This is a genomic window from Qipengyuania profundimaris (assembly GCF_030717945.1).
GTDB lineage: Bacteria > Pseudomonadota > Alphaproteobacteria > Sphingomonadales > Sphingomonadaceae > Qipengyuania > Qipengyuania profundimaris.
In genome coordinates this window covers 2,528,236-2,583,630 of record NZ_JAVAIM010000001.1, presented here as the reverse complement: position 1 = coordinate 2,583,630, position 55,395 = coordinate 2,528,236, and the positions used below count along the sequence as shown (strand labels likewise).

Sequence of the window (55,395 nt, the reverse complement as noted above, 5' to 3'; positions counted from 1 at the left end):
GTGGTCAGGTAGAGTATACCAAGGCGCTTGAGAGAAGTATCCTGAAGGAACTCGGCAAATTGCCTCCGTACCTTCGGAAGAAGGAGGCCCCATATCGACGCAAGTCTTTGTGGGGGGCACAGGCCAGGGGGTAGCGACTGTTTAGCAAAAACACAGCACTCTGCTAAGTCGGCTTCAAGACGACGTATAGGGTGTGACGCCTGCCCGGTGCTCGAAGGTTAAGAGGAGGAGTGCAAGCTCCGAATTGAAGCCCGAGTAAACGGCGGCCGTAACTATAACGGTCCTAAGGTAGCGAAATTCCTTGTCGGGTAAGTTCCGACCTGCACGAATGGCGTAACGACTTCCCCACTGTCTCCAGGATATGCTCAGCGAAATTGAATTCTCCGTGAAGATGCGGAGTACCCGCGGTTAGACGGAAAGACCCCGTGCACCTTTACTGCAGCTTCAGAGTGGCATTAGGAAAGAGTTGTGTAGCATAGGTGGGAGGCTTTGAAGCGACGGCGCCAGCTGTCGTGGAGCCATAGGTGAAATACCACCCTGCTGTTTTCTGATGTCTAACCTCGCACCGTTATCCGGTGTAGGGACCCTCTGTGGCGGGTAGTTTGACTGGGGCGGTCGCCTCCTAAAGAGTAACGGAGGCGCGCGATGGTAGGCTCAGGACGGTTGGAAACCGTCTGCAAGAGTGCAATGGCATAAGCCTGCCTGACTGCGAGACTGACGAGTCGAGCAGAGACGAAAGTCGGTCATAGTGATCCGGTGGTCCCTCGTGGAAGGGCCATCGCTCAACGGATAAAAGGTACGCCGGGGATAACAGGCTGATGATTCCCAAGAGCTCATATCGACGGAATCGTTTGGCACCTCGATGTCGGCTCATCACATCCTGGGGCTGGAGCAGGTCCCAAGGGTTTGGCTGTTCGCCAATTAAAGTGGTACGTGAGCTGGGTTCAGAACGTCGCGAGACAGTTTGGTCCCTATCTGCCGTGGGCGTCGATTGTTGAAAGGAGTTGCCCCTAGTACGAGAGGACCGGGGTGAACGTACCTCTGGTGTACCTGTCATCCTGCCAAGGGTGCCGCAGGGTAGCTATGTACGGACGGGATAACCGCTGAAAGCATCTAAGCGGGAAGCCTCCCTTAAGATAAGCAATCTTCGAACCGTCGTAGACCACGACGTTGATAGGCCGGGTGTGGAAGCGCAGTAATGCGTGTAGCTAACCGGTCCTAATAGTTCTTTTCGCGCTTGTAGGATCCATACCATCAACGACAGCTCTGCTGTCTGCGATCGGAGGAAACTTCGAAGCCGGATAAGCCCAGAAAGCTCAACAGCATCGATTTAAACCCGCCCGCCTGCTTTATTGCTTGGTGGCTATAGCGTCTGTGACCCACCCGATCCCATCTCGAACTCGGCCGTGAAACCGGACAGCGCCGATGGTACTAGTGCTCAAGCACTGGAAGAGTAGGTCGTCGCCAGGCATTATAGCCGGCGGGCGCGGTATAAACCCATTCACGATTTCAAAAGCCGCTGCCGGTGCACACCGCGCGGCGGCTTTTTCGTCTCTGGACTCGGTCCACGAGATCACGGTGCCGCGGGGTGGAGCAGTCCGGTAGCTCGTCAGGCTCATAACCTGAAGGTCGTTGGTTCAAATCCAACCCCCGCAACCAGTATCACCCGATAGACCCCGCTAGCTCCTTCCGGAGCGGCGGGGTTTTGTCGTTTACAGAGGCACAAAGGCTTGGCGCGGAGCGCGAGGCGGGGCAGGGTGCGTGACGATGACAGGGCTCACTCATCTAGACGAAACTGGCAGGGCACGCATGGTCGATGTCTCTGCCAAGCCGACGACCCGGCGCGAGGCAAAGGCCAGCGCCGTGCTGACATGCCAGCGAGCAACCGTCGATGCGGTCGTTGCCGGCCGCACACCGAAGGGCGCGGTAATCTCGACTGCGGAACTCGCCGGCGTGATGGCGGCAAAGCGGACTGCCGATCTCATTCCGCTCTGCCATCCGCTTCCACTGGCAAAAGCCGAGGTCACGGTCCGGGCAGCCCCCGATCTGCCAGGCTTCCATATCGCCGCGAGTGTGGTCACTACCGGGCCGACCGGGGTCGAAATGGAAGCCCTTACCGCAGCGACGGTCGCGGGTCTGACGGTCTACGACATGCTCAAGGCGATCGACCGCGACATGGTGATGGGCGCGGTCCGGGTAGACAGCAAGGTGGGCGGCGCAAGCGGCGACTGGCAGCGAGAGGGAGAGTCTGGCGATGAGTGACGACGATCTCCCTGCCAAAGCGACAGCGGCGCACGCAGCACTAGAGCGCTACATCGATGCGTGGCGTGAACGGGTAGGAGCAGCGGTGCGCGAGGACGGCCGGGTGTCGCCTGCACTGCTGGAGGCAGAACAACGCCGGGCGCATGGTTACGCTTGGGCTGCGACCCTCGTCGCAGCGCTCGAGGCCGGCCTCGACTGGGCACGGCGCGCGCACGCTTGCGAGTGTTTCGGTGAGGTCGAAGAGTTGGTGCTGTCCATCGCGTTCGGAGAATATTGCGGCCAGCTCGTCGGCGGCCTTCCGATGAGCCAGACCGAAATCGTCAGGCCGGAGGACTTCGGTGCTGGGGACGCGGCAGCCAAGCTACGCGACGATCCCCATGTCGCGTGGTTCTTGCGCGAAGGGAATACCGCAGCAAAGCGCGCCCGGCTTGCTGCGCTTGCAGCGGACGGCTCGCGACCCGACGAAGGGCTGGGTGATGAGACGCTCGACCTGATCCGTACCCAGTTCCGCACATTCACTGCCGCCAAAATTACGCCGAACGCTCAAAGCTGGCATAGTGCGGACGAACTTATCCCATTGAAGACTGTCGAGCAGATGGCCGAACTCGGCGTGTTCGCGATCTGCATCGACGAGGAGTACGGTGGTCTCGGCCTCGGAAAACTTGCGATGTCGGTCGTGTCGGAGGAGCTTTCGCGCGGGTGGATTTGTGCCGGCTCGCTCGGCACGCGCTCGGAAATCGCGGGGGAACTGATTGGGAAGAACGGGACGGCAGAACAGAAGGCGCGCTGGCTGCCGGGCATCGCCGACGGTTCGCTCCTGCCGACCGCGGTGTTCACCGAACCCGATACCGGCTCCGACCTCGCGTCGGTCCGCACGCGGGCAAAACGGATCGAGGATGGCAGCTGGGAAGTACACGGCGCGAAGACGTGGATTACTCACGCCGCGCGTGCCGACATCATGACAATGATGGTCCGCACCGATCCCGAGGAGCCCGGCTATGGCGGGCTGTCGATGCTGATCGCCGAGAAAACGCGCGGCGCAGAGGGCCTCGACTTTCCTGACCACGGACTCTCCGGCGAGGAGATCGAGGTTCTCGGCTATCGCGGGATGAAGGAATACACACTCGGCTTCGATGGCTTTCGCGTGCGCGCCGATGGCCTGCTCGGCGGCAAGGAGGGCGAGGGCTTCAAGCAGCTCATGCGGACTTTCGAAGGGGCTCGCATCCAGACGGCCGCGCGGGCCATCGGGGTTGCATGGAATGCGTTCGACCTCGGCTTGCAATATGCGCTCGACCGCAAGCAATTCGGCAAGCCGCTGATCGAGTTTCCGCGCGTGTCGGACAAGCTCGCGCTGATGCTCGCCGAAATCGTGGTTGCGCGCGAGCTCACTTATTCCGCCGCGCGTCACAAGGACAAGGGCGAGCGCTGCGATATCGAGGCCGGCATGGCGAAACTTCTGGCCGCCCGCGTCGCTTGGAGTGCTGCCGATAATGCGGTGCAGATCCACGGTGGCAATGGCTACGCGCTCGAATACCCGATCAGCCGGGTGCTATGCGATGCGCGCATTCTCAACATTTTCGAAGGCGCTGCAGAAATTCAGGCGCAGGTGATTGCGCGGGGCTTGCTCCAGGAGCAGCGCGACTAGCAGTCGCCCGCAGTCGCATAGGCGCGGCAGAAAACTTCGACCGCGCCCTCGATCCGCTCGCGATTGCGCTTTTCGTCGATGGGCTGGCCGAAGCGCCGGTCAAGGTCGCCCATGCCCTTGCACATCGCGGCGAACTGTTCGGCAGCTAGCTCCGGATCGTCGACCCGCAACTCGCCCGCTTCGTTGAGCGCGGAGATCAGCGCGCTGAAAGCCTTCTTCATCCGATGCGGCCCGGCAGCGAGGAAGGCTTTGCCGATTTCCGGCTCATGCTCCGTCTCGGCGGCAATACGTCGTTCGAACTGCACCATCTCGTCGCGCGAGAGGAAGGCGACCATTGCCTCGCCGATGGCAAGCAGGCGTTCGCGCAAGGTGCCGCGCGGCATTTCTCCGATCGAAAAATGGCCGCGCATCATTTCGCACTGCGTTTCGACCGAGGCGACGAACAGCCCGCGCTTGTCCCCGAAGTGGTTGTAGACCGTCACTTTAGACACGCCCGCATCGGCGGCAACCTGCTCGATCGAGGCGGCGGCGAATCCGCGATCGAAGAAGGCGCGCGTCGCCGCGACGATAATCGCCTCGCGCTTCGCGGCATCGACGGGCCGCCCCCCTCTCTTGTTAACGTCGCTTGACAAAGTGAACGGTCCCGTTCAGTTGAACGCCTGCGTTCAGTAATGGACGAGTCGCAAAGGGAAGGCAAGCAAACGCATGATCTGGATCGCGATCCGCATGCTGACCGGGGACGCCCAGAAGTTCTACGGGCTCGTTTTCGGTATCGCCTTCTCGACGTTGCTCATCACGCAGCAGCTGACCATTTTCGTCAACCTGATCGAGCGCGGGGCGAGCGGCACATACAATGTTTCGAGCGCCGACGTCTGGGTCATGGACCCGGTCAGCCGCACTACCGACGTCAATTTTCCCATGCCGTCGACTGCGCTGGACAAGGTGCGCGGCGTGACCGGCGTCGAATGGGCGGTGCCGCATCTTCGCGCCGGGGCCAGCGTCCGCACGAGCGAGGGCGATCTCGAAGGCGTGTCGGTGATCGGCGTGGATGATGCGACTCTGATCGGCCTGCCCAAGCGGATGGCGCAGGGCAGCATCGACGTGCTCTCGCAACCGGACAGCGTGATCATCGACGATGTCGGCGTAACGCGGATGTTCGAGGACGGCCGCTCTCCCATCGGCGAGCGGCTGGAGCTCAACGACCAGCGCGCGGTGATCCGCGGCGTGGCCGATGCCATCCCCAGCTTTACCAGCCAGGTCACGCTCTACACCAAATACAGCCAGGCGCTGCGTTATGTCCCAGGCACGCGCAATCGCCTGTCCTTCGTGTTGGTCGGGGCGGAGCACGGCGTCTCGCCCGAGGAGCTAACCCGGCGTATCGAGGAACAGACCGGCCTGCGCGCCCGAACCCGCGAGGAGTTTGCGCAGGACGGCGTCGATTTCATCATCCAGAACACCGGGATTCCGCTCAACTTCGGGATTACGGTGCTGCTCGGCTTCATAGTCGGCGTAGCGATCGTCGGGCTAACGTTCAGTCTCTTCATCCGCGACAATATCAAGCAGTTCGGTGCGCTTAAGGCGATCGGCGTGACCAATGGGAAGATCCGCAAGATGGTTGCGGCGCAAGCGGGTCTCGTAGGGCTGATCGGTTACGGGCTGGGCGTGCTCGGCACGGTGTTCTTCATCTGGGGCTTCTCTGGCAACCCGACTTTCAAGGGTTTCTACATCCCCTGGCAGATCCCGCTCATTAGCATGGCGGCGGTATTCGTCATCCTCGCGCTGACCGGCTGGCTGGCGCTGCGCAATGTGCTCAAGACTGAGCCGGCGTCGGTGTTCCGCTGATGGCCGAGATCGATACTCAGACTACCACCACGGCGCAGGCAGCGATCTGCTCGCGCGGAGTGACGCGCGACTTCAAGGCGGGCCAGCAGACCATCACGGTGCTGCACGGCATCGATGTCGATATCCGCGCCGGCGAGCTCACCTATGTGGTCGGCGAGAGCGGCTCGGGTAAAACGACGCTGATCTCGATCATGTGCGGCATCCTGTGGCCGACCGAGGGCGAGGTGAAGGTATTCGGCACCGACATCTATGATCTCTCCGATACCGAGCTCGTCGAATTCCGCCTCAACAATATCGGCTTCATTTTCCAGCAGTACAATCTGATCCCGTCGATCGATGCGGCCAACAACGCCGCCGTTCCATTGATCGCGCAGGGGATGGATCGTCTCGAGGCGCGCGAGAAGGCCGTCGCCATGCTGGAAAAGCTGAATATCGGCGATCAGGCGGACAAGCTGCCGAGCCAGCTATCAGGCGGTCAGCAGCAACGCGTCGCCATTGCCCGCGCCCTCGTTCACGAACCCCGCCTGGTGGTCTGCGATGAACCGACTGCCGCGCTCGATGCCGCCTCCGGGCGGAAGGTCATGGATCTGCTGCGCGAAGTCGCGGTCGCGGAGGATCGCGCCTGCATCATCGTGACTCACGACAACCGCGTTTTCGACCTCGCCGACCGCATCCTCGTGCTCGAGGACGGCCGCATTACGCATGACGGCAGCGAGATGCCGGAAGGACACTGACATGGCATTCGACTTCAGGAACATGAGCTTCTCGCGCCAGATACTACCGGTGATCGCCATCATCGGGCTGGTGGCGGCCGTGATCTTCATCTTCTTCGGCCTGCCCGACCGCGAACTGACCGAGCCCGACCGCGAACCGCCGCGCGCACCCGATGCCATGGCGGAATCCTCGCGAGTGGCAGGGGCGGGCATCGTCGAGCCGTCCAGCGAACTGGTGCAGATCGGGTCGGCACTTTCGGGACTGGTGACCGGGCTCTTCGTCCAGCCCGGCGATCGTGTCACGGAAGGACAAGTGCTCTTCACTGTCGATGACCGTGCAGCCCGTGCATCCTTGCAGGAAGCACGAGCGGCGATTGCCGAAGCGCAAGCCTCCATTGCCGAGGCGAACACGGCACGCGCGACGGCGAGCCGCCAACTGGCGCTCTATCGCAATATCGACGATCCGGCCGCCGTCAGCCGCGCGGAAGTCATCCGGGCCGAGGGCGAGGCGGCATCGGCGAACGAACGCCTGCGGCTGGCTCGCGCCCGGCTGGAGGCCGCGCAGGCCCGCGCAAACTCGGCGCAGACCGAAATCGGTCGCCTGACCGTCCGCGCACCGATCGCCGGCGAGATCCTCGCAGTGAACATTCGCAAGGGCGAATATGTATCCACGATGGGCGGCGGGAACGCGCAGCCCTTTATCGAAATGGGCCAGACGCAGCCCCTCTATGTCCGCATCGATATCGACGAAGAGCAGGCGGCACGCGTCGCAATGGGCGCGGACGCAATCGTCAGCCCGCGCGGTGCGGCCGAGCGCCGGGTGAAGGCCAGCTTCGTTCGTGCCGAGCCGTTGGTCGTTCCCAAGCGTTCGCTCACCAATTCGGCACAGGAACGCGTCGATGTGCGCGTCCTGCAGGTGCTTTACGAACTGCCGGAGAGTAATGGCCTCTTCCGCGTCGGCCAGCAGGTCGACGCCTATATTCCGGCAGGCTCCGGCGCGCAGGGTGACGCGGAATGATCCGTCATTCGCTCTTGTGTGTGGCGAGCGCCTTGGCGCTGGCAGGCTGCGTGGCGGGACCGCCGCCCGAAGTCGCGACGCCCGCTCCGGCCTTGCCCGAGGCCTACTTCTATGCGCCGAACGCGACGACAGAGGTGACGCTTTCGGCACTACTCCCGGTCGAAGACCCGGCATTCGACACGCTCGCCGCGCAGGCGCTCGCCGGCTCGCCCACACTGGGCGAGGCTGCTGCGCGTATCGAGCAGGCACGTGCGGGCGCCGACCGCGCCGTGGCCGAGCGACTACCGTCCATCGGCGCAAATGCTTCGGTCACCGGGCAGCGCACCAATCCCTCGCAATTCGGATCCGACCTCCCGCCCGGCATCGCCTTCGATACCGAACGGGTGTCCTATGCCGCCAATTTGACCGCCCGCTGGGACCCCGACATCTTCGACCGTTTGCGGGCACAGGAGCGCGCGGCGCTGGCGCGTGTGGATGCCGCCACCGCATCGGCGCGCGGCGTGCGCAATGCGTTGCTGGCAGAGATCGCGGCGAGCGTGATCGACTGGCGCACCCTGTCGGGTCGCGAGGAGGCGATCCGCTCCGACCTTGCCGCCGCCGAGGATCTGGCGCGGCTGGCAGCCGTGCGCGAACGGGCGGGCATCGCACCGGGCTTCGACCGCGTGCGGGCGGAAAGCGCGGCGAGCGCTTCGCGCAGCCGCCTAGCCGCGCTGGCAGGGGAGCGCAGTCGCCTGGTCGGAAGGCTGGTCACGCTGACGGCGCAGAGCGCGCAGCTGGTCCGCGCCGCGCTTGTACAGGCGGCACCGCCCCCTCGAATCGACGCGGTCCCGGCAAGTCTCCCGTCGAGCTTACTGATCAATCGGCCTGATGTCCTCGCAGCGGCCTCGACCCTGGCGGCAGAGGATGCGGAGCTTGCCGCGACCGCGCGGCGGCGTTTTCCGACGTTCGACCTGTCCGCCGTCATCGGCCTGCTAACCTTCAATCTCGCCGATCTGTTCGACGAGGAATCGCTGGTCGGTTCGCTGGCGGGCTCCGTGGCGGGGCCGCTGCTCGACTTCGGCAGGATCGAGGCGGAGATCGACGGTGCAGCGGCCGAAAAGCAGGCGGCGTTCCAGGCCTATCGCGGCGCGGTTTATACGGCTCTGGGCGATGCCGAGGCGGGCTATGGCGTTGCCTCGGGCGCGGCTGCCGAGGCGGAAGCAGCGGCGCGCGAAGCTGCCGAACTGGCGCGTGCTGCGCGCCTCGCGAACACACGCTACGAGGCTGGTCTGTCGGACTTTCTCATCGTGCTGGAGGCCCGCCGGGCCGCCGATGCGAGCGGCGAACGCGCTGCTGCCGCTGCGGGCCGGGTCCAGCGTGCGCGGGTGCTGTTATGGCAGGCACTCGGCGGCAGCGATTTGCCCTGAGCACAATTACTTTAGCTAGCAAAGCAAAAGGCCCGAGGCGTCACGCCCCGGGCCCTTCTTTCTGGTCTGGCTGGCGCGGCTCAGAACCGGGCGCGAATGCCGAGGCGATAGTTGCGCCCGATCGCATTGCCAATGAACGGGTTGAAGCTCAGCGGCAGCTGCGCCTCGGCCGGTTCGGCATCGGTGAAGTTTTCGATCGCGGCCTGAACTTGCAAGTCGGCCCCGGCCAGCTCCAGATCGTAGGTTAGTGCAAGGTCGTGCTGGGTATAGGACCCGCTTTCGACACCGAAGTTGGTCCCCTGACCGTCCGCCGTGGAGAAGCACGGATCGCGGAACGAACCGTCCGCATTCACGCAGCGGTCATCGGTCACACCGTCGATATGGACCAGCGAGTAACGAGCGTTGAACGGGCCGAACCGCAGGTTGGCGAACGCATTGGCGCGCCATTCCGGGACGGTGTTCGGATCGCGGAAGTAGTTACCGAGGCCGACTGCGTCATAGGCTTCCAGAACGACCACGTCCTGCACGACAAAATCATCGAACTTGTATTCGAGGTTGTATACCGCGTTCCCCCCGAAGGAGAGCGTCGCATTGTCGCTTACCGGTACGGAGACGTTCAGCGCGAAGTCGAGGCCCGACACCTTGACGTCAGGCCCATTCACGAAGTCGGTCCGAACGCGGCTGATGTCGAGGCCGGTGGTCGTCCCCTGGATACACTGATTGCCGGAGAAGGTGATCAGATTGACCAAAGGGCTCGAGCAGTCGACCGGCAGGGTGCCGGTGGTCTGGTTGTTGCCGACGAGGCTGGCGATCGCATTGCCCGGTGTGGTCGTGATCCGATCTTCCAGATCGATCGACCAGTAATCGACCGAGAAGGTCAGGTCCGCACCGCCCAGGGGGGCATCGAAGATCGCACCCACGTTCCAGGTGAAGGCGGTTTCCGGTTCGAGGTTGGTCGGATTACCGAAGATATCCTTCGACTTGTAGTTTCCGCCCGCCGCGGTGAAACCTTCTAGCGCAGTCACAAAATTCGGTGAGACGTTGGAAGCCAGCGGGCCGCGGAAGGTGGTGCCGACCGAACCGCGCAGGGTCAGCCAGTCGGTCGCCTCGAACCGAAGCGAACCCTTCGGGTTGATGGTCGAACCGATCGGATCACCGTAATCCTCGAAGCGAATGGCGGCGGCCAGCTCGATACGGTCGGTGATCGGCGCGTTCAGCTCGCCGAAAAATGCATAGACGCTCTGCGAAAGCCGGGCGGGCCGCGAACCGCCAAGGAAGATGAACGGACCGACGCCTTCCGTGCTGGTGCCGACGCAGCTCGTATCCCCCTCGATGAAACACGGATTGATGTCGACGTTGGATTCATCGTTGAGCGGGCGAGTGCTGTATTCATTGTCGCGCACCTGCGCGCCGACAGCAAAAGCCAGCGGGCCGCCACTGAATTCGATGCCCGTCTCACCCGATAGGACGAGGTCGAGCACGACCTGCTGCTCGTACTCGCGCGTGCCGTTGGGCACTTGCAACCATGCGACCAGCTCTTCGCTGTTTTCTGCACCGGGTACGTAAAACGGGTTGTCGATATTGTAAGTGCCATTGCCCGGTCCGGCGTTGACGAAGGGATTGAAATACTGGCAGCCGTTCGCGCCCGGCGTAGTGCCGGTGCAGTCCGGACCGCCGAAACCGTTGAGCGCGGCCTGCAGGCGCGAGCCGACAATGCCTGGGGCAAAGAAGGTGCGGCGCGATTCCCAATAGGTGCCATCCACTTCGAGACGCAGCGAGGGATTGATATCCCAGTCGAAGCCGCCGCTGATGCGCCAGGCGTCGTTAGAAGCGAAGCCGGTGCCGGCGCCGCGATCGGGGTCGCGCGGATTGCCGAGGAAGCCGAACGGACGATAGAGCACATTCGTTACCGCCACGAGTGGTAGCGCCGCGGAGCTCTGCGGCAGGCCGACCTGGTCGAGGAAGGCCGAAACGCCGGGGTTGTTAGGAGAGGTGGTGAAGGCGCTCACGAAGCCCGAACCGCGCGGGCCTTGTGTGGGCGGGAAGGCCGGCGAATAGTTCAGCGATTCCAAATCGCTGCGCGACCACATACCATCCACTTGGAACCGGATGTTATCGGCGAGATCGGCAGTGAACTGGCCGAAAACCTGGTAGCGATCCTCGTCTTCGGTAATATTGTCGAACGGGACGTATGTGAAATAGCAGCGGCCGATCGCAATTGTGCCGCCTAGTTCCTCACATCCGACATCCCGCGCGATGCGTGTGTCGAGCGCACCGGTCGTGGTGTCGAAATAGGTCGCGGCGAAGAGGCCGGGTGTTGCTAACGCCGAATAGGCCGACGGGTTGGTTTCATATCCGACATTCACGAAATCGCGTTCGAACGTCCCGAGCTCGGAGCGATGCTGCCAGCCCGCGCCGAACACGAGATTGGCATCGTCGCCAAGTTCCAGACCGACGAGGCCGCTGATGCTGTAATTGTCGTCCGATCCGTCGATGAAGTTGTAATCCGCCTGAACTTCCACGCCGGTAAAATTCGAACGGGTGATGAAGTTGGCCACGCCCGCAATCGCATCAGAACCGTAGGTTGCGGCCGCGCCGTCCTTCAGGATCTCGATACGTTCGAGCGCGAACAGCGGGATGAGCTGGGTATCGACAAAGCCCGAGCCCGGCGACTGGATCGTGCGCTTGCCATTGACGAGGACAAGCGTGCGCTGCGGGCCGAGCCCGCGAAGGTTGAGAGAACCGACGCCCTGGAACCCTTGCGCATCGGTTGAAAACTGGTTGGTATCGCCGAGCGAAGCACCGACCGAAGGCAGTTCCTTGATGAACTCAAGCGGGCTGTCGACGCCTTGCTCTGCCAGATCGTCGGCTGTGAATACATCGACCGGCAGTGCTGCGTCTTCAGGTGTGCCGCGGATGAAAGAGCCGGTGACGACGATCCGATCGTCATCCTCGTTGGCACCGGCGGTTTCGGGGGCCTGCTGTGCCATCGCGGGCGCTGCTGTCAGAGTGGAAATTGCAAGCGCACCGAAGGCGCACGTGTGGCGCAAACCAAGCTTCATAATCTCTCTCCCTCTCGGGTCGCGCGTTTCGCACGTACCCTCCACTCGAAAGTGAATTACGAATTCTTTCGGGAGTCAAGCTTTCGGCGTAATTTTCTTCCAGCTCAGTTTCAACTGGCATACCCATATTTCAAAGCAAGGCACTGGGTAGACCAGTCCTCAGTTTAGCCTGCGCTGGGCGTAGGGTAAAAGAAAAGGCCCGGCATCGCGTGATGCCGGGCCTTATAAGTTTCTCTTCTCGCCTTGTTTAGAAGCCGGCGCGAACCGTGATGCCATAAGTCCGCGGTTCGGCAAGGAAGGCCGAGTAGGTCTGCTGCGGAGCCACGAACGGCGTGTTGAACGCCACCTGCGTGTAGTCCACATCGAACAGATTGTTCGCCCAGACCTCTACACCCCAGGCCCGGTCCGGCCCGGTGATGCCGATCCGGCCGTTCACCAGCGTGTAGCTGTCCTGTTCCTTGCCGTAGAGCAGGTCCGAACCGGTGTTGTAGTCACCGGTCGTGCGCGCGTTGATGAAGAACAGGCCCGACAGGCCGGAATTGCCGATCGGCGGGGTCCAGCTGAGCGAGGCGGTCGCGGTCACTTCGGGTGCGTTCGACAGATTGTCACCCGGAAGCAGGCGCAGGGCCGGATCCAGCGGGGCGCCGTCGTCGGTACCCACGAGATTGTCCTCGTAGCTGGTATCCGAATAAGTGATGCCCATGGTCATGGTCAGGTCGCGGATCGGGCTGAGCGAGGTTTCGAATTCCACGCCCTGCGCAATCACGCCCGGTGCCACATTGTCCGTCGCACAGGCGCCGGTCGCGGCATCGCCGTCACGATCGCCGCCGCCAAGGTCGTTGTCGCAGCCATTGACGTTCTGGACCAGGAAGACCGACCCGTTGAACGTATTCAGCTGGAAGTTCGAGAATTCCTGACGGAACGCCGCCAGGCTGAAGCCCCACTTGCGCGCGGCATACTTCAGACCGATTTCGTAGGCGTCGACGGTTTCGGCATCGAACTGCAAGGCAGCCGGGTCGAGCGTATCGACGTTGAACGCCACCGGCACTGCGAGCGCCGAACGGTCGAGGTTGAAGCCACCGGCCTTGTAGCCCTTGGAGTAGGAGCCGTAGACCAGCAGGTCGTCGGTCGGTTTGTAGCTGAGGATGGCAGTACCGGTCAGCTCGTCCTCGTCGCGCGTATCGCTGAGCGTTACGCCGTCGAGTTCGCTGGTCGAGTTGCCCTGACAGCTGAGCGAGATCAGGCCACCAGCAAGACCCGCCAGCGGGGTCGCGAGAAGACCGCTCAGCAGCGCTCGGTTCTGCGGACAGATGACATTGTCATTGCTGAAGGCGGCGTCGAAATCCTTGGTTTCGTTCGTATACCGAAGGCCGAGGGTGAGATCGAGACGATCGGTGATGTGGAAGATGTTGTGCGTGAAGACAGCGAAGTTTTCGCTGGTCTGGTTGTACACATCGCCCGTGCTGCCGAGGTCGCGGACCTGTGCCAGATTGTTGATGCCGGCAAGGATGAGCGGCGTCGCAGGGCCGAAAGCCGGCGTGCCGGTCAGCGTACCGTCCAGCGCGGCGACATTGGCGCCGAGGCAATTGTCAGCGGCCGGGTTCACCAGCGCCGGATTGATGGCGATCGCGATGCGGCAATTGGCGAACGTGCCGTAGTCGTCGCCGAAGCGCAGGTTGTCACGCGTTTCGAGCTTTTCGTTGGCGTAATATGCGCCCACGAGCCAGTCGAGACGGTCGTTGAACACCGTGCCGTTGAGGCGCAGTTCCTGCGTGAAGGTCTTAAATTCACGCGCGCCGGCATTCGGTCCCGGTGCACGGTAGATCAGGTCGGCCTGGGTGTAGTCGGTGTCCGAGCCCTGGAAGTTGGAATATTCGCGATAGCCGGTGATCGAGGTCAGGGTGACGTTGCCGAACTCCCAGTTGAGTTCGCCGGAGATGCCCCAGTCCTCGGTCTCGCCTTCGTAGCTGCGACCGGGGGTGACATAGATGTCGCGGTCGAAGGTCGACTGCGTAAGGGCGCGCGGATCCTGGCCAAGGCCCAGCAGCACACCGATGATCGGGTTTGCCGGGCTGGTCAGCGCCGGGCCACCATTGGGTCGGGTGAACGGGCTGAGGTCGGGCGCGACGCGCGCGAGCGGAGCGAATTCCGGCTGCACGAAGGTGGCGGCGCAGCAGGCTTCGTCTTTCTTCGAATAGTCGCCGACGAGGCGGAAGGTCACGCCGTCGCGCGGCTCGAACAGCGCCTGCGCGCGGACGAGATAGCGGTCGCGGTCGTTGACGCGCACGTCGTTGACAACATCGTTGTAGAAACCGTCACGCTCGAAATAAACGCCATCGATACGGGCGGCAATCGTGTCGCTGAGCGGCGCATTGATGCCGGCCTCGACCTTGATCGCGTCGTAATTGCCGTAGGTGAAGGCGCCGTAGCCGGAGAAGGTGAACTCGGGCGGGGCGGTGTAGATGTTGATCAGGCCGGCCGAAGAGTTGCGGCCACCGAGAGTGCCCTGCGGGCCGCGCAGGATTTCCACACGGTCGAGCGGGCCGAGTTCGGAAAGGACGTTGCCCGAACGCGAGCGATAGACGCCGTCGACGAAGACAGCGACCGAGCTTTCGAGGCCGGGGTTGTCGCCGACGGTACCGATGCCGCGGATACGCGCCGAACCGTTCGCTTCGTTACCCGTCGAAGAAACCAGCAGCGAGGGGGCAACCTGGTTGAGGTCGCGAATGTCGGCCACGCCGGATCGCTCGAGCGTTTCGGCGGACACCGCGGAAACGGCGACCGGCACGTCGGACAGGACCTGCTGGCGGCCCTGCGCGGTCACGATGATGACATTGCCATCCTCGACATCCGCATTGTCGACCAGGTCGGCATCATCGGTGCTGGTGGTCGCAACGTCCTGAGCCAGCGCTGCTGCGGGCATGCAGGCGAGCGCTCCGGCAATCGCACCGAAAGCACAATGATGGCGTAAACCGAACTTCTTCATAGGTTTCCTCTCTCTTCATGGCGCATTCGGGGGCGCGCCGCTCTCTCGTGGGTGAAAAGCTTCCTTCGCCAGCGATGTCAACGAAAGTCGGACGAACGGCGTTATCCATCGACCGATTTACGTACCAGCGTTTCAAAAATGTCGCAGAGCTGGCTTGTGCCTAGTCGAATTTGCCGGAGCCGGCGGCGCGCTCGCGCAAATAGTTGCTGACCGGCAAGTCATGCTTTTCCAGCCCCTCGACGACCGTGTCGAGGCCGATGGTCTGAGCCCAGAACATCGGCCCGCCGGTGTAGAGGGGCCAGCCATACCCGTTGATCCAAACGACATCGATGTCGCTGGCGCGCTGGGCCATGCCCTCCTCCAGGATCTTCGCCCCTTCGTTGACCATGGGGTAGAGCAGGCGCTCGCGAATTTCGTCCTTCGAAATCTCGCGCTGTTCCTTGCCTTCCTTTGCCGCGAAGTCGGCGATGATCTGTTTCACTTCGTCGGAAGGGGTCCGCTGGCGTGCCTCGTCGTAATCGTAGAAACCCTTGCCTGCCTTCTGCCCGAAGCGGCCCACGGCACAGAGGGCCTCGCGCACGGTCGTGACCTTGCTCGGGTCGCGGTGCCAGCCGATGTCGATGCCGGCCAGATCGCCCATCTGGAACGGGCCCATCGGAAAGCCGAAATCCAGCAGGACCTCGTCCACCTCCCAATAGTTCGCGCCCTCCATGATCAGCGCATTGGCCTGCTCCTGCCGCTTCGACAGCATGCGGTTGCCGATGAAGCCCGGACATACTCCCGATACTGCTGCGACCTTGCCGATCGTTTTAGACAGCTTCATCACCGTCGCCAGCACATCGTCGCGGGTCTTTTCGCCGCGCACGACCTCCAGCAACTTCATGATATTCGCAGGCGAGAAGAAGTGCATCCCGACCACGTAGCCCGGGCGCTGCGTCGCTGCCGCGATCTCGTTCACGTCGAGATAGCTGGTATTGGAGGCGAGGATCGCGCCTTGCTTGACCACTTCGTCGAGCTTGCCGAACACCTCTTTCTTGACGTCCATGCTCTCGTAAACCGCTTCGATCACGAGGTCGCAATCGGCGAGGTCGGCATAGTCGAGCGTCGGAGTCAGCAGGCCCATCGCCTGTTCGACCTGCTCACCCGTCATGCGGCCCTTCTTCGCGGTGTTCTCGTAATTCTTGCGCATCGTCGCGGTGCCACGGTCGAGCGCGTCCTGGCTCATCTCGAGGATCGTCACCGGGATGCCGGCAGAGAGAAAGTTCATCGAGATGCCGCCGCCCATTGTGCCGGCTCCGATGACGCCGACCTTCCTGATCGGGATCAGTGACGTGTCCTTCGGCACGTCGTCGATCTTGTTGGCAGCGCGTTCGGCGAAGAAATAATGCCGCATCGCCGCGCTCTGCGTGCCCGACATCAATTCCGTGAAAAGTTCGCGCTCTTTCTTCACGCCCTCGGCATAGGACATGGTGCCTGCCGCTTTGACTGCCTCGATCGCCGCATTGGGCGCATCGAAGCCGCGGATCTTGCGCGCCTGGCTGGCGCGGAAGCGATCGAACAGGTCGGGATCGCGCAGGCCGTCTTCATTCGCAGTGCCCTCCGAGGCGCGGGGGACCGGCTGGCCGATTTTCGATTTCGCGAACGCAATCGCGTCGGCTTCCAGATTGTCCTCGCCGACGATTTCGTCGACCAGTCCGATGCCTTGCGCTTTCCTGGCCGAGATCGGATTGCCGCCGACCACGAGGGGCAGGGCGGCTTCGGCGCCGACCAGCCGCGGCAGGCGTTGGGTTCCGGCCGCGCCCGGGATCAGGCCGAGCTTCACTTCGGGCAGGCCCAGCTTCGCGCTCGGCACGGCGACGCGGTAGTGGCAGGCCAGCGCGACTTCGCAGCCGCCGCCCAGCGCCGTCCCGTGGATCGCGGCGACCACCGGCTTGTCGCTCGCTTCCATTGCATCGAGCGTTTCGGGAAGGTTGGGGCCGACCGGCGGCTTGCCGAATTCGGTAATGTCCGCCCCGGCAAAGAAGGTGCGCCCGTCGCAGCGGATGACGACCGCTTCGATCGCATCGTCGGACATGGCTTCCTCGATGGCGTCCTTGAGACCGGCACGCACGGCCTGGCCGAGTGCATTGACCGGCGGATTGTCGGAGATGACGACGAGGACGTTGTCATGGCGTTCGGTGCGGATGGGGGAGGTCATTCGGGTCTCCTCAGGCATAGGTTTCGGTGAGGGCGGAATAGATCAGCGTCTTGAGCTGGCGCCGGATCGGATAGGTGGACGAGGGATAGACCTGCGTCATGAAGACACACGTGATCTGCTCTACGGGATCGACGAAGAAGGCCGTCGAATAAGCGCCGCCCCAGTAGAACTCGCCTAGGCTGCTGGGCATCAGCGTCTTAGCCGGATCGATCACCATGGCGAAGCCGAGGCCGAAGCCGGTTCCGGCATTATTGGCTTCGGAGAACAGACTGCTCGACATCTCGGTGAGGTCGGCATTGTTCGGCAAGTGGTTCGTGCGCATCAGCCGCAGCGTCTTGGGGCTGACGATGCGCGCACCGTCCAAAACCCCGCCATTCAGCAGCATGGTGGCGAAGCGGTGATAATCTGCGATCGAACCGACAAGCCCGCCGCCGCCGCTGTCGAACGTGCCGGGCTGCGCGAGCTTGCTGGTCTTGCCCGCGCTGATCATGCGCGGCGACTGGCCGGGGCGGTAGGCATAGGCATCGACCAGCCGGTCGAGGTCGGCTTCCTTCACGCCGAACCGCGTGTCGGTCATGCCGAGAGGGGCGAAGATGTGCTTCTCGAAATACTCGCCCAGCCGCATCCCGCTGATCCGCTCGACCGCGATGCCAAGCACGTCAGTGGAAACCGAGTAGTTCCAGCCTTGTCCCGGCGCGAACTCGAGCGGCAGCTTCGCGAGCCGGGCAACGAACTCGTCGCTCTCGAGGTGGTCGCGGGCGAAGTCGAAATTGTGCTCGCGATAGGCGGCGTCGAGATTGTTGCGGTTCTGCAAACCGTAGGTGAAGCCCGACATATGCGTCAGCAGGTCGACGAAGCGCATCGGGTGCGCCGGGGCTCCGGGAGCGAAAGGTATCGAACCGCCACCCCCAGCATAGACCTTGAGGTCGGCAAATTCCGGGAATACCTTCGTGACCGGATCCTCCAGCGCGACCTCACACCGCTCGATCAGCTGCATGAAGGCGATCGAGGTCACCGGTTTGGTCATGCTGGCGATGCGGAACAGCGCATCGTCGGGCAGGTCGCGCCCGTCCTCGCCCATTGCGCCAAGCCGCGTATAGTGGACCGGCGTGCCGCTACGCGCGACGACCAGCTGGGCATTCGGCAGGCGCCCATTGTCGATATAGGTCTGCCTCAGGAAATCGGGTATCCGCTCCAGCCTGCCGGCATCGAATCCCAGCGAACCGGCCTCGGCCAGATCGAACATGCGCCTCTCCTCTCTTGCATACCTATGCTTCCGTTTTGCCCGCATAGCGATTCTGTTCTCTCTTGCCACCCTCATACCTGAGCTTCGAACCGCGCTTGCGTCGGAAGGGGAGGCAGGTTTAGTAAGATGCCCTGGAGAGGGAGTCGCGCGACAGACGCGGCGTACGAGAGGGATGCAATGAACGATCTCGCGACCGCGATCGGCTGGACCACGCCTGCGGGCTGGCCGGCCATGAGCCGGGAAGATGCCACCGCGCGATTGACCGCGCCGGGCCAGCGCTTCGAAATGGATCGGGTCGATATTCGCTGCGTGCAGACGCGAGTGTGGAAAAACGCGCCGCCGAACCTGCGCGCGATCGCCGAAGCAGGGCGTACGCATGGCGAGCGTTTGTTCACGATCTACGAGGACGAGCGGGTCACTTACGACGCCTGGTTCCGGGCTGTCGCGCGACTGGCGGCGGAGTTCCGCGAGCGCGGGGTGGAGAAGGGCGACCGGGTTGCGCTGGCGATGCGCAACCTGCCCGAATGGCCGGTGGCCTTCTTCGCCGCGACCTGCATCGGCGCGATCTGCGTGCCGCTAAATGCCTGGTGGACCGGGCCGGAGCTCGCCTTCGGCCTCGCTAATTCGGGAAGCAGATTGCTGGTCTGCGATGCCGAGCGCTGGGAGCGGATCGCAGAGCACCGCGACGAAATGCCCGAACTCGCGACAGTGTTCGTGTCGCGCTGCGATGCCGACCCCTCCGGGACCGAGCGTCTGGAAGATATTATCGGCGCACCGGGAGCTTTCGCCGATCTGCCCGCCGCCGATCTGCCCGAGGTCGACATCGCGCCCGACGACGAGGCGACGATCTTCTACACCAGCGGTACGACCGGCGAGCCCAAGGGCGCGCTAGGCACGCATCGCAATCTTTCGACCAACATCCTGTCGGGCGGGTGGAGCATTGCCATGGCCGCTTTGCGCCGGGGAGACGAGCCGCCCGAACCTGCGCAGAAGGTCACGCTGCTCGTCATTCCGCTGTTTCACGTCACCGCCTGTTCGGCCGGATTGATGGGCGCGGTGGTCGCCGGGCACACTATCGTGATGATGCACAAATGGGATCCGGTGGAGGCTTTCGGCCTGATCGAGCGCGAAGGTGTGAATTCGACGGGCGGGGTGCCGACCATCGCCTGGCAGTTGATCGAGCATCCCGAGCGGGACAAATTCGATCTCTCGAGCCTTGAGACGATCTCATACGGCGGTGCACCCGCCGCGCCCGAGCTGGTCCGCAAGATATATGAAACATTCGGCGCGCTCCCGCACAATGGCTGGGGCATGACTGAGACCATGGCGACGGTCACCGGCAACAATTCCGAAGACTATCTCAATCGCCCGGAAAGCTGCGGCCCGCCGGTGCCCGTGGCCGACCTCAAGATCATGGCCGAGGACGGCTCGCAGGAATTGCCTGCCGGAGAAGTCGGCGAGTTGTGGGCGCGCGGGCCGATGGTGGTCAAGGGCTACTGGAACCGGCCGGAGGCGAGCGCCGAAACTTTCGTGGACGGCTGGGTGCGCACCGGCGACCTTGCGAAGCTGGACGAGGACGGCTTCTGCTATATCGTGGACCGGGCCAAGGACATGATCATCCGGGGCGGGGAGAACATCTACTCCTCCGAAGTCGAAAACGTGCTCTACGACCACCCCGCAGTGACCGATGCCGCGCTGATCGGCATTCCTCACAAGACTTTGGGCGAAGAACCCGCTGCCGTCGTCCACCTCGCTCCCGGCATGTCCGCGACCGAGGAGGAATTGCGTGAATGGGTCGCGGCCCGGCTGGCCAAGTTCAAGGTGCCGGTGCGCATCGCCTTCGTAAAGGATACGCTGCCGCGCAACGCCAACGGCAAGATCCTGAAGCGCGACCTCGGGACATTCTTCGCGTGAGCGCGCCCGCTTCCACCCGCAAGTTCGACGAGAAGCGCGGGGCGATCATCCACGCCGCTTCGGTGCTGATCAACGAGGTCGGAGTTCAGGCGACAACGCTGGCCGAAGTTGCCCGCGCGATCGGGCTCAATGCCACCAGCGTGACCTATTATTTCCCGCGCAAGGAAAAGCTCGTCGTCGCCGTATACGACGAAACGCTGACGCTGATGGAGGAAATGGCGCAGGCAGCCCTGAAGCAGCCCGATCCGGCGGCGCGCCTACGGCATTTCATCGCCGGACAGATCGCCTTGCGTAAGCGCATCCGCGCGGGCGAGCGCGGGCTGACGACGGCGCTATCCGAAATCCGCACGCTGGATACCGAAGCCTACGACACGCTGATGGCGCATTATTTGCGGGTGGTGGGCATCGTGCGGCGCTTTTTCGGCGAGTGGAGCAGCAACGAGCAGCGCGCGCTGTTTTCTGCGAGAGCGCATATCCTGCTCGAAGCGATGATGTGGTGGCCGATCTGGTCGCTGCGTTACTCGGTGCGCGATTTCGACCGGATCGAAGCGCGGCTGTTCGATGTGCTCGCCAACGGCCTGCCATCGCAACGCGGGCGTTTTACACCGCAGGAACTATCGGGCGACTGGCGCACCCGCGAGGATGAGGAGGGCGGTCAGAACGAAGCCTTCCTGCGCGCGGCGACGGTGATGATCAATCGGCTCGGCTATCGCGGCGCATCGGTGAACCGGATCGCAGAGAGCCTCAATGTCACCAAGGGCAGCTTTTACCATCACCATCAGGCCAAGGACGATCTGGTGCTTGCCTGTTTCCAGCACAGCTACGACCGACTTTCGGCCGCGCAAATTGCTGGGCTGGAACTGGATGCGGACTACTGGACGCGGATTTGCAGCGTGATGCGCGAGTTGATCGACGTGCAGTTCTTCGATGCGACACCCTTGCTGCGGACTACGGCGCTGCAGGCGCTGGAGGCCGATCACAAGGACGATGTGGTCGTCCGCTCGAACCGGCTGGCGCGGCGCTTTTCCGGCATGCTGATGGACGGCGTCGCCGATGGCTCGGTTCGCCCGGTCGATCCGCTGATTGCGGGTCAGGTGATCATGTCGACGGTGAACTCGGCCTATGATGCGCGTCACTGGGCAGAGCGGTTCGCGGACCGCGACGAGGCGATCCGGACCTATCTGTCGATCCTGTCCGAAGGAATGCTGGCGGACCCGCGCTAGGCGGATCCGCCACTATGCATCAATAGCTCGACAGCTTGGCGAAGCGGTCCTTGAGGTAGCTCGACGAACCGAAGCTCTGCTCCAGCACACGGGCGCGCTTGAGATAGAAGCCCACGTCGTATTCGTCGGTCATGCCGATACCGCCGTGTAGCTGAATGCCCTCGTTCGCCATGGTGTGCATGACGCGGTTGGCCTCCGCCTTGGCGATCGTCGCCGCCCGCGCCACGCCGAAGCCGCCATCGACGGCCTGCAGGCCCGCTTCGACAGCCGAACGCATCTGCGCAAGATCGGCGAAGAGGTCGGCCATGCGGTGCTGCAGCGCCTGGAAGCTGGCGAGCACCTGGTTGAACTGCACACGCTGCTTCAGATAGGCGAGCGTATCGTCGAACACCTGCTGCGCCATGCCGAGCATCTCGGCTGCCGTCAGCACGCGCGCCCGGTCGAGGACGTCGTCGAGCAGGCTGTCGCCGCCGTTCGCAAGCTTGTCCGCGGTCGCGCCGTCGAAAGTGACATCTGCATGGCTGCGCTGGTCGGTCAGCTTGCGCGTGGCGAGCGATACGCCATCGCCCTTCTCGACGAGGTAGAGCCCGTCCTTGGCAGCGACCACGAACAGGTCGGCGCCATGCGCCTCATGGACGAAAGCCTTCGTGCCGCTTAGCTTCCCGCCCGAAACGCTGGTTTCGATCTTCGAGGGATCGTGCTTTGTGCCCTCGTCGACGGCGAGCGTCGCAATCGCCTCGCCGCTGGCCAGCTTCGGCAGCCACTTCGCTTTCTGCTCATCACTGCCACCCAGCACGATGGCACTTGCGGCTACCGTGTTCATCACCAGCGGGCTGGCAGTCAGCGTCTTGCCGAGTTCCTCGACCACGAGGCCTGCCGACATGAAACCGAAGTCCGAACCGCCATGGTCCTCGGGGATGATGACCCCGGCCCAGCCCATTTCGGCCATGGTTGCATAGGCATCGCGATTGAACGCTTCCGGCTCCCCGCCGGCGCGGACCTTGCGGAATTCGGTGACCGGGCTTTCGTTGACGGCCCATTCGCGCGCCATGTCGCGCAGCATTTCCTGTTCTTCGTTGAGAACTGCCATTGTCTTGTCCCTCGCGCCTTACTGGTGGTCGAGCATGCCGAGCACGCGCTTGGCGATGATGTTGTTCTGGATTTCGGTCGAGCCGCCATAGATCGTCGTGGCCTTGCCGAAGAGCCAGCCGCGCACGGCTTCCAGCTCGCTGTCGCGGAAGCCGTCGCCTTCCCAGCCGAGGCCCTGAAGCCCGCGGATCTCGATCAGAAGCTCGCTGCGTTCCTGGCTGAGCTTGGTGCCGAGCTTCTTCAGCACCGAGCTGATCTCGGACACGCCGCCCTGCGCCTTGCTTTCTTCGACAGCGCGGCGCGCGGTGAGGAGGAAGCTGTTCCAGCGGATCTCGAAATCGGCGATCTTGTCGCGCAGCACGGCATCGGCAAGCTCGCCATCGTCGCCGGTCGGCTGGTACTTCTTGGCGATCTCGCCGAGGCTCTGGCCCATGAGGCGGGCGAGGCTGCCGCCGCCCGAAATATTGGTGCGTTCGTGCTGGAGCAGGCGCTTGCCGATGGTCCAGCCCTGGCCTTCTTCGCCGACGAGGTTCTCCTTCGGCACCTTCACATCGGTGAAGAAGGTTTCGCAGAACGGGCTCGTGCCGCTGATCATGGTGATCGGGCGGACTTCGACGCCGGGCGAATCCATGTCGATCAGTATGAAGCTGATGCCCTTGTGCTTGTCGCTCTTGTCGGTGCGAACGATGGCGAAGCACTTGTCCGCCCACTGCCCGCCGCTGGTCCAGGTCTTCTGTCCGTTGACGAGATAGTGATCGCCCTTGTCCTCGGCGAAGGTCTGCAAATTGGCGAGGTCGGAGCCGGCATTGGGCTCGCTGTAGCCCTGGCACCAGCGGATCTCGCCGCGGGTGATCGGCGGGATGTGCTCTTTCTTCTGCTCCTCGCTGCCATATTCCAGGAGCGTCGGGCCGAACATCATCACACCCATTCCGCCGATGGGATTGTAGGCCCCGGCCTTGCCCATCTCCTGCTCGAGGATCTTGGCCCGAGCCTTCGTCAGGCCGCCGCCGCCGTATTCCTTCGGCCAAGTCGGCGTGCCCCAACCGCGCGCGCCCATGGCCTCGCGCCATTTTTTCTGGGCGGGGGTTTCATTGGTCGGGCCGTCGACGCCGGACAGGGCATTGTTGGTGCCCTTGAGTTCTTCGGGAAAATTGTCCGCCAGAAATTGCTGCACTTCCGCGCGGAAGGCGTCTTCGTCGGTCTGAGTTGCGGGCTCGAGTTGTGTGGCCATGGGCGCTGTCCTCTCTATCTGCGGCGACTCCCATACCGCAAATAGGAAGCAAGCGAAAATCCGCTAGAGCAAGGCCGGTTGCCGCGCGTCCCTAGGATGCGAGTGCGGCAACTTCCGACAGGACTCTCTCGGCCCATTCGGGGCGGCAGATGAGGAGGTCCGGCATGTAGGTGTCGGCCTGATTGTAGGTCAGCGGGCTGCCGTCGATCCGGCTCGCGTGCAGTCCATGGGCGAGGGCGACGGCGGCAGGGGCTGCGCTGTCCCATTCGTACTGGCCGCCGGTGTGGAGATAGATTTCCGCTTCGCCGCGCACCACGGCCATGGCCTTCGCCCCGGCAGAGCCCATACCGACGAGATCTGCGCCGATGGCTTCGGAGACCTTCACCGCCTCTGCCGCAGGGCGCGTGCGGCTCACGACCATGCGCGGCTTCTCCGCAGCCGCAGGCACGTCGATCGGCGCGTCGGTCCGCAGCACGCAATCGAGGCCGGGCAGGGCGACGGCACCGATCTCCGGCTTGCCATCGATGCAGAGCGCGACATGGACGGCCCAGTCGGTGCGCGCTTCGCCATATTCGCGCGTGCCGTCGACCGGATCGACGATCCAGACGCGCTTCTTGTCGAGGCGCGCGGCGTTGTCCTTTTCCTCTTCGGACAGCAGGCCGTCTTCGGGGCGCTGCTGGCGCAAGGCATGGCAGAGGAACTGGTTGGCCGTCTCGTCGCCCGCCTTGCCGAGGCTCTTGCCCTCGAACATGCCGCTCTCGCGCACCTCGATCAGGATTTTGCCTGCCACTTGGGCGAGGTGGGCGGCGAGTTCGGCGTCGGTCATGGGGCGGTCCTATCGGGCAAAAGAGTTCGGGGCCGCATGGCAGAGCGAGCCTGCCTTGCGAACCCCCGAATTTGTGCAGGTGCGAGATCAGGCAGGTCGGCGTGCGAAGATGCCGAAGCCAGCGATGATCGCATAGCAGGCGATCGGCAGGATCATGGCGATGGCCAGGCTGCCGCTCACGTCCGCCAACACGCCGTAGAGCAGCGGGACGACGGCCCCGCCGAAGATCGCCACGTTGATGATGCCCGAACCGTCCGCAGCGCGCGAACCCAGCTTTTCGCAGGCGAGCGAGAAAATCGTCGGGAACATGATCGAGTTCATCAGGCCCACTGCGAGGAGGCTGTAAGCCGCGACTTCGCCGGTGGTCATGGTGCTGATGAGGATCAACAGGATCGAACCCGTCGCATTGAAGGCGAGGATCTTACCAGGCGAGAAGACGCGCAGGAAGTAGGAGCCGATGAACCGGCCGATCATCGCGCCGCCCCAATAGAGGCCGATCATCCAGCCGATCACGCTTTCCGGCTGGCCGAGCACACGGTCTTGCGCGAGATAGTTGATGATGATCGAGCCGATCGAGACTTCCGCACCGACGTACAGGAAGATGCAGAGCGCCCCATAACCGAAGCGGCTGCGCTTCAGCAGGTCGAGGCCGGCGAGGCCCGACGAGGCTTCGTGCTTCTCGCCTTCGAGGCGGTTGCGGAACATCCACACGGCGGCAGCCACCAGCGCGATCAGGACGGCTACGCCGAGATAGCCCTGCCAGATCGCCTCGCTCTCCGCCTGACGATAGACCTGCAGTTCGGCACCCGAAAGCTGGTCGGCCGTGACATTGGCCAGGCTGCCCAGTATGACGGCCGCACCGACGATTGGGAAGATCGTGGTGCCAAGGCTGTTAAACGCCTGCGCGAATGTCAGCCGGCTATGCGCCGTCTTCTGCGGGCCGAGCAGCGAGATCAGCGGATTGGCGACGACCTGAACGATCACCACCCCGCTTGCGAGCACGAACAGCGCCAGCAGGAACACCCAATAGGTTGCCGTCTGGCTGGCCGGGATAAACATCAGGCAGCCGACCATCATCGTCAGCAGACCCGCCACCGCACCGCGCATATAGCCGATGCGCTTGACCAGCTTCGCGCCCGGGATGCCAATCACCAGATAGGCGGTGAAGAAGCAGAACTGCACCAGCATCGCCTGTGTATAGTTGAGCGTGAACAGCTCTTTCAGCTTCGGGATGATCACATCGTTGAGCGAGGTGATGCCGCCGAAGATGAAGAACAGGCCGAAGACGAAATACTGCAGGCCGGGGGCATTGATGCCGCTGCCCTCGTCCTCGACCGGATGCGGATCGGTGCTCGACGCGACGTCGGGTGCTAGTGCCATGATTTCAGTTCCTCCCAAGCACGCGCCCTGCCGGGCGGCGTGTCATCCCTGCGCAATGCCTGCGCCATTATATTCTGGCATTCCAGAGCAAATACGAATTCACGAATGCGAAACTCGACCAGACCTAGAACGAGCAATCGGTCCCTTCGGGCACATCCTGCCGAGCGATACCGGCGATCTGCATCGTCAGCGGTCCTTCGGATGTAATCGTGATCGTGTCCGCGAGGTCGGCGATACAGCTTTGCGTCAATACCATTTCGCGCCAGCCCTTGCCGCCGCCGACGCGGAATTCGTCCGTCACGTCCAGCACGGTGTCACCGATCCTGACCGTAACCGGCGCAGTCGGTGCGGCGGGTAGCGAATAGGCGATGCGGTATGCGGCACCATCCGATGCCGGGCCGCTAAGCTGCAGCGAAGCGCCGGGTGCGAATTCGATCTCGCGGGCGTCTTCCTGTCGCAGGCGATCGAAGCCGCGCGCTGCGATGCCACCGGCATTTCCGCGCAGGCCGACCAGAGCGGTGCCGCCGGACGTGGCAGTCACCTCTGAGGCAAGACGACCGTTGGCAAACCAGTCGGCCGACGGTGCTTCCTCTAGATAGGCGCATTCCTCCGATAGATTCTGCGGAGCGAGCTGCTGCGTGAGGCTGAGTCCGTAGCCGACTTCGAACAACGCACCCTGGGCGCCGTTGACCGGCTTGCCGCCGCAGTCGGTGGGCCAGCTGAAGGACAAACGCCCGGTCGCCTCGCGCTTGCCGAACAGCACATCTGCCACGCCGGCACCTTCGCCCCCTGGCAGCCAGCTCGCCACGAAGGCGTCGGCAGCGTTGATTTCGCGGTTCATCCACATGGGGCGCCCGGAAAGAAACACTGCGACTGTCGGGACGCCTGCGGCGTCGAACTTGCGCAGCAGATCCAGCCCTTCCTCGTCGCGGAACACCAGCGTTTTCCGGTCGCCGTAGAACTCGGCGTAGGCTTCCTCGCCGAAGACTACAATCGCCGCGTCGGGCTTGGCGGAGTAACTGCCGTCCGCTGAATAGGTCGCAGAACCGCCGCTCTCCCGCGCAGCCTGCTCGATGCCGTCGCCGATCGAGGTTGCACCGGGGAAATACTCGTCCGTCAGGTCCGGCCCGCCCTGCCAGGTCAACGTCCAGCCACCGGAAGCGCGCCACACCTGGTCCGCCGCCTCGCCTGCGATCAGGATGTCGGCGCCCGGCTTAAGCGGCAGCACGCCGCTGTTCTTGAGGATGACTTGGGATTTGGCCACCGCCTCGCGCGCAATCGCGCGATGGTCGGCGGAGCCGATGACCGAGAGATCGCGGCCCAGTCCGCGCTCCGATGGCTTGGCGACATCGGCGTCCAGCAGCCCGGCGCGCATCTTGACGCGCAGGATTCGCGTCACCGCACGGTCGAGCGTCGCCATCGGGATCGTGCCGTCGCTCACGTGCGCGACCAGCGTGTCCATCAGCCCCTTCCAATCGTCGGGGACCATGTAGATGTCGAGGCCCGCTTTGAGCGATTGCGCGCAGTCGGTGACGGTGCAGCCCTTGACCTGGCCGTGACCGTTCCAGTCGCCGACGACCAGCCCGTCGAAGCCCATTTCGTCGCGCAGGACGCCGGTCAGCAGCGCCTCGTTGCCGTGCATCTTCACGCCGTTGATCGAATTGAAGCTGGCCATCACGACCTGCACCCCGGCATCGATGGCGGGGGGATAGGGCACGGCGTGAATTGCCTTGAGCGCATCCATGTCGCCGTTCACGTCGCCGGTATCGATGCCCTGCGTGGTGCCACCATCGCCGAAGAAATGCTTGGCAGTTGCGATAACGCGTCCGTCGCCGAGAAAATCCTCCGCCCCTTTGGCGCCCTGCAGGCCTTCGACCAAAGCGGCCCCTAAAGGAGCGACGATCTGTGGGTCTTCGGAATAGCTTTCATAGGTCCGCCCCCAGCGATCGTCGCGCGCGACCGCCACGGTGGGCGAGAAGTTCCAGTCGATCCCGGTCGCCTCGATCTCGCGGGCGGTTGCGCGGCCGATGCGGCGCAGCAGGTCGGCATCGCGCGTCGCACCAAGGCCGATATTGTGCGGGAAGATCGTTGCGCCGATCACGTTGGTGTGGCCGTGGACTGCGTCCGTGCCCCACATCGTCGGGATCACCGGCTCGCCATCTGGCAGGGGCCGGGTCGATGCATCGAACATCTCGTCGGCGAGGCGCAGCCACTCGGCAGGCGGCGCGAATTCGTCGCCATAGGGGCCGCCGTTACCGCCGTTGAGATAGCTGCCGAAGCGATAGCGCTCCATGTCCTCGGCGGTGAAGGAGTTGATCTGCGGCTGGATCAGCTGGGCGACCTTGCGCTCCAGGCTCATGCGCGAGACGATGTCGGCAATCGCCGCGTCCTCGCTCGCCGGCGCGGCGGCAACGACAGGCCGTTCGACCTCGGAAACCTGTGTGCAACCCGCCAGAGCACATGCTGCCGCTCCGGCCCAGACCCAACGCTTCATTCGCTATCTCCCACGTCCTCGGATCCCTATTGAGAACGTTCCCAAGAGAGGTGCCACGGACCCGCTGGCAGGTCAAGCGGCTAGCGGCGCTGGATCGTCCACAGAATTACACAGGCCACCGCGCACAGCACCGCAAGGAGCAGGAACAACGCCGAGAAACCCAGTACCGGCACCATTGCCAGCGTGAGCCATGGCATGATCAAAGAGGGCACGGTGTTGGTAAGATTGAACAGGCCGAGATCGCGTCCGCGCGTTCTCGGCTTTGGAAGGACGCGCAGGGTTTGGGCGGAATGCAGGGCGAGGAACACGCTCGTCGCAAGGCCGAACAGGATATAGCCTGCGATCCCGGTCGAAAGATCGTCTGCTGCTGCCATTGCGACGAGACCGACAGCGCCGAGGCCTGCGCCCAGGGTAAGGGGACGGAAGGGGCGATTGCCTCGGTCCGACCAGCGCCCTGCGAGTAACGCAAGCGGAACGGAAAGCCCCAGGACGATGGCAAAGACGAGCGCCGTGTCGTTGTCGGTCACGGCCTCGTCGATGCTGCGGAACCAGAACAGCAGAAAGGCGAATAGCGCGGCCTCGGCAATCTGGACCAGCAGCCGCGCCAACCACATGCGGGCAATCGTGATGCGCCCGGTGGCGGGGCGGGGCTCCGGCGTCGCGTCCGTCTCCATCAGTTGCGGCATTGGGCGCGGCTTGCCGAACAGCATGACCGGCAGGACCATGGTGGCGACCAGCAGCGCGACGATGATGAGTCGCATGTCTGCCTCGGCAAGGCCGGGAATAGTGACGATTGCCGCCGACAAGGCTCCGAGCGCCGGGGCGAAGGCAAGGAGGCCGCCGAGAAAACCTTTCTGCGCGTCGGGCACATGATCACCCGCCCAGGCTGAAAGCGGGCCGAGCATCATGTTCAGCGCGATCTGCCAGCACACGAGCATGACGAGTAAGGTCGTAAGGCTATCTACCTCGCGCATCGCGACGATGAGTATGCTAGAAAGGACAAGCCCGGTGTAAATCCAGGGCCGTCGCGAGGCGGTGCGATCGCTTGCCCAGCCGAACCCGATATTCGCCAAGCTAGCTGCTATGGCACCGGCGAAGGCACCATAGGCCAGCGTCTCGACTTTCTCCTGTCCCGAGAACGCTGCGATCCGCTCAGGCAGCAAGATGGTGAGGAAAGGCACATAGGCGACGGCACCACCGGCGGCTGCCAGCGCGTAGAGCCAGAGGAAGCGAGCCGACTGCAGTGCGGCAGGCTGGTCCGCGTCAGTTGACAGCACGCTGGGGCACCCGGCCAGTCGATCCGCGCACTACGAGGCTGCCTTCCATTACGATTGGCTCCTCGTCTCCGGTTCGCGGTTCACCGTCGATCAGGAGTTCCACGGCCTTGGCGGTCGTCGCCGCGATCGGCTGGTCGAGCGCAGTCATCGGCGGTTCGGTAAAGCGCACGATCGGGGTATTGTCGAAACTGATCAGCGACAAATCGTCCGGTACGGAAAGACCGTCTGCCCGTGCGACCTCGAGCGTGGCTACGGCCATCTGGTCGCTGCTGGCGATGATCGCGGTCGGCGGGTCGGGCAGGTCGAGCAAGGAGCGAGCGGCAGCCAGCCCGCTCTCGAATCCGAAGTCGCCACGCTCGCACAGACCGTTTGCGTCGAAGCCCGCACGCTCCATCGCGCCGCGCCAGCCGTCGATACGCCAGTCGGCGAGGCTGTAATCGTCAGGTCCGGCAATGAAGCCGATCCGCCGATGGCCGAGCTCGATCAGGTGATCGGTGGCGATCGCAGCGAGATGCTCGTCGCCCATCGTCATGGCGATCCCCGGCCCGGCCGCTTTCGAACCGATACGGGCGAAAGGTATGTTCCGTTTTGCCAGCAAGCCGGTGATCAGCGGATTGTCCGAGTGCGGCGGTGTCAGGATGACGCCGTCGGGCTGCAATGCGGCAATGGCCGCCGACAGCTCCCGTTCGACATGGTCGTTATGCGTGTCGACCAGTTCCACCAGCATGCGGTAGCCGCGCTCGCCGCTGGCGAGCATGCCGCCGAGCAGCATCTGGTCGACCCAGTCGGTGCCGAGCCGGGCCTGCCAGTCCGCGATGGTACGTGCCCGGTCGTTGATCGCCAGGATCAGGTAGGACCGCGAACCGCTCATGCGCTGGGCCGCGATCGAGGGGACATAGCCGAGCTTGTCGATGCTGTCCTGAACCCGCTTCTTCATCTCGGGGCGGACATTGGGCTCGTTGTTGATGACGCGGCTCACCGTCTGCAGGGAAACCCCTGCGTCGGCTGCCACGTGCTTGATGGTGACGGATTGTCGCCGCCTTGCCATCGATAACCCCCTATGCTGCGTTTGCGAGCCGCTTGTACCGCGTTGCCGCAGGCTTGCAACGACGCCTGGTCAAACGCTCACCCGATTGAAGATGGGCCCGATCTTTCGACCGGGCCCATCGCCTTGGTTCAATTCACTGGTGCCGCTTAGAAATCGAAGCGCGCCAGGAACGTAAAGCGGCGATCGTTGCGGAAGGCGGAGCGGATGACCCGCGTGCCATCGAAATCGATCACGTAGCTCGTCTTGGTGACCTCATCGAGCAGGTTCACGCCCTGTACGCCGATCTTCACATTGTCGGTGACAGCATAGAAGATCGAAGCGTCGAGCTGTCCCGTCGCCTCGCCGTAAATTGGCGAGAACGGGAAGATCACGTCGCGTGGCGTCTGCAGGTATTCGGAGCGCCAGTTGTAGGCCGCACGTGCCGAGATCGGCCCCTTCTCATAGAACACCGTGGCATTCACCGTGTGCTCCGACACGCCGACGAGCGGCAGGCTGGCAGCAATCGGGTTCGCGCCATTCAATACATTGTTGAGTTCGCCCGGATCCACATAGGTGTAGGTCAGCTGCGAACCGAGGCCTGATAGCGGGCCTGGCAGGAAGTCGTAGGTCTGCTGGTAGGCGACTTCGACACCCTTGATCACGCCATCGTCGATATTGAAGGTCGAGTTGTATACCAGATCGATATCGACGCCGCTCGGGCTGGTGTAGGTGCGGTTTTCCGCGCCGTTGTTGAATACGCCTTGCAGGTCCTTGAGGAAGAAGGCCGCAGTGATTGAGCCCACGTCGTCGAAATACCACTCGGCAGAGATGTCGTAATTCCATGCTGTGGTCGGCCGCAGGAAGCGGTTGCCCGAGGTGATGGCGAAAAGGCGACCGGTATCGAGTAGCCCGTCGTTCGCCAAGGCCCCGGTATTACGGCCGATCGTACCGCCGGTCTGGAACGCTGCCAGATCGGGACGCTCGATATTCCGCGACACCGCACCACGCAGGATCATGCCGTTGCCGAAGTCCAGCTTGGCATTGAAGCTCGGCAACCAGTGATCGAAGCCGATGTTGTCGTTATCCTGCAGGATCTCGCCCGTGTAACGAGAGGCGAATTCGGCCAGTCGCGCATCCGAAAGCTGGCAGTATTCGAGGCCCGGAACGCTGCCGGGAGGATCGCCCGGCCCGCCTCCGCCGAGCTCGGCGCAGCGCGCCCGCAGCACAGCAGGGGTGACCTCCGTGTTCGGATCGGTGAAGCCCAGTCCGAAGGCAGTCGGGAACTGGATACGTCCGCCCACGCGGATTTCCGTGTCGACATAGCGCAGGCCGATGTTGCCGGTCAGGCTCATGCCGTTGCCGAAGTCGGTACCGAAGTCGACGCGGACATAGCCGGCGGTGGTCGATTCTTCGACATCCGAGATGTCGCCCTGACAGAACGGATCGCAAGGCGTGCCGTCCGGGTTCGTGCGCTCGAAGATCAGGCCGCGGCCTTCGGGCGTCAGCGTGAAGGCGCGCACCTCCGCCAGCGGACCGGTCAGGTCGCCGTTGAGATAGGCGTCGACCAGATTGTCCGGACCGAAGTAAAAGGCCGATCCGTCGCCGAAGGGCACCGGCGCATTGCCGCGCTGGAAGTCTTCGCCGAACGGCGTGCGAACTTCTGCCAGTTCGGGGAAGTCGGCGATATAGGCGCCGCCGCAACCGAAGGCCTGATAATCGTCGCAGTTCCAATTGCCGTTACGGCCAGCCCACACCGCGCCCAGATTGCTCCAGTTGGTGTAGTTGGAATTGCGGGTGACGCGGCTGCGATCGGCCCAGCGAGCGCCGAAGCGGGCGCTGCGGAAGAAGCCGGTATCGCTGATGTCGTATTCGGCATCGATGCGAGTGCTGTAGAGCTCGCCCTCGTTGTCTTCCTGATTGTCCAGATTGAACCAGTAGAACGTGCGGCTCGGATCGGTGAAATAGGATGCCGGAGAATCGCCGGTGCCGGGCTGCAGGAAGCGGATCTCCGGGGTTTCCTCGCGGAAGTCGAAGAAGATATTCGAATAGGTCTGCGTTGCCGCGATGAACCCGGCCGCTTCGCGCGTCGAGTTGATGTATTGCACTTCCGCGTTGAGGCGCAGGCGATCGGTCGGCTGGAATTCGAGATCGAGCGAGAAATCCTCGGTCATCGCCTCGCCGCGCTGCTGGAAGCGGAGGAATTCGGTGGGCAGCGCCTGAACGCCGAAGTCCGAAACCTGGGTCAGCGTACCCGAAACGACGCGGTTGCCTTCGATAACCGGCGTCGTTCCGTCGACATAGAAGGGGAAGAAGGCCGGGTTGTTGACCAGTGCTAGGCCGGAGAATTCGTCGAGCGACGTATCGGTCTCGGCGCGCAGGTATTCTGCCGTGATGACGGCGTCGCCAGTGGCGCTCTCCCATTGCAACACACCGGAAAAGGCACGGCGGTCACGCTCCAGGTCGGTGGTGCGAACGCCGCCGCCCTGGGGTACGATCACGCTGTCGTCGGGCGGGAAGTTGGTCGCGTCGAATTCCTGTTCGCCGAAACCTGCGTCGGTCGTCGGAGCGACGCGGAAACAGCCGCCGGTTGTCAGGTCGCGCGGACGGTAGCAGGGGTCGGTGATCTGCGAGGCGTCGGTGCGGGTGACCAGTTCCTGCTGAGCATAGGCCAGCTGGATGCCGATCACGCTGCCACCGGGCAGGTCGAAGGTGTTCGATCCGAGGATCGAGAAGCCGGGCGACCATTCTTCGGCCAGATCGCCGATATTGGCTTCGATCGTGCCGGCCAGGTTGAAGCCCGGATTGTCGAGCGGCTTGCGGGTGACGAGGTTGACCGTGCCCGAGATGCCGCCTTCGACCATGTCGGCGGTGACGTTCTTGAACACTTCGACGCGGCCGAGCAGCTCGGGCGAAACGTCGTTGAAGGACAGGGTCCGGCCGCCATTGGCCGAGAAGATGTCGCGGCCGTTAAGTTCCGACCGGACATAGGGGAGGCCGCGGATGATGACGCCGGTGCCCTCGACCGAGAACCGGTCGGGATCGTCGGCGCCTTCGAAGCGGCTGATGTTCACACCGGGGACGCGCTGTAGCGCTTCGGCGACCGACCGGTCGGCCAGCGCGCCGATATCTTCGGCGTCGATGGCGTCGACGACAGTGTCGGCTTCGCGCTTGAAATCCTGGGCCGTTTCCAGCGAGCGGCGGAAGCCGCTGACGATGATCGTGTTCTCGCTGTCTTCGACGACGGGTTCGTTATCGTCGTCCTGCGCATCCTGAGCGAAGGCCGGTTGTGTGGCGACCAGTGCGAGGCTGGATGCGGTGGTGAGCGCGGCGATTCGGCGCGCGACCGGCGCAATTCGATTGGATTTCAGAGACATGTTTCCTCCCTAGTCCCAAGACTGGAGACACCTTGAAGTGTCTTCGCAACGTCACATACCGCCGGTTGTGAGCGTTCACAACCCGATGTATGAACGTTCACAACGAATGCGTGGCATACTAGCAACAGCTTACGCAAACTGGCATGGGACGGGACATGGCAATCGAACATATCGTAATCGTCGGCGGCGGCACTGCCGGGTGGATGGCGGCAGCAGCGCTTTCGCGCCTGAAGGCCGCGCGCGAGCTGCGCATCACGCTGGTCGAATCGGAAGCGATCGGCACGGTGGGGGTGGGCGAGGCTACCATCCCGCCCTTCGTCGGTTTCAACCAGGCGCTGCAGATCGACGAGCGCGAGATGATGGCGGCCTGCCAGGCGACCTTCAAGCTGGGCATCCAGTTCACAAACTGGGGCCGCCGGGGCGACAGCTACCTGCACCCCTTCGGCAATTACGGTTACGAGATCGACGGCGTTGCTTTCCACCATGTCTGGCACCGGCTGAAGGCTGGAGGAGACAAGCGCCCCATCCAGGTTTTCAACCTCGAGACCATGGCGGCGCATTTCGGCAAGTTCGCCCGGCAGGAAGACTACCAGCGCGGGCAGGACCTGCCGCCGATGAACTACGCCTACCACATCGATGCCGGACGCTATGCGCAATTCCTGCGCCGCTATGCCGAAACGCGCGGCGTGATCCGGCAGGAGGGTCGGGTGGACGACGTCGCGCTCGACGGCGAGAGCGGTGATGTCGCGGCAATCACGCTGCAGAGCGGCGAGCGGATCGACGGCGACCTGTTCATCGATTGCTCCGGCTTCCGCGGACTGCTGATCGAACAGGCGCTGGAGACCGGGTATGAGGACTGGACCCACTGGCTCCCCTGCGACCGCGCGGTGGCCCTGCCCTGCAATCGCGACGATGGCAGCGGGCCGCCACCATTCACCCGCGCGACGGCCCACGCAGCGGGCTGGCAATGGCAGGTCCCACTGCAGCATCGCAACGGCAACGGCCATGTCTATTGCAGCCGCTACATGTCGGACGACGAGGCGCACGATATCCTCGTGAACAACCTCGCGGGTAAGCCCACTGCGGACCCGAATTTCCTGCGCTTCACCACCGGGCGGCGCAAGAAGTTCTGGAACCGCAACGTCGTGGCGGTCGGCTTGTCGGGCGGGTTCATGGAACCGCTGGAATCGACCAGCATCCACCTGATCAATACCGCAATCACCAAGCTGATCGCGATACTGTCGTTCGACGGGATCACCGATACGCAGCGCGATGCCTTCAACCGCCTGACCGGCAAGGAGTTCGAGCGGATCCGCGACTTCCTGATCCTGCATTACAACGCGACCGAGCGCGACGATTCCGAGTTCTGGAACTATTGCCGCACGATGGACGTGCCCGACACGCTGACCGAGAAGGTCGAGCTGTTCCGGTCCAACGGCCAGATATTCCGCGAGGACGACGAACTGTTCACGGAAACCAGCTGGGCGGCGGTGATGATGGGGCAGGGGGTCATGCCCGGCAGCCGCAATGCCATGGCCGACAGCGTCGGGCCGGACGTGATGGGCGGCGAGGTCGACGGGATCGAACAGTCGATCCGCTGGCTGGTCGAACGCCTGCCTGCGCATGGCGATTATCTCGCCCGCTATTGCCCCGCGCCCGCCTGAGCCTTGCCCTTCCGGTCCTACGGCCCTAGCTGATCGGCGATGTTCGACGCCCACGCCTTCCGCGATGCCCTGGGGACCTTCGTGACCGGCGTCACGATCGTGACTGCGCGCGACGAGGAGGGGCAGCCGTTCGGCCTCACTGCGAACAGTTTCAATTCGGTCAGCCTTGATCCACCGATGGTCTTGTGGAGCCTCTCGCTGCAATCGCGCACGCTGAAGGTCTTTCGCGATGCGGAGAACTGGGCGGTGCATGTGCTGGCCGCGGACCAGCAGGACATGTCGGATCGCTTTGCCCAGCCGGGCGAGGACAAGTTTGCCGGGCTTACCGCTACCGACGGCCCGGAAGGCGCGCCCTTGATCGAGGGTTGCGCGGCCCGCTTCGGCTGCCGCGCGCGCTTCGAATACGAGGGCGGCGACCACGCCATCTTCCTCGGCGAAGTGGTCGATTTCGACCGGCGCGATGCGGAGCCGCTAATCTATCATGGCGGCAGCTACGGCCGCGTGCAGCGTCGCCTTTCGGGGGAGAACCTCGAACGCGAGGGGCTGGCCGAACGCGTAGGCGAAGAGCTTTCCCTTACGGCGAGCGGCGTCGATTTGCTCGCTGCATTGCAGAGCCTAGCGAAGAGCTAGACTCTCGCCCGCCTGCCCGATACCGGTTGCGAAAAGCAACTGTGAGAGAGGCAGCTTCATGAAAACCCGCATTACCGAACTCTTCGGCATAGAGCATCCCATCATCCAGGGCGGCATGCACTATGTCGGCTTTGCGGAAATGGCCGCGGCGGTGTCCAATGCGGGTGGCCTCGGCATCATCACCGGCCTCACGCTGGGCACGCCCGAAAAGCTCGCCAACGAGATCGCCAAGTGCAAGGACATGACCGACAAGCCCTTCGGCGTGAACCTCACCTTCCTGCCGACCGTCAACGCACCCGACTATCCAGGTCTCGTCAAGGCGATCATCGACGGCGGCGTGAAGGCCGTCGAAACCGCTGGCAACAATCCCGCACAAGTGCTGCCGTTCTTCAAGGACGCCGGGGTCAAGGTGATCCACAAATGCACCAGCGTGCGCCATAGCCTCAAGGCGCAGTCGATCGGGTGCGATGCCGTATCGGTCGACGGCTTCGAATGCGGCGGGCACCCGGGCGAGGACGACATTCCGAACATGATCCTGCTGCCCCGCGCGGCGGACGAACTGGAAATCCCCTTCGTGGCCAGCGGCGGCATGGCCGACGGCCGCAGCCTCGTCGCCAGCCTCGCCATGGGCGCGGAAGGCATGAACATGGGCACGCGCTTCATCGCCACCAAGGAAGCGCCGGTGCACGAAAACGTGAAGAAGGCGATCGTCGCGGCGAGCGAGCTCGACACCCGCCTCGTCATGCGCCCGCTGCGCAATACCGAACGCGTAATGACCAATGACGCGGTCGAAGAACTGCTCCAGATCGAGAAGGAGAAGGGTGCGGACCTCAAGTTCGAGGATATCATCGAGCAGGTCGCGGGCGTCTATCCGCGCATCATGACCGAAGGCGATATGGATGCAGGCGCCTGGTCTTGCGGCATGGTTGCCGGGCTGATCGACGACATTCCGACCTGCAAGGAACTGATCGACCGCATCATGGCCGAGGCGGAGGAAATCATTACGCAGCGCCTCGCACGTTTTCAGGGAGCCTGAACCATGCTCGATACCAGCTATCGCACCGCCTATAACGAAGACCACGAAGCCTTCCGTGACACCGTGCGCAAGGTCTTCGCCGAGCATATGACGCCGCATCTCGACCGCCACGAGGAAGAGGGCATCGTCGGGCGCGAGGCGTGGAAAGCGCTGGGCGATGCCGGCATGCTGTGCCCCACGGTCAAGGAAGAGAACGGCGGCCTCGGCCTCGATTTCGGCTTCAACTGCGTGATCACCGAGGAACTGAGCTATCTCGGCTCCTCCGCCGGGTTCACGCTGCAGAACGACATCACGGCCAACTATTTCGAGCGCCTCGGCACAGAAGAACAGCGCCAGAAATACCTCCCCGGCATGGTGTCGGGCGACATCATCACCGCCATCGCCATGACCGAACCGGGCGCAGGCAGCGACTTGCAGGGCATCCGCACCACCGCCGCGCGCGACGGGGATCACCTGATCGTCAACGGCTCCAAGACCTACATCACCAACGGCCAGAACGCCGATTGCGTGATCGTGGTCGCCAAGACCGATCCGAGCCAGGGCGCGAAGGGCACCAGCCTGGTGCTGGTCGATGCCGATACGCCGGGCTTCGAGCGCGGGCGCAATCTCGACAAGATCGGCCAGCATTCGGCCGATACATCGGAACTGTTCTTTCATGATTGTCGCGTCCCGGCCGAAAACCTGCTTGGCGGGGAGGGGCGCGGCTTCATCCATTTGATGGAGGAACTGCCGCAGGAACGCCTCGGCATTGCAGTGGGCGCGCAGGCCGGCGCGCAGCGCGCGTTCGACGAAGCGGTGAAGTTCACCAAGGATCGCAAGGCCTTCGGCAAGACCGTGTTCGAATTCCAGAACACCAAGTTCACGCTGGCCGATCTGAAAGCCAAGCTGCAGGTCGGCTGGGCGCATCTCGACTGGGCGATCAAGAAGCACCTTGCGGGCGAGCTCACCACCGACGAGGCCAGCGCGGCCAAGCTGTGGCACACCGACCTGCAATGGGAAGTCTGCGATGCCGCACTGCAGCTGCATGGCGGGGCGGGCTACATGAACGAATATGCCATCGCCCGCCTATGGCGGGACGCGCGCGTCACCCGCATCTTTGGCGGCACGAACGAGATCATGAAGGAAGTGATCTCGCGCTCGATCTGAGGAGGCCCGCATGACCGATCCGCTCGACTATTCCGGCCAGACCGTTCTCGTGATCGGAGGCACGAGCGGGATCGGCAACGGCATCGCCCACGGCTTCCGCGAGCGCGGGGCGACGGTGCACGTTACCGGGACACGCGGCTCTGCGGACGATTACTCCGCTGAGGAGGGGAGCGACCTTACCGGCCTGCACTTCGGCTCGCTCGATGTGGCCGACCGCGAGGCTGTGGCGGCGTTCGACCTGCCCGAGCGGCTCGATGTCGTCGTGCTGTGCCAAGGCATCGTGCGTTACCGCCGCGAGGAGTTCGAGCGCGAAGGCTGGGACGCGGTGATGGCCGTCAATCTCGACTCGCTGATGGATTGTGCTCGCGCGGTGCGGGAGAAACTCGCCGATGGCGGCGGCTCGCTGATCGTGGTCAGTTCGGTCGGCGCCTTTCACGCGATGATCGGCAATCCGGCCTATGCCGCGAGCAAGGCCGGCGCGGTGAGCCTCGTCGGCAGCCTCGCGCAGGCCTGGGCGGGCGAGGGCATCCGCGTGAACGGCATCGCACCGGGTCTGGTCCCGACCAAGCTCACCAAGGTGACGACCGACAATGAGCAGCGCACCGCCGGGGCCATCGCGCGCATCCCCGCAGGCCGCATGGGTACGCGTGCGGACATGGCGGGCGCGGCGCTATTCCTGGCCTCGCCATTGGCCGATTACGTCGTCGGCCAGACCATTCGAGTCGATGGCGGCATGACGCTGGCCTGAGCGCGGGCCGCCGGTCTTTCCTACTCGGCCCCGATCTGCGACGGATACCTTCCTGCCCCGATGGCGGGTTCCGGGGGGGGCTATGTCGCAGAGTGTCGCCCGGCGAGTTTTCGAGATAAGTCCGTGAAATTAGAAGTTTAGGTGAGCGAGAAACGGGCGACACACTGTCGCCTTTGTCGCCCCGCCAGCAGGAAGCAGCCGCAGCTGAAAAAGGATCGATACATGGAATACGTCAATCTCGGCCCGAGCGGCCTCAAGGTGTCGCGCCTGTGCCTCGGCTGCATGAGCTATGGCGACACCAGCAAGGGCTGGCACGGCGACTGGGTGCTGAGCGAGGACGAAAGCCGCCCCTTCATCCGCGAGGCGGTGGAGGCGGGGATCAATTTCTTCGACACGGCGAACATGTATTCGATGGGCGCGTCGGAGGAAGTGGTCGGCAAGCTGCTGCCCGAGTTCGCCAAGCGCGACGAAATCGTGCTGGCGACCAAGGCGTTCCTGCCGTGGCGACAGGCGCCCAATGCGGGCGGCTTGTCGCGCAAGAGCCTGATGCAGGCGATCGACGACAGCCTGGCGCGGCTGAACATGGACTATGTCGACCTGTTCCAGATCCACCGCTGGGACGATCACACGCCGATCGAGGAAACGATGGAGGCGCTGCACGACATCGTGAAGGTGGGCAAGGCGCGCTACATCGGCGCCTCGAGCATGGCCGCGTGGCAATTCGCCAAGGCGCAGGAAGTGGCACGCGTCAATGGCTGGACCCGCTTCATCTCGATGCAGAACCACGTGAACCTGCTCTACCGCGAGGAGGAGCGCGAGATGATCCCGCTCTGCCGCGACCAGGGCGTGAGCCTTATCCCGTGGAGCCCGCTGGCGCGCGGCAAGCTCGCCCGTGCATGGGACGAAAGCACGGTGCGCAGCGAGACCGACGGTTTCGGCAAAATGCTCTATACCCAGACGCCCGAGGCTGATCGCAAGATCGTCGAGGCGGTCGGCGAGATCGCCGAGGCGCGCGGGACGTCGCGGGCGACAGTGGCGCTGGCGTGGCACTTCGCCAAGGGGATCACGGCCCCGATCATTGGTGCGACGAAGGACGGGCATATCGCCGCCGCGGTCGAGGCGATGACGCTCGACCTGAGTGAGGACGAAGTCGCGCGGCTGGAGGGACCCTATGTGCCGAAAATGCCGGTCGGCGTGGCGTCCACCGCGCCGCGAGACTGGTCGCTGACGCTGAAGGACGGCTGACGAAAATCAGCTGCGCGCAAAGTGTTACAACCGTCGCGCCGACGGTCACAATCGCGTCACATGCCCGCGCCATCGCTTGCCCGACAGGGTGGGACGAGAACCGCGTGCAAGCTATCAATATCTTCCTGACCGGCCGGTTGGGCGAAACTCTCGAAGACTTTATGCATGGCGAAACCCGCTATGCCTTCGGTCGCCTCTATCCCGACGGGCCGCACCGCGTGGTGGAGGGCCCGGTCTGCGCCTTTGTCGACTGGGTGATGGACGATCTGTCCGGCCTCGAAATGTGCCGCCGCCTGCGCGCCGATCCGCGCACGGAGGATGCGCACATCACCATCGTGCTGGAAGAGGACGACGCGGCGGACAAGCGCCGCGCGCTGAAGGCGGGGGCGGACGATTACATGGTCGGCCCGCTCGACCGCACACAGGTGCTCGACCGGGTGATGGCGCTGCAGGCAGGCTGCGGCCAGCCGGGCATTGCCGAGCGGCTCGAACTGGGCGAGCTGACCATCGATGCCGCTGCCTTGCAGGCCCGCTGGGCAGGCGAGCCGCTGGATCTGCGACCCAACGAGTTCCGCCTGCTGCGCTTCTTCGCCCAGAACCCCAACCGCGTGCTCACCCGCGCCGACCTGATCGAAGCGCTCGGCAAGCAGGAACCGCCGATCGACGAACGCACCGTCGACGTCTGGATCGGCCGCCTCCGCAAGGCCCTGCGCGCCGCCGGAGCGGGCGAGCGAGTGAGGACGGTGCGCTCGCTGGGATATGTTTACGATTCGCGGTGAGGGCGATTGAAGTCGCCACGCAGACGATAGCTGATTGTCTGCAAACGACCCGACAAAGGACCTTGCAATGGGACTGTCCCCTGCTTTCGCCTCACTTTGCGAGCCGGCCAGTCGCAGTATTATCCCGATGCCAAGGTGCTCATTGCATGCAAAATCACGCGAATGGTCTCCTCTGGCTGATCCCACATGGGAAAGTGTCCGCTACGTTCGAACCAGTGCAGCGTCGCTTCGGGAAATGCTTTGATCGCGCGATCCGCCTGCTGCGGTAGACACAGCCGATCCTTGCGTCCCCAGCCGATGACAACGGGCTCAGCTGTTTTCGCAGGTCCCTCTTGCATTGCGCCGTTGGCGAGGTCCTTCACGAGCGAATTGACGGTCCGCGTATTAGCCAATGACCTGAGTTCACGCGCGACGAAGGCCGGGTCGAGTTCCCAAGGCCTTGCAGAAAGCTGGGCCATCAGCGCGGTCCGGCCTGCGACATTTCCGGTAATGGCAGAAAGCGCCGGTCGCAGCGCGCGAACCAGGGCAACCGATGGCGTTATGGTCGCTTTGAAGAAGGTACGCTCCCACCCCTGCCAGAAGCCGCCCGGATCCAATGCGACAACTGCGCCCGCTCGGCCACGCCGCGCCATCTCGAGCACAAGGCGAGCGCCCAGCGAGCTCCCAACCATGTCGATACCTGCGAGACTTTCCGCGCCGAGCCAGTCGTCCAGACTCCGCGCGAGACCGTCGAACGTTCCGCTGTCGGCCTCTTCGGGTGTCTGCCCATGGCCGGGTAGGTCTATGGCGATCACCTCCCTAACTTGAGAAAGCGCAGGCGAGATCGTGTCCCACGAGCCGGAAGTAGCTCCTAGTCCGTGGACAAGGAGAAGGGGTTTTCCGCGCCCTGCGCGGGTAAAGTGCATGGTCATGTAATGGTAACGTCTCGCACCGACTTATGGCCCCGTAGAGGTCGTCATCGCCCGAGGTGAGACCAAGAACGGACAGTCCGGTATCGGCCCAGTTGGGGTCGCTCAGTCTCGTATCTTCGACGTCCACTTACCACCGAATATCGGACCTCGGCGACACCACGCCTCTGGATGCAAACCAGCCATTGCTAAACTCCAACCGCACCTCATCCTGTCACAAAAAAGGGCCGCCCACGCGGACGGCCCTTTCAGGAAGAAGGCTCAGGTAAGCCTTAGAATTCAGCGGAAAGTGAGACGCTGAAACTGGTGCCGACATCGTAGCTGTTGATGTCGATGCGGGTGTCGCCGTTGGTCTGGAATTCCTCGTAGTCGCGGCCCGTGAGGTTCCGCGCTTCGAGCTTGAGTTCCATTTCGGCGCCGCCGAGTTCGAAGCCCTGGCGCACCACGAAGTCGAGGCGCAGGCCCGGGTCTTCGATGATGTCGGGCAAGTTGCTGGTGCCGCGGCTGGTGACGCGTTCGCTGGCATAGCTCAGCAGGATCGTCGCCTGGCTCAGCCGGTCGAGATCTTCGAGGCCGAGCTGGAGATTGACCAGATGGTCGCTCTGCCCCGTCAGCGGCACGCCGTCGCGGAAGAAGTTGGTCGCCGGCTGCGGGGCGGAGGGGAAGACCTGCGCGATATCGCTATCGGTCACCTGCAGCTCGGACTGGGTGTAGGTGTAATTGGCCACCGCCACCAGGCGCTTGCTTTCCCACCATTCGCCGCCGAGCGTGTAGAGATCCTTGTTCCACTGCAGCTCGAACTCCGCGCCGTAGAGCGTGGCGGCGGGCGCATTGGCGAAGCCGCTGATCCGCTCGTTGTCGGAGAAGCTGGAGAACACCTCGATCGGGCGCTCGATATCCTTGTAGAAGCCCGCCAGGCTGACGCGGCTCTGCGAGCCCCAGTAATATTCGAGGCGCGCTTCGTAATTGGTCAGCTCGCTATCTACCAGTTGCGGGTTGCCGTTGAACTGGCGGTTGGTTTCCGGATCGAAATAGGTCTGGAAGATCAGCTCGCGGAACTGCGGACGGGCAATGGTCTTCGACGCGTTGAAGCGCGCCTGCAGATTGTCGTTGATCTCCCAGGTCAGCGTCCCGGCCGGAAGGAAATAATCGTTGTTCAGCAGCGAGGCATTGGCCGAGCCGCTGGGCGTACCGTCGAGGCCGAGCGGGATGACTTCCTGCACCGCATCTTCATACCGCACGCCAATGTCGAGCGAGATCGCTTCGACCGGCTGGATGCGGCTCTGGATGTAACCGGCCTTGATCTCCAGCCCCGCCTCGAACGCCGGGTCGGAACCGGTTGTGTCGAAGATGGTGAAGCCGAACGGGCCGATGCCGGCTGCCTGTTGCGCCTCGCGGTCGAAACCGAATTCGATCAGCGAGTCACCCAGCAGCGCATCGGGGCGGAAGGCGCCGAACACATCGGGGAAGTCACCCTGCGCGCGCAGGTCGAACTCGCGGCGCGAGGACAGGCGCTGCGTGTCGGTATAGGCTCCGCCGATGGTCACGCCGAGCCAGTCGGTCACCTGATAGCTGACGTCGAGACCGCCGTAATAGAGGTCCTCGGTCAAATCCGAGAACGCGACGATCGCGCTTCCGCGCTGGCCGTCGAGCGTGTTGAGGAAGAGGCCGCCGAGCGGATCGTTCGGATTGTCGGTGCGGGTGTAAGTGAAGGTCCACTCGTAGGGCGCTTCACGCTGCGTCTGGGCATAGCCTGCGCGCAAATCGACATTGAGATCGCCGAAATCGAGCTCGCCGGTGAACTGCGTATCGAACAGCTGGCGCTCGAACCACGAGGTGTTCTGAACCTGGTCGGTGTCGTCGCTCTGGAAGTCGAAGGTTTCCGACAGCGATGCGCGCTTGAGCGAGTCGCGGATGAAGAGGTTGGTGAAGCGGAAGCGATGCTCGCCGACCTCAAGACCGAAGCCGAGCAGGCCGTTCACCAGCACGCGGTTGTCGGTGACGAATTCGCGGCCGTCGCTGTCGAGGTCGAGATCCTCGCCCAGCGCGGTCTGCTGGGTGATGAAGCGATTGCGCCACTTGTTGCTGATCGAGGCAGTGGCAATCACGCCGAACTGGCCGTCGCCGAACACGTCGAAGCTGGTGCCGGAGGTGACCCCGGTCGAGAAATTGACCGGCAGGCCGCTATTGCTCTGCAGCAGGATGAGGTTGGGATCGCCGAGTTCGAGCAGGATCGCTTCCTGGTCGACTTCGGGATCGTTGATCGGCCGCCCGCTGTCGAGATAGCTCTGCAGCTGCGGGCGGATGGTGCGCCGCCCGTCGTCGAAGCCGAACCAGTCGTAGCTGGAGCCGAAATAGGTGTAGCCGACGCCGCCGGTGGTTTCGGTGTCGCCGCTGATGCCGCCGCTGATCTTGACGAAGCTTTCCTGCGGGATGGCGCGGGTGGTCAAATTGATCACGCCGCCGCCGAACTCACCGGGATAGTTGGCGGAATAGGTCTTCTGCACGAGGCTGGAGGCGACCACGCTGGTCGGGAAGATGTCGAGCGGGACCACGCGGCTCAGCGGCTGCGGGGAGGGCAGGGGCAGGCCGTTAAGCAGCGCGAGCGAATAACGGTCGCCCAGGCCGCGCACGAATACGAGGCCGTTGCCGACCGTCGAGAGGCCGGTGACGCGGGTCAGCGCGCCGGCGATATCGCCCTCGCCGGTCCGCGCGATGCTGGCGGTGTCGAGGACGGAGACGACCTGCGACGAAGCGCGGCCAATGTCCTCGCGCCGACGTCCGGTAACGACGATGGCGCCGCCGGGGACGGAGACTTCGGGCTCTTCGTATTGCTCTTCCTGCGGGGTGTCGTCGACACCCTCCACCTGCTCCGCCTGCAGTGCGTCCGTGGCGGGATCCTCTTCTGATGGGACGCCCTCTGCGCCGGTGCTTTGCGCGAAAGCCGCGCCGGGTACGCACAACGCGGTGGTGAGCAGGAGCAGCGAAGCGAGCTGCTTGCCGGTCGACATGGTTCGAGACCCCCTCATGATCAGGCCTGAGATTTCGTCACGGAGCCGCGAGGCGTCCGGAAATGGAAAAGCCCGCGGGGGCACGCCTCTGCGCGCCCCCGCGAGCGTGTGTGCTTAAGAGTCGTAGACCGGCAGGCTGGTGCAGGCCGACACTTCGCTGTCGAACGTCACCGTGGCCGAGTTGCAGGTCCAGCCGTTCACCCAGTCCGCGTTCGATGCGTAGACCGCGCCGATTTCGTCGGGGACGGTGAAGAAGCTCGACAATGCGGTCGGATCGAACACCGGCACGCCGCTTTCGTTCGAGCCGTTGAGGAAGCTCATCGTCAGCGTGTTGGTGAAGTTCGCATTGTTGTTCGAGCCGGCTTCGAAGCGGTTCTGTATATCGGTGGCCGTTACGCCGCCCGAACTGTCGCGGAAGTCGACCGCGCAATCGAGCACGAAGCTTTCGAAGCGAACCGGGCCCGCTTCGTCAGGACCGCTGGTGCGGCTGAGCGTTTCGGTGCCGTCGACGCGCAGGCAGGGCGTGCCGCCCGTCCGGTCGACCAGGATCGAGTTCACGATCGCATAGTCGGCGAAGCCGCGGATGCGGATGGCCTGGTCCTGGTCGCCGCCATTGTGGATGAAGGTGGCGTTCGAGATCTGCGTGTTCTGGCGCGGCGTCTGTTCTTCGAGGCCGTTGGTGGAATCGGCTTCGATGATCGTGTCGCCGGCACCAGCGCGCTGGATGGCGATGACGAACTGCATGTTGGCCTTCACGCCGGTGTCGGTATCGATGCTGTCGTCTTCCGCACCGACCACGATGAGGCGCTTCGTATTGACGTTGCCGCCGAAGAACTCGACGCCGTCATCCGAGCTGTTGAAGCTCATGATGTTTTCGAGAACCGTATTGCGACCGACGCCGCCGGTGGTCAGCGACTGGAGCTCGTTGTCGCCCGACAGGACGAAGCCCGAGTAGCGGATCTGCACGAACTTCATGCTGCCTGAACTGTCGGCCGGCTGGGCGCCGCCGAACAGGGCGGGCTGCGCCGCGCCTTCGACCTGGCGTTCACAGGCAGCGGTGCCCGGCGTTGCGCCCGGTGCGATGCAGTCGGTGACCGGTGCGCGGCCCGACAGGACGATACCGCCCCACTGGCCCGACGAATTGTCCGTATTGAGGCCCTGCACGTTGTCGCGGCTGGTGAAGATGATCGGACGCTCGGCGGTGCCGTTCGCCTGGATGGTGTTGCCGCGGTTGACGTTGAGGAAGCTGGAGCCCGAGGCGTATACGATGACGCCCGGCTCGATGGTCAGCTGGACATCGGTGTCGTTGCCTGCGGAAGCGCTCGGGCCGCCGTCTTCGCCGACATCGACACGTCCGTTCATGCGATAAAGGAGGCCTTCGACATAGGGCAGCGTAGAGCTGGCGGTGAAGCGCGCCGGCATGGTGCAGACGCGATATTCGCCGGTCGGGCCGGAGATCGTGCCGCTGTCGGTAAGGCCGGTCGGATCGGAGATGGTCGGGCAGCCAGCGGCAGCCTCGACAAGCGAAGATGTCGGAGTCGGCGTCGGGGTCGGCGAAGGTGCCGGCGCAGACGGATTGTTGATGGTGATGTTGCCGCCCGTGCCGGGCGAAACGATTTCGTCGGCGCCGCAGCTGGCAAGGGCCACTGCGCTACAGCCGAGTACGAGCGAGCGATGAAGATTTGTCACGGGTAACGGTCCCCTCAAAAACCGGAAGAATCGGAAGAATATCGAGTGCGAATTCGTTGATCGCGACTCGCCAGCTAGGAGGGGTTCGTGACAGTTTGTGTCAGTTCGTGACCGTTGTGTTGCAGTATCAACAGGCCATTGGCCGATGCGCTGCATTTCAGAAATGTGACAATGTTGCAGTTTTGTTGCAGCCGTGGGCGTCGGGCGGTATTTCGGGCTCAACAACACATTGGGAGAAATGCCATGGCCCTTGCCACCTCATTCGTTCTGGCCCTGCTGGCGCAAGGTGCGCCTGCCGTCGTCGAAGCGCCCGAGACCACTTTCGACGTCGGTTACGAAGAGCTGGTTGCTGGCCGCGACCGTGCGGCTGTCGAGGCGATCGAAGCCTGCGCCGAGCTGGAAGCGGACGATCCGGCGCGTTTGATCAATCACGGTATCGCGCTGGCGCGGATGGGCCAGTTCGATGAGGCTCGCGCCGATTTCGAAGCTGCGGCAGAAGCTGACTCGAGTGTCGAGCTGGAAACCGCAGACGGCCAGTGGGTGGACTCGCGCAGACTTGCCAGGCGGGCGCTCGCAGCGCTCGATCGCGGCGATTTCGCTCGCTACTATGCGATGTCGATGCGTTAAAACGTTTCCCGCCGCCCATGGCGGTCTTCAAGCCCGCGCTCCGAGGGGAGGGCGGGCTTTTTTGTGCCTGACTGTTGCCCGTTTGCGACGGAAACCGTCTACATTCAGCTTCCTGTCACCCGCTTGTCATGTAGAGTGGCCAGTGGGACCGGACGGAGGGTGCAATGATTCTAGCACGCCTGGCGCTCGGTATGGGTCTGACCTGTGCGGCGCTGGCTGCCTTCCCTGCGAAGGCGGATGTCATGGAGATTGATGCGGACGGAGCACGCTGGGTAGCCGGCGGGAGCACCGCGCCTGCTGCTGCCAGCATTCCGCATGCCGATTTCGAGCCCATGGGCGAGGTGCCGGCCGACGTTTACGTTCCCGACATCGCCGTTGCCGATCCGAATGCACCGGGCGCGCTGGTGCCGGTGACCTATCAGGCGAAAGTCGCCGAGCTGTCCGCGCGCTACGATCTCAGCCCGGCGCTGATCGAAGCGATGGTGTGGCAGGAGAGCCGCTGGCGCCCGAATGCCGTGTCGCCGGTCGGCGCACGTGGTCTCGCCCAGCTGATGCCCGGAACGGCCCGCGATCTGGGCGTCGATCCGAACGATCCCTTCGCCAATCTGGAAGGCGGTGCGCGATACTTGCGCGAACAGCTCGACCGGTTCGACGGCGATATCGAAAAAGCGCTCGCGGCCTATAATGCCGGGCCCGGGCGGGTGGAGCGCGCAGGCGGGATTCCGCGCATCCGCGAAACGCAGCTTTACGTGGCAGCGATCATGGGTCGCCTCGCCAGCCATTCACGGGAGTAAATTCACTTGAAGTCCAGGTTCTCGATTCCGGCCGCTCTGGCCCTGCTTGCAACCCCCAGCGCTGCTTTTGCGCAGGCGGCCGATCCTGCCGGGTCCGGCCCGATCGTCGCTGCGCTCGGCTGGCTGCAGGGCACCTTGCTCGGCAATGTCGCGACTGCCGTCGCCGTGATGGCGGTTGCCGCGGTCGGCTTCATGATGCTGACCGGACGCCTCAACTGGCGCTTCGGCGCGACTGTCATTATCGGCGTGTTCATCCTGTTCGGCGCGGCCTCCATCGTCGCCGGCATTCAGGGCGTGGCGGCGTAGCCATGACTAACCTCGTCCGCCATCCCGTCCACCGTGCGCTCACGCGGCCGCAAATGTTTGCGGGCGTGACGTATAACTATTTCATCATCAACGGGATGGTGACGACCGAGGCGTTCCTGATCACCGGCAGCTGGCTCGCGCTGGTCGTTTTCGCAGTCATGCACGGCATCGGCTATTTCGCCTGCCTGCGCGAACCGCGCATTTTCGACCTGTGGATCACCAAGGTCTCGAAATGCCCGCGGGTGAAGAATTACAAGCACTGGGGGTGCAACTCCTATGCCGCGTAAGGACAAATGGAAGGGCGCTGCTGCCTGGGGCGCGAAAGAAGCGCGCGCCGGGGATCGGCTGCCCTATCTGCGCCTGATCGACGAAAGCACGCTGCTGCTGCGCGACGGATCGCTGATGACTGCGATCCAGGTGCCCGGTCTGCTGTTCGAGACCGAGGATAGCGAAGCGCTCAACGCACACGCCGCCACGCGCGAAGTGGTGCTGCGCTCCACGCTGGATGCGCGATTCGTGCTCTATCATCACGTCATCCGGCGCCGCGTATCGGTCGATCTGGAGGCCCAGTTCCCCGATCCGATCAGCCGCCATATCGACGAACGCTGGCGCGAGCGGCTCGGCTCGGGCCAGCTGTTCGTGAACGACCAGTTCATCACGCTGATCCGCCGCCCGGCGCGCGGTAAGGCCGGACTGGTCGAGCGGGTCGGCAAGAAATTCAAGCGCACCGGACGCGAGCAGCTGGAAGCCGATCCCAAGGATCTTCGGTCCTTGCGCGCCGCCTCGCAGGGTCTGGTCGCGGCATTGCAGGCCTATGGCGCGGCGCCGCTGACCGATTACGTCGGCCCGCTCGGCAATACGAATTCCGAAATACTCGAGCTGCTGTCCGCGCTCTACAATGGCGAGATGCGTCCGGTCAGGAAGCCTGCCGACGATGTCGATATCGGCAATATGCTGCCCTACCGCCGGGTCAGCTTCGGTCTCGATGCGATGGAGATGCGCGGGTCGGGATCACCCGATTTCGCCGCGATGCTCGGCTTGAAGGATTATCCGGAGGCGACCAGCCCCGGCCTGCTCGACAGCCTGCTGCGCCTGCCGTTCGAGATGGTCGTGAGCGAAAGCTATGCGCCGACCGAGCGCCAGACTGCGCGCGAGCGGATGGATCTGGCGATCCGCCGGTTGAAAAGTGCCGACGAGGAAGCCGCCGCCGAGCGCGCCGACATGCTCGCCGCGCGCGATGCGCTGGGCAATGGTGCGGTCGGCTTCGGCGACCACCATCTGACGGTCATGGTCAAGGAACGCAATCTCGGCCGCTTGGACGATGCCATGGCCGCCTGCGCCGCCGCGCTTGCCGATACCGGCGCCATCGCCGTGCGCGAAGATACCAATCTCGAACCCGCTTTTTGGGGCCAGTTCCCCGGCAACGAGAGCTACCTCGTCCGCCGAGCGCTAATCTCCAGCGCCAATATGGCCAGCTTCGGTTCGCTGCACGGTTTCGCGCTGGGCCAAGCGGAAGGCAATCACTGGGGCGAAGCGGTGACGCTGCTGGAAACTACCAGCGCGACGCCGTTCTTCTTCAACTTCCACCATGGCGATCTCGGCAATTTTTCGGTCATCGGGCCGAGCGGGTCGGGCAAGACCGTGGTGATGAATTTCCTTGCCGCGCAAGCACAGAAGTTCAGCCCCCGCACCATCCTGTTCGACAAGGATCGCGGGGCGGAGCTGTTCGTGCGCGGCATCGGTGGTCGCTACGACAGCATCCGCGCTGGCGAACCGACCGGCTTCAACCCGCTCGCGCTGCCCGATACGCCGGGAAACAAGGCATTCCTGCGCGACTGGCTGGGCGTGCTGCTCAAGGCCGAAGGGCCGGAAGAAGAGCAGACCATCGCCGGTGCGGTGGACGCCGCCTATGCCAACGACGCCTCGCTGCGCCGTCTGCGCCACTTCAAGGAATTGCTCTCCGGCAGCCGCCGTCCGCAACCGGGCGATCTGGCGGATCGGCTGGGCGCATGGATCGGATCGGGCGAGAACGCCTGGATGTTCGATAATGCGGAAGACAAGCTCGACCTGACCAGTCGCGTGCTCGGCTTCGACATGACCGCGCTGCTCGAGAATCCGAAGCTGCGCACGCCGACCATGATGTATCTCTTCCACCGGATCGAGGAGCGGCTGGACGGCAAGCCGACCATGATCCTTATCGATGAGGGCTGGAAGGCTCTCGACGACGAGGTCTTCGCCGCGCGTATCCGCGACTGGCTCAAAACGTTGCGTAAGCGCAACGCGTTGGTCGGTTTCGCGACGCAGAGCGCGCGCGATGCGCTGGAAAGCCGCATTTCGACCGCATTGGTCGAGCAGACCGCGACCATGGTGTTCATGCCCAACAGCCGCGCGCGGCCCGAGGATTACTGCGATGGTTTTGGCCTGACCGAGCACGAGCTCGTACTGATCCGCACGCTGCCCGCGCACAGCCGCTGTTTCCTCGTGCGCCAGCCCGACGCAAGCGTCGTGGTCCGGCTCGACCTGTCGGGCGCGCCCGAAGTTCTGACGCTGCTCTCGGGCCGCGAAAGCTCGGTCCGTCGTCTGGACGTGCTGCGCGAAGCGATGGGCGATGCTCCGGCCGACTGGTTCCCCGCGCTTACCGGTACGAAATGGCCCGGCGGCGCGAACGACATCGCCGAGCACGGCGATCTCAATCTCGATATGGCTGCGGAATGAGCGCGAACTGCCAGCAGGCTGCCGAACAGGTCGGCAACGGTGTCGCCGCCGCGCTGAAGGGCGTGGACTGCGTCGCGGGTGAAACTGCGGCAGCAGCCTTCGGTCGGCTGTTCGCATCGGGCGGGGCGCTGACGACGACGCTGACGATCGTCCTCACCCTGTTCATCGCGATCTTCGGTTTTGCGCTGCTGACCGGGCGCACCAATATCGGCGTGCGCAGCCTGGTGCCGCGGATGATGACGCTCGGCCTGGTGCTGACCTTCGCAACCAGCTGGGTCGCTTACCAGAGCGTCGTCTGGAACCTCGCGATCGGAACGCCCGACTATCTCGCGGGCATTCTCACCGGCGCACAGGGCAGTGCGACGCAGGTCTTCGCCCAGAAGATCGATGTCGTGTTCATGGCCATCCAGGAGGCCAGCGCCGGCGGGGGCGAGGATTTCTCGGCCTTTTCGCCCGAGGGCATGATGTGGCTAGGCGCGATGCTCTTCATGCTCGGCACCGTCGGCCTGCTGGTGACGACCAAGATCGCGCTTAGCGTGCTGGTCGCGCTCGGTCCGATCTTCGTAGTGATGGCGCTGTTCAATGGCACACGCGGGCTGTTCACTGGCTGGATCAAGGGCCTGACGCTGTGCGCGCTTACTCCGCTGTTCGCCGTCCTTGGCGGCAGCATCATGCTCGAACTCGCCGTGCCCGTACTCGGCGCGCTGGTGGCGACGCCCGGCAGCATCGATCCGCAGGCGGCTATGGCATTCTTCATGATCGGTGCGGTGCATGTCGCGCTTATGGTGCTGGTGCTGAAAGTCGCCGGTTCGATGGTTGCCGGCTGGACCGTGTTCGGCATGACGCCCGACAGCCAGGACAAGGGCTCTTCTGCTCCCGCCGCCGCACCGCAGGCCGCCCCGGCACCCGCCCTCGTACAGGCCCAGGCGGCGAATTCCGCCAGCTCGCAAGCGCGCCGCATCGATGTTTCGGCCGTACCGACGGCGGCTGCGGCCAATGACGCGGGCGGCACATCGGTCACCCGCACCACCAAGGTGTTCGCGACCGCTTCAGGCAATGGTCAGGTCGCACCACTCAATTCCGGGCCCAGCCGGGCGATGGGGATCGGCAGCCGTTTCAAGCCCGCCCCGCCCAAGGCCCTCGACCGTTCCGTGGAGAAACGCTGATGAACCGCGCGCTCATTCCCGCGCTTGCCCTGGCCATGCTGGCCGCGCCTGCCGTCGCGAAGGATTCGCGTCTGGTCGAGATCTTCTATGACGAGGCGAAAGTCGTTCGCGTGGACGGCAAGGTCACCGTGCAGGCCTCCATCGTGTTCGGCGACGACGAGACTATCGAGAATGTCGCCATCGGGGATTCGCAGGCCTGGCAGGTCACGCCCAACAAGCGGGCCGACATCCTGTTCGTCAAACCGCTCGCGCCGCGTGCCTCCACCAATCTCACGGTCATCACCAGCAAGCGCACCTATCTGTTCGATCTTGTCGCCAGCCCCAATGCGAAGCCGCTTTACGTGCTTCGCTTCGACTATCCGGAGGAGCCGGAAGAGGAGCCGCAGCTGGCACAGGCGAATGCCGCGGAAAAGCAAGCGGCCAGCGATCCTTTCGCCGTTGTCGATCCGGCAGACCTCAACTTTGCCTGGAGCGCGTCGGGCGATCCAGAGCTGTTGCCCGAGAATACGTTCGACGATGGCAGCGCGACCTTCCTCACCTGGCCGCAGGGCAAGCAGGTTCCGGCGATCCTTGTCGAAAATGCCAAGGGCGTCGAAGGACCGGTCAATTTTACCGTGCGCGGCGATACGATCGTCGTCGATGGTGTGCCGCGCACGCTGATCCTGCGCTCGGGCGAAGAGCGCGCCGAGCTCGTCAACACCGGGCCCGAACGCCCGGCCCAACCGGTTTCCGCACGCGGCAGTGCCGCGCTTGCCCAGAAGGGAGATAGCTAATGCGTCTCGCCATGCGCCTGCCCGAAAAGACGATCGGCAGCGAAACGATCGCCAACGACACCGATCCGCGTGACGAGATCGACGCGGAGATCATCGACCTTGCCCAGCGCAATGCCCACCCGGCGGTTGCCCGGCCTGCTGGCAAGTCCGACATGCTCGGCATGGTCGCAGGTATCGCGATCGTGGCGGGCCTCGGCATCGTGACGCTATGGAGCATGAATGCCACCCGTGTCGCGGAACCCGAAGGCGTCGGCGGCCAGCAGGCTCCGGTCGAAGTCGTGCCCGCGGTGCCGCCCGAAGCCGTGACTCCGGTTACGCCGGTGGCCGCGCCCGTCGCGCAGGTGCAATCCGCACCGGCCCCGCAGCCGGTCTATTCCGTTGCGCCCGATCCGGCGACCGCGACCAACCGCTTCGCCAGCCCGACGGTTGTCTTCGACGCGGGGGCCGCACCCGCTGGTGTCGCAGTGCTCGACCCGACTGCTCCGGCAGAAGGCGGGGCTGGGGAGGCTGCGACCGGCAATTCGGCCTCCGACTTCGCCAGCCGCATCGGCGGCGTTGGCGGCGCACCGGCCCGGGCCAGCGCGATGACCAATCCTTCGACCACGGTAACGCAGGGCACGCTGATCCCCGCCGTGCTCGAAACCGCGATCGACACCAATGTGCCCGGCTTCGTGCGCGCCGTCGTCAGCCAGGATGTGCGCAGCTTCGACGGGACCCGAGTGCTCGTCCCGCGTTCATCACGCCTGATCGGCCAGTACCAGTCGGGCCTTCAGAACGGCCAGAAGCGTGCCTATGTCATCTGGACGCGCCTGATCCGGCCCGATGGTGCCTCGGTCAATCTGGCCTCTCCGGCGATCGGTTTCGACGGCACGACCGGCCTGCAGGGCAAGGTTTCCGGCAACGGCTTCTTCAAGCGCTTCGGTTCGGCCATGCTGCTGAGCGTCGTCGGCGGCCTCGGCACGGTGGCGACCGGCGGGGCGGGCGGCGTGCTGATCGGCGGAGCGAGCCAGTCCGCCGCAGCCACCGCCGCCCAGCAGGACGGCCAGCGCGGCCCGACCGTGCGTGTCGGTATCGGTGCCCCAATCCGCATCTTCACCAGCCGCGATCTCGACTTCTCCTCGGTGAATTGAAGACGGCAGCAGCGTGAGCGCCGACATCCATCCTTTCGTCGCCGACGGAGCGCCCGAGGAAGAGGCGCCGCCGGTCGACCTGCACGGCGAGCGCAGCGTCTATCTCGACGCCTATCTCGCACCGTTTCGCGAGTGGTTGGAACGGGACACGGTCACCGAAATCCTCGTCAATCGTCCTGGCGAAGTCTGGGTCGAAGATGCAGCGCTCGGCGGGATGCAGAAGATCGATCGGCCCGAGATCGACGATCGACTTATCCAGCGTCTCGCCGAACAGGTCGCGCGAGTCAGCCATCAGGGGATCAATCGCGAACACCCACTGCTCGGCGCGACCCTGCCGGACGGCGCGCGCATTCAGTTCTGCGGTCCGCCTGCCGCCCGGAAACACTGGGCGCTTGCGATCCGTCGCCACCGCCGGCTCGATCTGCCGCTGGACGCCTACGACACCGGCCCGCTTTCGCCGCCGACCCGCGGCGCCATGCCCGATCCGCAGGATGAGCCGGTCGCGTTCCTGCGCGAAGCCATCGCCCAGCGCCGCACGATCCTTGTCTCCGGAGGCACCAGCACGGGCAAGACCACCTTCCTCAATGCCATGCTTGGGGAAATCCCGAAGCAGGAGCGCGTGGTGCTGGTGGAGGACACGCCGGAGTTGAAACTGCCGGGCGAAAACGGCGTTGGTCTTGTTGCGGTGAAAGGCGAACTGGGCGAGGCCAAGGTCACCGCCAATGAACTGCTGCAAGCTGCGCTTCGCTTGCGTCCGGACCGTATCGTGCTGGGCGAGCTACGCGGAGCGGAAAGCGTCAGCTTCCTGCGGGCCAT

General features: G+C 64.0%; 40 protein-coding genes, 1 tRNA gene and 2 rRNA genes (2 of these 43 cut by a window edge). 27 read left to right on the top strand and 16 right to left on the bottom strand.

Annotated elements, in window-relative coordinates; translation table 11 throughout:
• The 5 genes from Q9K02_RS12715 to Q9K02_RS12695 all read left to right on the top strand — a co-directional run.
• A 23S ribosomal RNA gene (locus tag Q9K02_RS12715) occupies positions 1–1,242 on the top strand (it extends 1,546 nt beyond the left edge of the window).
• A 113-nt stretch (positions 1,243–1,355) separates the two neighbouring features.
• Positions 1,356–1,470 (top strand): 5S ribosomal RNA (rrf, locus tag Q9K02_RS12710).
• 112 nt (positions 1,471–1,582) lie between these two features.
• Positions 1,583–1,659: transfer RNA gene (locus Q9K02_RS12705), tRNA-Met, on the top strand.
• Positions 1,660–1,767: 108 nt separating this feature from the next.
• Positions 1,768–2,262 (top strand): cyclic pyranopterin monophosphate synthase MoaC, encoded by a 495-nt coding sequence (gene moaC / locus Q9K02_RS12700; protein ID WP_305933230.1) that lies wholly within the window; start codon positions 1,768–1,770, stop codon positions 2,260–2,262.
• Positions 2,255–3,907, top strand: a complete 1,653-nt coding sequence (locus tag Q9K02_RS12695) for an acyl-CoA dehydrogenase family protein (RefSeq protein WP_305933229.1) — start codon at positions 2,255–2,257, stop codon at positions 3,905–3,907. Before moaC ends, Q9K02_RS12695 begins: the two co-directional genes overlap by 8 nt.
• Here the strand turns inward: Q9K02_RS12695 and Q9K02_RS12690 are convergent.
• Positions 3,904–4,539: a TetR/AcrR family transcriptional regulator gene (locus tag Q9K02_RS12690; protein WP_305933228.1), complete on the bottom strand. Its 636-nt coding sequence runs from the start codon at positions 4,537–4,539 to the stop codon at positions 3,904–3,906. The two genes, Q9K02_RS12695 and Q9K02_RS12690, sit on opposite strands and share 4 nt — an antisense overlap.
• A 73-nt stretch (positions 4,540–4,612) precedes the next feature.
• Here Q9K02_RS12690 and Q9K02_RS12685 point away from each other — a divergent pair, with 73 nt between their 5' ends.
• From Q9K02_RS12685 to Q9K02_RS12670, 4 genes are read left to right on the top strand one after another with little or no spacing between them, the layout of a single operon-like run.
• Positions 4,613–5,749, top strand: coding sequence for an ABC transporter permease (locus tag Q9K02_RS12685; RefSeq protein ID WP_305933227.1), 1,137 nt, complete (start codon positions 4,613–4,615; stop codon positions 5,747–5,749).
• Entirely contained in the window at positions 5,749–6,483 is a 735-nt protein-coding gene (locus tag Q9K02_RS12680; RefSeq protein WP_305933226.1) for an ABC transporter ATP-binding protein, read from the top strand. Before Q9K02_RS12685 ends, Q9K02_RS12680 begins: the two co-directional genes overlap by 1 nt.
• A gap of 1 nt (position 6,484) precedes the next feature.
• A complete protein-coding gene (locus Q9K02_RS12675) occupies positions 6,485–7,480 on the top strand; it encodes an efflux RND transporter periplasmic adaptor subunit (protein ID WP_305933225.1) in 996 nt (331 codons plus the stop codon).
• Entirely contained in the window at positions 7,477–8,886 is a 1,410-nt protein-coding gene (locus Q9K02_RS12670; protein WP_305933224.1) for an efflux transporter outer membrane subunit, read from the top strand. The genes Q9K02_RS12675 and Q9K02_RS12670 overlap by 4 nt, the downstream gene beginning before the upstream one ends.
• Before the next feature lie 80 nt (positions 8,887–8,966).
• Here Q9K02_RS12670 and Q9K02_RS12665 read toward each other — a convergent pair whose 3' ends face one another.
• The 4 genes from Q9K02_RS12665 to Q9K02_RS12650 all read right to left on the bottom strand — a co-directional run bounded on the left by Q9K02_RS12665 (position 8,967) and on the right by Q9K02_RS12650 (position 18,377).
• The gene (locus Q9K02_RS12665; RefSeq protein ID WP_305933223.1) at positions 8,967–11,876 is read right to left on the bottom strand and encodes a TonB-dependent receptor domain-containing protein; all 2,910 of its coding nucleotides are present in this window, start codon (positions 11,874–11,876) and stop codon (positions 8,967–8,969) included.
• 319 nt (positions 11,877–12,195) lie between these two features.
• The gene (locus tag Q9K02_RS12660; RefSeq protein ID WP_305933222.1) at positions 12,196–14,934 is read right to left on the bottom strand and encodes a TonB-dependent receptor; all 2,739 of its coding nucleotides are present in this window, start codon (positions 14,932–14,934) and stop codon (positions 12,196–12,198) included.
• Between the two features lie 160 nt (positions 14,935–15,094).
• Positions 15,095–17,131: a 3-hydroxyacyl-CoA dehydrogenase NAD-binding domain-containing protein gene (locus Q9K02_RS12655; RefSeq protein ID WP_305933221.1), complete on the bottom strand. Its 2,037-nt coding sequence runs from the start codon at positions 17,129–17,131 to the stop codon at positions 15,095–15,097.
• A 10-nt stretch (positions 17,132–17,141) separates the two neighbouring features.
• Positions 17,142–18,377, bottom strand: coding sequence for a serine hydrolase domain-containing protein (locus tag Q9K02_RS12650; RefSeq protein ID WP_305933220.1), 1,236 nt, complete (start codon positions 18,375–18,377; stop codon positions 17,142–17,144).
• Between the two features lie 177 nt (positions 18,378–18,554).
• Between Q9K02_RS12650 and Q9K02_RS12645 the strand changes: the two genes are divergently transcribed.
• Together Q9K02_RS12645 and Q9K02_RS12640 are read left to right on the top strand one after the other, a co-directional pair.
• Positions 18,555–20,291 (top strand): class I adenylate-forming enzyme family protein, encoded by a 1,737-nt coding sequence (locus tag Q9K02_RS12645; protein WP_305933219.1) that lies wholly within the window; start codon positions 18,555–18,557, stop codon positions 20,289–20,291.
• Positions 20,288–21,514, top strand: a complete 1,227-nt coding sequence (locus Q9K02_RS12640) for a TetR/AcrR family transcriptional regulator (protein ID WP_305933218.1) — start codon at positions 20,288–20,290, stop codon at positions 21,512–21,514. Before Q9K02_RS12645 ends, Q9K02_RS12640 begins: the two co-directional genes overlap by 4 nt.
• A 19-nt stretch (positions 21,515–21,533) precedes the next feature.
• Here the strand turns inward: Q9K02_RS12640 and Q9K02_RS12635 are convergent, their stop codons facing one another.
• From Q9K02_RS12635 to Q9K02_RS12600, 8 genes are all read right to left on the bottom strand, one after another.
• The gene (locus Q9K02_RS12635) at positions 21,534–22,604 is read right to left on the bottom strand and encodes an acyl-CoA dehydrogenase family protein (protein WP_305933217.1); all 1,071 of its coding nucleotides are present in this window, start codon (positions 22,602–22,604) and stop codon (positions 21,534–21,536) included.
• 18 nt (positions 22,605–22,622) lie between these two features.
• The gene (locus tag Q9K02_RS12630; protein WP_305933216.1) at positions 22,623–23,834 is read right to left on the bottom strand and encodes an acyl-CoA dehydrogenase family protein; all 1,212 of its coding nucleotides are present in this window, start codon (positions 23,832–23,834) and stop codon (positions 22,623–22,625) included.
• 91 nt (positions 23,835–23,925) lie between these two features.
• Positions 23,926–24,660 carry a 3'(2'),5'-bisphosphate nucleotidase CysQ gene (locus Q9K02_RS12625; protein WP_305933215.1) on the bottom strand — a complete coding sequence of 245 codons (735 nt, stop codon included), beginning with the start codon at positions 24,658–24,660 and terminating at the stop codon, positions 23,926–23,928.
• An 87-nt stretch (positions 24,661–24,747) separates the two neighbouring features.
• On the bottom strand, positions 24,748–26,040 hold the full coding sequence (locus tag Q9K02_RS12620) for a sugar MFS transporter (protein ID WP_305933214.1): 1,293 nt from the start codon (positions 26,038–26,040) through the stop codon (positions 24,748–24,750).
• Positions 26,041–26,164: 124 nt separating this feature from the next.
• A complete protein-coding gene (locus Q9K02_RS12615; RefSeq protein WP_305933213.1) occupies positions 26,165–28,534 on the bottom strand; it encodes a glycoside hydrolase family 3 protein in 2,370 nt (789 codons plus the stop codon).
• A gap of 80 nt (positions 28,535–28,614) precedes the next feature.
• On the bottom strand, positions 28,615–29,811 hold the full coding sequence (locus Q9K02_RS12610) for an MFS transporter (RefSeq protein ID WP_305933212.1): 1,197 nt from the start codon (positions 29,809–29,811) through the stop codon (positions 28,615–28,617).
• A complete protein-coding gene (locus Q9K02_RS12605; RefSeq protein WP_305933211.1) occupies positions 29,798–30,859 on the bottom strand; it encodes a LacI family DNA-binding transcriptional regulator in 1,062 nt (353 codons plus the stop codon). Before Q9K02_RS12605 ends, Q9K02_RS12610 begins: the two co-directional genes overlap by 14 nt.
• A 146-nt stretch (positions 30,860–31,005) precedes the next feature.
• Positions 31,006–34,212, bottom strand: a complete 3,207-nt coding sequence (locus tag Q9K02_RS12600) for a TonB-dependent receptor (RefSeq protein ID WP_305933210.1) — start codon at positions 34,210–34,212, stop codon at positions 31,006–31,008.
• Between the two features lie 155 nt (positions 34,213–34,367).
• Here Q9K02_RS12600 and Q9K02_RS12595 point away from each other — a divergent pair, with 155 nt between their 5' ends.
• The 7 genes from Q9K02_RS12595 (at position 34,368) to Q9K02_RS12565 (ending at position 41,460) form a co-directional block, all read left to right on the top strand.
• Entirely contained in the window at positions 34,368–35,876 is a 1,509-nt protein-coding gene (locus Q9K02_RS12595) for a tryptophan halogenase family protein (RefSeq protein ID WP_305933209.1), read from the top strand.
• A 39-nt stretch (positions 35,877–35,915) separates the two neighbouring features.
• Positions 35,916–36,506 carry a flavin reductase family protein gene (locus Q9K02_RS12590; protein ID WP_305933208.1) on the top strand — a complete coding sequence of 197 codons (591 nt, stop codon included), beginning with the start codon at positions 35,916–35,918 and terminating at the stop codon, positions 36,504–36,506.
• A 58-nt stretch (positions 36,507–36,564) separates the two neighbouring features.
• On the top strand, positions 36,565–37,542 hold the full coding sequence (locus Q9K02_RS12585; protein ID WP_305933207.1) for an NAD(P)H-dependent flavin oxidoreductase: 978 nt from the start codon (positions 36,565–36,567) through the stop codon (positions 37,540–37,542).
• Between the two features lie 3 nt (positions 37,543–37,545).
• Entirely contained in the window at positions 37,546–38,688 is a 1,143-nt protein-coding gene (locus Q9K02_RS12580; RefSeq protein ID WP_305933206.1) for an acyl-CoA dehydrogenase family protein, read from the top strand.
• 10 nt (positions 38,689–38,698) lie between these two features.
• Positions 38,699–39,436 carry an SDR family NAD(P)-dependent oxidoreductase gene (locus Q9K02_RS12575; protein ID WP_305933205.1) on the top strand — a complete coding sequence of 246 codons (738 nt, stop codon included), beginning with the start codon at positions 38,699–38,701 and terminating at the stop codon, positions 39,434–39,436.
• A gap of 222 nt (positions 39,437–39,658) precedes the next feature.
• Positions 39,659–40,681: an aldo/keto reductase gene (locus Q9K02_RS12570; RefSeq protein ID WP_305933204.1), complete on the top strand. Its 1,023-nt coding sequence runs from the start codon at positions 39,659–39,661 to the stop codon at positions 40,679–40,681.
• A 104-nt stretch (positions 40,682–40,785) separates the two neighbouring features.
• Positions 40,786–41,460: a response regulator transcription factor gene (locus Q9K02_RS12565; protein ID WP_305933203.1), complete on the top strand. Its 675-nt coding sequence runs from the start codon at positions 40,786–40,788 to the stop codon at positions 41,458–41,460.
• Between the two features lie 119 nt (positions 41,461–41,579).
• Here the strand turns inward: Q9K02_RS12565 and Q9K02_RS12560 are convergent, their stop codons facing one another.
• The 3 genes from Q9K02_RS12560 to Q9K02_RS12550 all read right to left on the bottom strand — a co-directional run bounded on the left by Q9K02_RS12560 (position 41,580) and on the right by Q9K02_RS12550 (position 47,068).
• A complete protein-coding gene (locus tag Q9K02_RS12560; RefSeq protein ID WP_305933202.1) occupies positions 41,580–42,371 on the bottom strand; it encodes an alpha/beta fold hydrolase in 792 nt (263 codons plus the stop codon).
• A 269-nt stretch (positions 42,372–42,640) separates the two neighbouring features.
• The gene (locus Q9K02_RS12555; RefSeq protein ID WP_305933201.1) at positions 42,641–45,379 is read right to left on the bottom strand and encodes a TonB-dependent receptor domain-containing protein; all 2,739 of its coding nucleotides are present in this window, start codon (positions 45,377–45,379) and stop codon (positions 42,641–42,643) included.
• A 114-nt stretch (positions 45,380–45,493) separates the two neighbouring features.
• Entirely contained in the window at positions 45,494–47,068 is a 1,575-nt protein-coding gene (locus tag Q9K02_RS12550; protein ID WP_305933200.1) for a hypothetical protein, read from the bottom strand.
• Positions 47,069–47,311: 243 nt separating this feature from the next.
• On the opposite strand from Q9K02_RS12550, the gene Q9K02_RS12545 reads away from it, so the two are divergent.
• From Q9K02_RS12545 to virB11, 9 genes are all read left to right on the top strand, one after another.
• Entirely contained in the window at positions 47,312–47,695 is a 384-nt protein-coding gene (locus tag Q9K02_RS12545; protein WP_305933199.1) for a hypothetical protein, read from the top strand.
• Positions 47,696–47,859: 164 nt separating this feature from the next.
• Positions 47,860–48,489: a lytic transglycosylase domain-containing protein gene (locus tag Q9K02_RS12540; RefSeq protein WP_305933198.1), complete on the top strand. Its 630-nt coding sequence runs from the start codon at positions 47,860–47,862 to the stop codon at positions 48,487–48,489.
• Between the two features lie 6 nt (positions 48,490–48,495).
• Entirely contained in the window at positions 48,496–48,795 is a 300-nt protein-coding gene (locus Q9K02_RS12535) for a TrbC/VirB2 family protein (protein ID WP_278328004.1), read from the top strand.
• 2 nt (positions 48,796–48,797) lie between these two features.
• The gene (locus Q9K02_RS12530; RefSeq protein ID WP_278328005.1) at positions 48,798–49,082 is read left to right on the top strand and encodes a VirB3 family type IV secretion system protein; all 285 of its coding nucleotides are present in this window, start codon (positions 48,798–48,800) and stop codon (positions 49,080–49,082) included.
• Entirely contained in the window at positions 49,072–51,510 is a 2,439-nt protein-coding gene (locus Q9K02_RS12525) for a VirB4 family type IV secretion/conjugal transfer ATPase (RefSeq protein WP_305933197.1), read from the top strand. Before Q9K02_RS12530 ends, Q9K02_RS12525 begins: the two co-directional genes overlap by 11 nt.
• Complete coding sequence (locus Q9K02_RS12520) at positions 51,507–52,676, top strand: TrbL/VirB6 family protein (protein WP_305933196.1); 1,170 nt, start codon at positions 51,507–51,509, stop codon at positions 52,674–52,676. Before Q9K02_RS12525 ends, Q9K02_RS12520 begins: the two co-directional genes overlap by 4 nt.
• Positions 52,676–53,449 carry a TrbG/VirB9 family P-type conjugative transfer protein gene (locus tag Q9K02_RS12515; protein ID WP_305933195.1) on the top strand — a complete coding sequence of 258 codons (774 nt, stop codon included), beginning with the start codon at positions 52,676–52,678 and terminating at the stop codon, positions 53,447–53,449. The genes Q9K02_RS12520 and Q9K02_RS12515 overlap by 1 nt, the downstream gene beginning before the upstream one ends.
• Positions 53,449–54,579, top strand: coding sequence for a TraB/TrbI/VirB10 family type IV secretion system protein (locus Q9K02_RS12510; protein WP_305933194.1), 1,131 nt, complete (start codon positions 53,449–53,451; stop codon positions 54,577–54,579). The genes Q9K02_RS12515 and Q9K02_RS12510 overlap by 1 nt, the downstream gene beginning before the upstream one ends.
• A gap of 13 nt (positions 54,580–54,592) precedes the next feature.
• A protein-coding gene (virB11, locus tag Q9K02_RS12505) for a P-type DNA transfer ATPase VirB11 (RefSeq protein ID WP_422785432.1) crosses the window boundary here: on the top strand, positions 54,593–55,395 show its 5' portion. 223 nt of this gene lie beyond the right edge of the window; the window shows 803 of its 1,026 coding nt (coding positions 1–803); it begins with the start codon at positions 54,593–54,595; its stop codon lies beyond the right edge, outside the window.

Bases quoted from the DNA above. Each gene is read 5' to 3' on its own strand.
- moaC (WP_305933230.1), top strand. From the start codon at position 1,768: ATGACAGGGCTCACTCATCTAGACGAAACTGGCAGGGCACGCATGGTC.
- Q9K02_RS12695 (WP_305933229.1), top strand. From the start codon at position 2,255: ATGAGTGACGACGATCTCCCTGCCAAAGCGACAGCGGCGCACGCAGCA.
- Q9K02_RS12685 (WP_305933227.1), top strand. From the start codon at position 4,613: ATGATCTGGATCGCGATCCGCATGCTGACCGGGGACGCCCAGAAGTTC.
- Q9K02_RS12680 (WP_305933226.1), top strand. From the start codon at position 5,749: ATGGCCGAGATCGATACTCAGACTACCACCACGGCGCAGGCAGCGATC.
- Q9K02_RS12675 (WP_305933225.1), top strand. From the start codon at position 6,485: ATGGCATTCGACTTCAGGAACATGAGCTTCTCGCGCCAGATACTACCG.
- Q9K02_RS12670 (WP_305933224.1), top strand. From the start codon at position 7,477: ATGATCCGTCATTCGCTCTTGTGTGTGGCGAGCGCCTTGGCGCTGGCA.
- Q9K02_RS12665 (WP_305933223.1), bottom strand. From the start codon at position 11,876: ATGGCACAGCAGGCCCCCGAAACCGCCGGTGCCAACGAGGATGACGAT.
- Q9K02_RS12660 (WP_305933222.1), bottom strand. From the start codon at position 14,934: ATGAAGAAGTTCGGTTTACGCCATCATTGTGCTTTCGGTGCGATTGCC.
- Q9K02_RS12655 (WP_305933221.1), bottom strand. From the start codon at position 17,131: ATGACCTCCCCCATCCGCACCGAACGCCATGACAACGTCCTCGTCGTC.
- Q9K02_RS12650 (WP_305933220.1), bottom strand. From the start codon at position 18,377: ATGTTCGATCTGGCCGAGGCCGGTTCGCTGGGATTCGATGCCGGCAGG.
- Q9K02_RS12645 (WP_305933219.1), top strand. From the start codon at position 18,555: ATGAACGATCTCGCGACCGCGATCGGCTGGACCACGCCTGCGGGCTGG.
- Q9K02_RS12635 (WP_305933217.1), bottom strand. From the start codon at position 22,604: ATGGCAGTTCTCAACGAAGAACAGGAAATGCTGCGCGACATGGCGCGC.
- Q9K02_RS12630 (WP_305933216.1), bottom strand. From the start codon at position 23,834: ATGGCCACACAACTCGAGCCCGCAACTCAGACCGACGAAGACGCCTTC.
- Q9K02_RS12625 (WP_305933215.1), bottom strand. From the start codon at position 24,660: ATGACCGACGCCGAACTCGCCGCCCACCTCGCCCAAGTGGCAGGCAAA.
- Q9K02_RS12620 (WP_305933214.1), bottom strand. From the start codon at position 26,040: ATGGCACTAGCACCCGACGTCGCGTCGAGCACCGATCCGCATCCGGTC.
- Q9K02_RS12615 (WP_305933213.1), bottom strand. From the start codon at position 28,534: ATGAAGCGTTGGGTCTGGGCCGGAGCGGCAGCATGTGCTCTGGCGGGT.
- Q9K02_RS12605 (WP_305933211.1), bottom strand. From the start codon at position 30,859: ATGGCAAGGCGGCGACAATCCGTCACCATCAAGCACGTGGCAGCCGAC.
- Q9K02_RS12600 (WP_305933210.1), bottom strand. From the start codon at position 34,212: ATGTCTCTGAAATCCAATCGAATTGCGCCGGTCGCGCGCCGAATCGCC.
- Q9K02_RS12595 (WP_305933209.1), top strand. From the start codon at position 34,368: ATGGCAATCGAACATATCGTAATCGTCGGCGGCGGCACTGCCGGGTGG.
- Q9K02_RS12590 (WP_305933208.1), top strand. From the start codon at position 35,916: ATGTTCGACGCCCACGCCTTCCGCGATGCCCTGGGGACCTTCGTGACC.
- Q9K02_RS12585 (WP_305933207.1), top strand. From the start codon at position 36,565: ATGAAAACCCGCATTACCGAACTCTTCGGCATAGAGCATCCCATCATC.
- Q9K02_RS12580 (WP_305933206.1), top strand. From the start codon at position 37,546: ATGCTCGATACCAGCTATCGCACCGCCTATAACGAAGACCACGAAGCC.
- Q9K02_RS12575 (WP_305933205.1), top strand. From the start codon at position 38,699: ATGACCGATCCGCTCGACTATTCCGGCCAGACCGTTCTCGTGATCGGA.
- Q9K02_RS12570 (WP_305933204.1), top strand. From the start codon at position 39,659: ATGGAATACGTCAATCTCGGCCCGAGCGGCCTCAAGGTGTCGCGCCTG.
- Q9K02_RS12560 (WP_305933202.1), bottom strand. From the start codon at position 42,371: ATGACCATGCACTTTACCCGCGCAGGGCGCGGAAAACCCCTTCTCCTT.
- Q9K02_RS12555 (WP_305933201.1), bottom strand. From the start codon at position 45,379: ATGTCGACCGGCAAGCAGCTCGCTTCGCTGCTCCTGCTCACCACCGCG.
- Q9K02_RS12545 (WP_305933199.1), top strand. From the start codon at position 47,312: ATGGCCCTTGCCACCTCATTCGTTCTGGCCCTGCTGGCGCAAGGTGCG.
- Q9K02_RS12540 (WP_305933198.1), top strand. From the start codon at position 47,860: ATGATTCTAGCACGCCTGGCGCTCGGTATGGGTCTGACCTGTGCGGCG.
- Q9K02_RS12530 (WP_278328005.1), top strand. From the start codon at position 48,798: ATGACTAACCTCGTCCGCCATCCCGTCCACCGTGCGCTCACGCGGCCG.
- Q9K02_RS12525 (WP_305933197.1), top strand. From the start codon at position 49,072: ATGCCGCGTAAGGACAAATGGAAGGGCGCTGCTGCCTGGGGCGCGAAA.
- Q9K02_RS12520 (WP_305933196.1), top strand. From the start codon at position 51,507: ATGAGCGCGAACTGCCAGCAGGCTGCCGAACAGGTCGGCAACGGTGTC.
- Q9K02_RS12515 (WP_305933195.1), top strand. From the start codon at position 52,676: ATGAACCGCGCGCTCATTCCCGCGCTTGCCCTGGCCATGCTGGCCGCG.
- Q9K02_RS12510 (WP_305933194.1), top strand. From the start codon at position 53,449: ATGCGTCTCGCCATGCGCCTGCCCGAAAAGACGATCGGCAGCGAAACG.